Raw genomic sequence first — 55,268 nt, 5'->3', positions numbered from 1 at the left:
GACACCACCGCCAACACGACCGCCGCCTTCTCGATCGTCGTCGGTTCAGACACCTATGAGGCAAGCTTCGCGCTGACCTCGAACACGACCGTCCGGGATATCGTCAACGAGATCAACAAGTCGGGTCTGGTCACCGCCTTCGTCGACGAGAAGGGCCAGCTCAACGTCAAGGGCAAGGGCTCGGAGACCGTCGATTTCGGCTTCGGCGTCGGCAATGCCGGCCCAGCCGCGATCACCGCCGCGCAGGGCGGCACCAGCAACACCGTCATCGGTTTTGCCGCCGCCGATGCCGCCGTCGGAACATCGACGATCACGTCCTCGAACATCACCTCGGCGGTCCGCTCGAACCTGATCGACCAGTTCAACGACCTGCGCAACAAGATCGACGACCTCGCCAAGGACTCGAGCTACAACGGCATCAACCTGCTCTCGGGCGACCGCCTCTCGATCGTCTTCAACGAGAAGACCGGCCGCAACCAGACCAAGCTCGATATCCAGGGCTCGAACATCACGGCCGACAACCTCGGCATTCCGCGCGCGATCAACACGCAACTCGCCGGCTTCATCAACTTCCAGAACGATGCCGACCTTGAGAAGGCCACCACGGCCCTGACCGGCTCGCTGACCTCGCTGAAGTCCCTGGCCTCGACCCTGGGTTCGAACCTTTCAGTCGCGCAGACGCGCCAGGACTTCACTAAGGAACTCGCCAACGTGCTGACCACCGGCGCGGGCAATCTCGTCCTGGCCGATCCGAACGAGGAAGGCGCCAGCCTGCTCGCGCTCAACACGCGCCAGCAGCTCTCGCAGACCGCCCTCTCGCTCGCCAACCAGGCCGACCAGGGCGTGCTGCGCCTGTTCGGCTGAGCCCCTCCCCTCATAGCCAGAAGGCGGGACAGACATGGCCCTCAAGGTCGAGCTCAAGCCCAACGAGCGCATCATCATCGGCTCGGTCGTCATCCGCAACGACGAGCAGCGCACGCGCTTCTTCATCGAGGGCGAGGCGCCGATCCTGCGCGAGAAGGACATCCTCACCGCGGCCAGCGCCGACACGCCGGCCAAGAAGATCTACCTCTCGCTACAGCTGATGTATCTCGCCGGCGATCCGACCGAGCAGCACGAGGTCTACTTCCAGCTCGTGCGCGACTTCATGCAGGCGGCGCCGAGCGCTTTGCCGCATATGTCCGAAATCAATAACTGCATCTTAAGCGGTGAGCTCTACAAAGCTCTCAAGGCTGCCAAGAAGCTGATCTCATACGAGGCGGAACTGCTCGAGCATGCAAAGCGGGTTTAATGCCTACGCCGCGGCGTCGAAGACGGCACAGAACGTCCAGTCACCGCGTGAACTCGAAGCCGGCCTGCTGCTCAAGGCGGGCGCCCGTCTCCAGATGATCGTCGATGATTGGGCCACCCGTTCCGGCGAGCTCGACGGCGCCCTGGCCTATAACCGCAAGCTCTGGACCCTTCTGGTCTCGGCGGTGATCGCCGAGGACAATCCGCTGCCGGTCGAGATCAAGCGCAACATCCTCGGCCTCGCGAATTTCATCTTCAACCGGACGTTCCAGATCGCCGCGGCGCCGGAGCCGGCCGCCATCGGCATCCTCGTCAACATCAACCGCGACATCGCCGCCGGCCTGCGCGGCCGCTGAACGCCCTCGGGCGGCAAGTCAGAACACGAACGAAAACGGCCCGGAGCGATCCGGGCCGTTTCCTGTTTCGGAGCCTTGGCAAAGGCCTCAGAGATAATTCGTCAGGCGCAGCTGCTGCAGCATGGAGGTGGTCTGGTAGCTCGCCTGCAGAGTGGTCTGCAGCGCCAGGATCTGCATCGCCACCTCCTCCTTGGTGATGTCCTCGACGCCCGCGAGCGTGGTGCTCAGATAGTCCTTGGTCGCGGTGTGCCGCTCCTTGGCCTGCGCCATAGCGGTCTGGGCCGAGCCGAGCTCGACGATGATCTCGGATGGCGCCTGCGTCCCGGTCGGGAAGCCGATCGTGCTGCGCACGCGCTCGGTCATCGCGCCGTAGGCCAGTTTCGAATTCGGATCGCTCGCCGGGAAGGTCTCGGCCGCCATGATCGCGAACTGCGCCAGGCCGGTGCGGAAAGCTTCCTCGTTGGCGCGGGCGCCCGCCGCCACCTGCTGGCCCTGGTCGACCTGGACGCTCGCCGTCGCCCTGGCGGAGCCGGCGGCATCGTCACCCTGGTACCAGATCACCGCATTGGCGGCCGTGCCTGGCGCCGGCGCAGCGGTTGCGGTGTCGAAGGGTGGTCCGGGCACCCGGAGCGGCGGATTGCTCTTGCTGCCCGCGAAGAAATCCTTGGCCGCGACCTGGGCCGACGACGCCGACAGCGAGGTTTTCGCCTCGCGCGACAGCGCCGCGCCGATCGCGGTCCTCAGGTTCGCGGCAGTCGCGTTCGCGTCCACGCCAATGACGAAGCCTTCGGCCGGGTCACCGGTGGTGCCCGACGCACGCGCCGTCAGGGTGATCTCCTCGGTCGTGCCATCGGGAAGCGTCAGCGCGAACTTCAGCGTATCGCCCGGCTGCGGCTGCGCGGCGACGTTGACGGCGATGTCGGCGGGCGGCCCGGCATTGTAGGCCGTGGTCATCGCCGCCGTGCTGCTGGAGGCGCCGGTCAGCTTGAAGCCATAGGGCAGCCCGGCCGCCTCCTCGGCGATCGTCGCGTTGGTGCCGGCGCCGCCGGTGACGAGACGGCCCATGCCGCCGGCGCCGATATCGGCCTGCTTGCGTTCGGAGATCAGCTGCTTCAGGCCGGCATGAGTGGCATCGCCATCCATGATCAGCGAATAGTCCACCACGGGCTCGACATCGGAGGTGCGGCCCGAGAACAAATAACGGCCGTTCACCTGTGAATTCAGCAGGTCGAGCGTCTGCTTGAACTTTTCCTCGGCCAGCACCTGCGGCGAGGTACGCCCGGTCGATGTCTCGACATAACTGTCCGGCCGGGCATCGGCCCGTGTCTCGCCGGCGAGCTTGGTGAAGTTCTCGACGGCCGTGGTCATCAGCTTGAGGTTGACGTCCGAGCGCTGGATGCTGGTGAGAAAGCCGTCCAACGTCGAGAGCTTGTCGTTGAGGTCGAGGCTGGTGCCGCGATCCATGCCAAGGCCGGCATAGGTCTGCGACTTCTTCTGCGTCGCGAGCTGCCGCTGCAAATCCTCGAGCTGGCCGCGCATCGAGACGAACTGGTTGGGATTGGCTAGGCGGTAGGCGCCGGTACCGGTTGGGGTGATGGTCATGACCTACCTCCTCACAGTCTCATCAGCACGTCGAGCAACTCCTTGACGGTGGAGATGACGCGTGCGTTGGCGGCGTAGGCGCTCTGCAACTCGATCAGCATCGACATTTCCTGATCGACATTGACCTTGGTGTCCTCGAGGAAACGGCTCTGCACCGAGGAGAAGGCGACCTGCTGCCCCTCGTCGAGGCGCTTGGCCTGCTCGCTCGCCTGGCCCTGGCCGGCGACGACGCGCTGGACCAGGCTGGAGACCGTGCCGGTCGAGGTCGCGGTCGAGCCGTCGAAGCCGGTCGCGTTGGTGAAGCTGCGCTGGCTCGAGGTCAGACGGTCGTAGAGGAATTTCGGCCGGGTGACGTCGCCCTGCGGCGTCGCCGGGCTGGTGTTGTAGACGACGAGCCGCGAGCGGTCTGCGACCAGATCCGGATTGACGGCGATGCGCGAGGCGAAGCCGACCGACTGCGCCCCACCCTCATAGGAGCCGGTATAGGCGGCATTGTTGCGCCCCGCGTCGACGAAGAACGGCATTTCGGCGGTGCCGCCGGTCAGCGAGGTCTGGGTCGGGCGCGCGGTCAGGCCGGCGACGTCGCGCGTCGCGCTGCCGACGACCCGCAGCGTCGAGCCGGTGTTGGACACGGTGAAGCCGGCGCCGACGGCCGCCTGGATCTGCGTCGCGACGGATGCGGGGCCGCCGGAGAAGTCGATGCCGACGACGCGGTTGTTGGCGTCGCCCTGGGCCGAGGCCGGCAAGGGCAGCGACGTCGCCGAGTCGACGCGCACGAAGGTGAAGCGCTGCGTCTGCCCGCTCGGCGGAATCGTGTAGTCCAGCGTCACCGAGTTGCCGGCGGCCAACCCGCTGAGGTCGACGTCGAAGCCGTTGAAGCCGCCGGCCGTGACCGCCGTGCCGGCAATCTCGCGATCGGAGAGCGCGCTGGAGAGCTGGGCTGCGATCTCGTCGAGCTGCGCCTGTGCCTGAACCAGCGTCTTGTCGCGCAGTTCGACCAGCGCGCCGATCTCGCCGGAGCGGAAGGTGTTGTTGGCGATCGCGTCGAACGTGTTGCCGTTCAGGTCGCGCGCGACGATCGTGCCGACCGTCCGCTTGGTCGGGTCGCTGCTCCATTGCGATTGCGGGCCGATATTGGCGCGCGCGTCGAACTCGAACTTGACCGTCGGGCGGCCGTCGAAGAGCTGCGTGCCCGAGGCGGTGGTGATGCTGAGCGCGCCGTTCGGGCGCTCGTCGGTGCGGATTTCGACATATTGCGAGAGCTCGGAAACGATGCGGTCACGCTGGTCGCGCAGATCGGCCGTGCCGGAGGTCTGCTGGGCGTTGACGATCCGTGCATTGACGTTGGTCAGCTGGTCGAGCAGCTCGTTGACGCGTGTGACCCCCGCGCCGATGCCGGCCTCGGCCTGCGAGCGCTGCTGCTGGACGCCGTCCGACAGCCCCCGCAGCCGGTTGGCGAGCTGGCTCGCCGCATCGAGCACCGCCGTGCGGTTGGTGTAGGAGGACGGGTCGTTCTGCAGCGCCTGCAGCGAATTGGTGAAGGTGCTGTACATCGAGTCCAGCGCCGTCTTGCTGCCGGGAGCACCAAAGAGCTGGTCGAGATTCGCGAAGACCTGGGCGCGGGTCGAGGTATAGGACGCGCCCGAGCTCTCCTGCAGCAGCTGGTGCTGGACGATGCGGTCGAGCAGCCGCTGGACGTTGGGGTTGCTGACCCCGACGGTGCCGCCGCTGATCGAGTCGACGCTGGAGACATTGCGCCGGACATAGCCCGGCGTGCTGGCATTGGCGACGTTCTGCGAGACGACGCCGATGCCGATCTGGGCGCTGTTCAGCCCGGAAATCGACGTGCCGAGTGCGGTATTGAGACCCATCGTCAACTCCTGTCGTCTTTGGCTCTTGTTCTATGGCCCGGCCCTTCTGGGCCGTCAGGCCAGGCTGCTCTCAGCGCTCAGCGGATGATGTTAAAGACGTCGCGCAGCATCTCCTGCGCCGTCGAGATCACCTTGGTGTTGGCCGAATAGGCCTGCTGGGTGACGATCATCTTCGAGAACTCGTCGGCGATGTCGGTATTGGACTGCTCGACATTGCCGCCGATCAGCGCCGCGGTGCCCAGGCCGACGATCGGCGCGCCCGACTCGATCGTCTCCTCGAAGGCGCCGCCATCGAGACGCTTCAGCGCATTGCCGGCGTTGAAGCGGGCGACCGCGATCTGCGCCAGCGGCACGACCTGGCCGTTGCTGAACGTTCCGATCACCTGGCCTTCGTTCGAGATCGAGACCCGGTCGAGCGTACCGGCGGTGTAACCGTTCTGGCGGATGCTGCGGGCGTCGATCTGGCCGCTGGTATCGCCGTTCTGGGTCAGGCTGGTGCCGTTGGTGACGATGCTGATCGGCGCGGAGGCAGGCGAGATGGCGTTTCCACCGATCGTCATGGGCGGGATCGTGATGTTGCCGCTGGCCGGCGACGTCATCTTGCCAGTGTTGTCGAAGGTGATGTCGGTATCGACATTTCGATAGGCGACGGTCGTACCGGTCGCGCCGGTGTTCTCGGCGATGAACAGGTTCCAGGTATCGGCCACCGCCGGCGGGCCAGCCGCGGCGTTGGAGACCTTGGCCCAGCGCAGCTCGACGCTGGTCGCCTTGCCGAGCGTATCGTAGACCGTGACCGAGCCACCGGGGATCGAGCGGTTCAGGAAGGTGGTCAGGTCGCTGCCCACCACGGTGCCGGTACCGCCCGAGGCGGTCGTTCCGGGATTCGTACCGAAGCCGGTGCCGGCATTGAGCAGCTCGGAGCCCGGGGTCGAGGTATTGGCGTTGTTGGTCTTCGGATAGGCCGGGATGTTGGCGCTGTATTCGATCTGGGTCGTCGCCTTGGCCGGGAACTGGTCCTTGGTGATGCGCAGCACGTCGGGCTGGCTGCCGATGATCTGGCCGGTGACAGGGTCGATCTTCTGGCCCTTGAGGTAATAGCCGGCGCCGTTGACGAGGTAGCCGTCGGCGTCGAAGTCGAAATCGCCGCGGCGGGTGTAGAGATTGCTGTTGGCGAACTGTGTCGAAGCGCCCACGCCGCTCTGGCGCTGGTCGACGACGAAGAAGCCGTCGCCGTTGATCGCGGCGTTGGTGTCGATGCGCGTCGCGTTCAGGTCGCCCTGGATCGTGTTGGTGGCGCGGCTATAGGAGGCGACCGAGCCGGCGATCTGCCGGTTCAGCGCCGAATCCGGCACCAGGTCGGAAAAGCTGGTATCGACCCGCTTGAAGCCGGCGGTGCGCGAGTTCGCGATGTTGCCGGAGATATTCTCGAGGGCGTAGGACTGGGCCTGCATGCCCGTCACCGCCGTCGTCAGCGCACTGAAAACACCCATCGCAACCTCACCTGGTCACCTGACCTGGACAGCGCCCCCCATGGGCGGCATGTCGAACCGAGGCTGGTTTTGCACGGCCTGTGCCAGGGCCATGCGTGAGATATTTCAAGAGCTTGGATGGTTTTCGAAAGGTTTCCGGACGATTCCGACCGGGCAGATTCGTCCGCTGCCGGCAAATTCTGCCGGGCTCAACTGTCCTTGCCGCCCCAGCCGGAGAGATCGCCGGCGACATCGGACAATCCCGGCGGCGCCTCCTCGACGAAGGGCAGCGGCCTGCAGACCGCGATGGCTGCGAGCCCGATCCGGGCGGTCAGCAAGCCGTTGAGCACGCCCTCGCCGAGCTTGGCCGAAAGCCGCGCCGCCAGCCCCTGGCCGAGCACCTGCTGGATCACCGCATCGCCCGCCGCAATGCCGCCGGTGACGACGAGATGGCCGAGCACCTGTCGCGCCAATCTGAACAGCCCGAGCGCGCCGGGGCGACCGGCATAGATCGTCGCGATCGTCCGCAGCAGCCGGGCGCAGGCGACGAGCACGAAGACGACGTCGACCAGCGCCCGCGGGCTGACCGCCGTGACCAGCGAGACGCGCCGCGCCGCCTGCGCAACCTGCGCCTGCGCGAGCGCATCGAGCGGCGCGAGCAGGCTGCGCTCGGCAACGGTGAGCAGGTCGCGGGCAGCGAGCAGCTGCGGCGTATGCAGGGTCAGCTCCGCCCTGCCCTTCGCCGTCTCGGGCCGGAGGGCATAGAGCTTTTCGAGATCACCGGCGACGCTGCGCGCCTTGGCGAGATCGCTCTCGGAAAGCGCCGCGACGGCGCGCTCGCGCAGTGCCTCGACCCGCCGCTCGCGCAGGATGTCGCGCAGCATGCGCAGAAGCATGACCAGGAGCGCCAGCGCCGCAACGCCCGCGCAGACTAGCGCCGCGATGCCGACGGCCGGGTTGAGGGCGAGCAGCCAGCGGATCGTCTGCTCGGCCCAGACCGTGACCGAGAGCGCCAGCAGGCCCGACAGCGCCGTGACGAACAGGCTGCCCCAGCTGAAGCGGCGACGCCTCGGCTGCGGAATCGGAGCGGCTTCCGGCTCGATCGGCTCGACCTCCGGCACGACGGCGACATCGCCGCGCCCGCCGAAGACCGCGTCGTCGGAAGGGCCGTCCTGCGGATCGAGACGGATGGCGCGCGGCGCCTTGCTCATGCTCGCCTCCTCACGCCAGCCTGTCACCGATCAGGAATTCGAGCGCGCGGTCGAGGCGGATCTGCGGCGGCGGCGCCAATCGCCCGCCGGCGTCCGGCTTGACCAGCGGCGGCCGGAAACGCGGCGCCCGGACATGCCAGCGCGGCGCACTGGCATCGAAGATCGCGCCGGGCCGCTCCGGCAGGTCGCCGGGAAAGATCGCCGCTTCCGTCTGGCCGTCGAAGACCTCGCCATCGACCACCTCTCCGGCCTCGGGAACGCCGGCGATGGCCGGCAATTCCTCGCGGCCCTCGCGGATGCGGACCTCGCGCGTCGCGCGGATCGCGGCGAAAGCCATCGCCTCGACCTTGGCTCCGGCCCCTTGCGCCTGCGCAGCGGCTCGCGCGACCAGATGCGACATCACGCCGGCGAGCCGGTCATGGCTGGTATGGTGCAGATGATCGGCCTTTGTCGCTGCGAACAACACCTTCTCGATCCGCGGCGCGAACAGGCTCGACAGCAGGCTGTTGCGGCCGACGGCGAAGGCCGAGAGCGCCTGGCCGAGCGCGGTTTCGAGATCGGCGAGCGCAGCCGGACCCGCATCGAGCGCCGCCAGCGCGTCGACCAGTACGATCTGCCGGTCGAGCCGGGCGAAATGCTCGCGAAAGAAGGGGCCGACCACGACCCGCTTATAGGCTTCGAAGCGCTCGGCCATCAGTCCGGCGAGCGTGCCGGCCTGCGGCTGCACGCCCGGTGGCAGATCGAGCGGCGCGAAGGTCAGGGCCGGCGAGCCCTCGAGATCGCCCGGCATCAGGAAGCGGCCAGGCGGGGTCACCGCCACGGCCTCCGGATCAGCGCGCAGGGCGGCGAGATAGGTCTTGAAGACGTCACTCGCCGCTTCCGCCGCGAGTTCGTCCGCTGACCCGGCCGGGTCGCGCTGTTTCAAATCGTCGAGCCAGGGTGCTGCGATGGCGAGCCGGTGCGCCTTGCGCGCATCCGCGACCGCCTGCGCCGACCAGTTGGCGTAATCCTGCCCGATCAACGCGAGATCGAGCAGCCATTCGCCGGGATAGTCGACGATGTCGAGCGTCAGCGTCGCCGGCCCCTTGAACCAGCCCTCGGCGCGCTCGTAATCGATCTCGATCCGCAGCTCCGAGATCCGCCGCGTCGACTCCGGCCAGCGCCGATCCGGCCCCGAAAGTGCGGCGCGATGCGCCTCATAGGGAAAGCGCGGGATCTCCGGGTCGGGCTGCGGCACCAGTCGCACACGGGCAATCCGCCCTTCCGCCGAAGCCTTCAGCACCGGCAGCTTTGCGCCTTCGACCAGGTTCTGGATCAGCGCGGTGGTGAAGACCGTCTTGCCCGAGCGCGACAGGCCGGTGACGCCGATGCGCAGGCGCGGCCGCGCCAGCCCGAGCAGGCTGTCGCCGAAAGCGAGCGCGGCATTGCGCGCCTCTTCGAGATAGGAGCGCTCGCTCACCGGGGCAGCGGATTCGAAAGCCGCTGCGGAATACCCTCAGCCCTCATCCTGAGGAGCCGCGCAGCGGCGTCTCGAAGGATGCTCCAAGAGGCTCCGGAAACAACTGGAGCATCCTTCGAGACGCGCTCCTTCAGAGCGCTCCTCAGGATGAGGGCGGGTGTGTACGAGCCCGATCTCATTCGTCGGGCCCCTCGCCGAGCGAGCCCGGCGTGACGAAGCGGTCGAGCCGGCCGCCTTGCGCGGCCAGATCGCGCCAGTCCTCGATGGCAAAATCGATCACGGCGAGACCGCAGGTCGGGTATTTCTGCGCCATCCGCGCGGCGGCATAGCGGTCGCCATGGCCGGCGAGCCTGGCGGCCAGCTCCTCGAAGCCGGGATTATGGCCGATCATGAGGAGCGTGCGGACGCCAGGATCCGTTTCCTGTACCACATTGAGCAGGCGCTCGGGTTTGGCCTCGTAGATGCGCGGCTCGTAATGCGTCGGCGGCTTCTCCGGCAGCATCGGCTTGACCAGCTCCCAGGTCTCGGCCGTGCGCTTGGCCGGCGAGATCAGGACGAGATCCGGCAGCAGCAGCTCCTCGGCGAGATAACGCCCCATGACCGGGGCGGCTTCGCGTCCACGCGTGGCGAGCGGCCGGTCGCGATCGGCGGTGTTGGCGGGCCAGGCCGATTTGGCATGGCGCAGAAGCATGAGGCGGCGCATGGCCGCCATCTAACCATGGCTGGCGGGATTTGCGAGTGGCTTGGGCGGTGAAGCCCGTACTGCGGCGAGAAGCATCTCCATGAGACGACCCGAATACAGCGCGATCAGCCGCTCGCGCCCGCCCGGCTGCATCTCCAGCGGCGCGAGCTGGCCGTCGATCAGCATGGTCGAGAAGCCATGGGTGATCGACCAGACGAACAGGATCTCGGCGAGATCGGCGTCATCGTCATAGCTCGACGGCAGCCGCATCAGCACATCGGCATCGACCTCTCGCCCCAGCGCCAGCTTGGTCTCCCGGACCAGGATGCCGAAGGCCCGGACGGCGGCGCGACGCAGATCGTCGTCCCCGCTCTTCAGGCCGAGCCGCCCGAAGACGACGCGGAAGCGGCCGGGCCGCGTCAGCGCGACCGCGAGATAGCCCTCGCAGATCGCCGCCAGCCGATCGCCGCCGGACGCCTCGGCCTTGGCGATGGCCGCCTCCATCGTCAGCGACAGATCGTCGAAGCCGAGCGTCGCGATCGCGGTCAGAAGGCCAACGAGATTGCCGAAATGATGCGCCGGCGCCGCCGGCGAAACCCCGGCCCGGCGGGCGCATTCGCGCAAGGTGAAGCCGCCGACGCCCTTCTCGGCCAGCACCGCCTCCGCCGCGTCGATCATCGCTTGGCGCAGGTCGCCGTGGTGATAGCCGCCGCGCTTGCCGACCTTGGTATCCATCGCACGCCGCCGCCGCCGCCGCCATTAAACTTGACGCCGTTAAGATAACGCAATAGGACAAGCCCGCAACTAAACAGCGTCAAGATTGGAGCGCAGGATGCCTCTCAGCTTCGACGATGCCTTCACCCGGGCAGGCCAGCTCGCGATGATCGGCTGGGCCGCCTTGATCCTGCTGCCACGCTGGCGCGGCATTTCCGCAGCGCTTGCCGGTTGGATCATCCCGGCCCTGCTCTCGCTCGGCTATGCCGTGCTGATCGCCGTCCATTGGCACGACGCCAAGGGCGGCTTCTCCTCGCTCGATTCGGTTGCGGCCCTGTTCGCCTCGAAGCCGCTGCTGCTCGCCGGCTGGGTGCACTACCTCGCCTTCGATCTCTTCCTCGGCAATTGGATCCTGCGCCGCTCGCAGGAAGAGGCGATCCCGCATTGGCTGATGCTGCCGGTGCTTCTGCTGACCTTCCTGTTCGGCCCGTTTGGTTTCATCACCTATCTGCTGCTGGAAGCCTGCTTTCGCCTGGCACGCGAAGACCGTATCGCACGCCTGCAGGCCCGCCTTCCGGCCTGGCTGCCCGATCTCGAGCTCGAGCCGCGCCTCACCGCCGCCGCCTTGGCCATGCTCGCCCTGGCGGTGCCGACCACTCTCGCCTGGCTGATCGATACCAGGCAATTCCATGGCGTCGACACCTGGATCAAGCCGCTGAAATTCGAGCTCTCGGTCGCGTTCTACCTGCTGACTCTGGCGCTGTTCCTGCCGCTCGCGAGCGACCGCTTCCGCGCCTCCTGGCTCGGGCGCTACATGGTCTGGCCGGTGATCGTGCCGATCGTCCTCGAAGTGCTCTACATCGCCTGGCGCGCCTCGCGGGTCGAAGCCTCGCACTACAACCGCGACGACTGGATCGGCATCGCGCTCTACGCGCTGATGGGCATCGGCGCGGTGATGTTCACGATCGCGCCCGGCTTCCTCGCCTATGGGCTTTCCCGCCGCGATGCCGCTCCGATGCCGGAGGTGGTGCGCTGGTCTCTGGTCGTCGGGCTCGCCCTCACCTGCGTCTTCGGGCTCGCCAGCGGCGCGATCCTCAGTTCGAGCGCGAGCGGCCACTATGTCGGCATCGTGCCGGAAGCGCATCGGACGATGCCTTTCTTCGGCTGGTCGCTGACGATCGGGGATCTGCGCATCGCGCATTTCCTTGGCCTGCACGCCTTGCAGATCATCCCGGCGATCGGCGTGGCTCTCTGGTTGGCGAGCCGGCAGCGCAAGGCCGGGCTCGTCGCGCTCGGGACGGTCTCGGCCGCCTATGCCGCCATCACCGCGACGGCGCTCGTCGCGGCGCTGCAGGCGCGCCCGCTGCTCGGGCTGGGCTGACAGGCACTACGCATTATCGCCATCGGAGCCGGGCACAAGATCATCGGCGCCCGGCTCGTAGCGCAGCAGGTCGCCCGGTTGGCAGTGGAGCACGGCACAGATCCGCGTCAGCGTATCGAAGCGCATGCCGCGGACCTTTCCGGACTTCAGCTGCGAGACCTGCTGCTCGGTCAGCCCGATGCGCTGGGCCAGTTCCTTCGAGCGCATTTTGCGGCGCGCCAGCATGACATCGAGTTCGACGATGATCGGCATCGTCGAACTCCTACACGAAACTCTGATTCTCGTCCGCGAGCCGGACCGCCTCCCTGAGTACCAGCCCGAAGGCGACCAGCGCCGCCCCTGCGGCCAGCACGCCGAACGTCCCCGGATCGAGCGTGATCGCCAATTGCTTCTGGCCTGACGGGTTGTCGAAGGTCAGCGCGACGCTCTGCAGCACCCGCGCCAGCGGCGTCGCCACACCCATTGCCGTCAGCAGCCAGCCGATCCGCGTGAGGCGCTGCGCGTTCTCCTCCTCCAGCACCTGGCCGCGGCCGAAGCGGCCGAACAGGCTCGATAGCCGCAACATCGCGGCAACGAAGAGGCCCGCAGGTACGAGGCCGATCGTCAGCGCCGCCCAATAGCCGCGCTCCGAGAACGGGCCGACCGGGGCGCTGACGCCGATCGTGCCGCGGGCATAGGCAGCGAGCTGCTCGGGATCGCGCCAGAGCCAGACGGCGCCGAACGCCATCAAGGCCGCCGCCGCAATGCACAGGACGCGCGCAATCGTGCTTACGCGCCGCAGCCTCGCCATGGGGGACCGCTCCTGCGCCGTGCTCACAAGGGATACCATGCCTCTTCACTCCGTGATTGACAAAATTAAACTAAGAGATGAATTTCTGAATGTCAAAACCATTTCTCTGGAAAGCTCGATGCGCCCTGTTCTGCCCGCCACACTCCTGCTTTGCGGCCTGCTTGCCGGCTGCGGCCACGTCCCGCTGGCCTCTTTGCCGAAGCTGGCCAAGGTCGACATCAAGACGACCGACCTCGCCGAACTGCGCGCCGGCATCAGCCTGCCGGCCGACATCCGCACCCTGCCCGACGGCGTCACCATGACGCTCATCGCCTTGCCCAAGGATGGCGGGCGCCATGAACGCAAGGTCGTGCTGGAAGAAGTCCGCGAAGCCGCCGAGCTGGCGAAGCTGCCGGCGGTGGCTTCGCCGGGACGCCGCTTCACCCTGTTCAGGCTGAGCCGAGCCGACACCGCCCGCCTTGGCGCCTTCCGCGAAGAGATGTTCGCCGGCCCGCAGAACAGCGGCAATCGCGGCAGCCTGGCGCTGGGAGCGGACAAGGCTTGCCGCCTGGGCGAGCTCTCAGGCAAGCCGATCGCGATGTCAGGCTATCTCAGGACGTCGGAAACACAGGACTATGTCCTGCTGATGCGTGATTTCGATCTCAGGGACGCCGTCCGCGAGATCGATCCCAAAGTCGACCTCGCCACCGCGATCCCGCCTTGCGACACGGTGGCGGAGGCCAAGCTCAACGGCTCTCCCGCCGCGCCATGAAGGCGAGCTTCTCGAACAGCGAGACATCCTGCTCGTTCTTGAGCAGCGCGCCGTGCAGCGGCGGGATCAGCTTGCGCGGATCGCGCTCGCGCAGCACCTCGGGGCCGATATCGTCGGCGACGAGCAGCTTCAGCCAGTCGAGCAATTCGGAGGTCGAGGGCTTCTTCTTGATGCCAGGCACCTCGCGCACCTCGAAGAACAGGCGCAGCGCCTCCTCCATCAAACGCTTCTTGATGCCGGGAAAGTGGACCTCGACGATTTTCTGCATCGTCTCGGCGTCCGGGAAGCGGATGTAGTGGAAGAAGCAGCGGCGCAGGAAGGCGTCCGGCAGCTCCTTCTCGTTGTTCGAGGTGATGATCATCACCGGCCGCTGCGCCGCGCGGATCGTCTCGCCGGTCTCGTAGACATGGAACTCCATGCGGTCGAGCTCGAGCAGCAGGTCGTTCGGGAACTCGATGTCGGCCTTGTCGATCTCGTCGATGAGCAGCACGGGCCGCACCGGCGAGACGAAGGCCTCCCAGAGCTTGCCGCGCTTGATGTAGTTGGCGATGTCGGAGACGCGGGCGTCGCCGAGCTGGCTGTCGCGCAGGCGGCTGACCGCGTCGTACTCGTAGAGGCCCTGCTGCGCCTTGGTCGTCGACTTGACGTGCCAGGTCAGCAGCGGCGCGCCGAGCGCGGCGGCGATCTCCTCGGCCAGCACGGTCTTGCCGGTGCCGGGCTCGCCCTTGACCAGCAGCGGTCGCTCCAGCCGGATCGCGGCATTGACCGCGACGGTCAGGTCCTCGGTGGCGACGTAGGAAGCGGTGCCGGTAAAGCGCATGCGGGACCTTCATATCGCTGGCTTGCGGCCATGCTGCTGCCGCGAACAGCATCGTGCTTAGAGGTCGACCGGCAACAGGGCAAGTTTTCGTCGGCCCGACGCGAGTTTTGGTTTGTGTTGCAAGGCTTTGCCAAGCAAAGCTTCGCGATCAGCAGCTTCGCTTGATTCTTCGAGGGTGACGTGGCCGGGACGATCGATCCTTCCGCCTATCGTGACGCCGTGGTCGTGCTCGCCACGGCCGGCGTGATCGTGCCCTTCGCCAAGCGTTTCCGGGTCAATTCGGTCGTCGCCTTCATGGCCTGCGGTGCCGTGCTCGGCCCCTATGGTCTCGGCGGGCTCGTCGCCAAGATCCCGATCCTCAGCACCATCACCGTCTCGAGCGCAGAGGCGCTCGCCGGCCCGGCCGAACTCGGCGTCGCCTTCCTGCTCTTCGTCATCGGGCTGGAACTGTCCTATGAGCGCCTCAAGACCATGCGCCGGCTGGTCTTCGGACTCGGCCTCGGGCAGGTCGCGTTCTCGGCCGCGGCGATCAGCGCCATCGCCTACAGCTTCGGACAGCCGGCTGCCGCGGCGCTGCTGATTGGCACGGCGCTCGCCCTGTCCTCGACCGCGATGGTGGTCGAGCTGCTCTCGGCCCATCGCCGCATGACCTCCTCGGCCGGACGCGCCAGCTTCGCCATCCTGCTCTGCCAGGACCTTGCGGTGATTCCGCTGCTCTTCCTGGTCAGCGTGCTCGGTGCGCAGAATGGCGGTTCGCTGATCGCCGGCCTGACCCAGGCGCTGCTGCAGGCGATTGCAGCCATTGCCGCGATCGTCGTGATCGGCCGCCTCGCCATGCGCCCGCTCTTTCGCCTGGTCGCATCGACGGATTCCTCCGAGAGTTTCATGGCGGCAACCCTGCTGGTCGCGCTCGGCACAGGACTGATCGCCGCCGGAGCCGGCCTCTCCATGGGACTTGGGGCCTTCATCGCCGGGCTGCTGCTGGCGGAGACCGAGTATCGCCGCGCCATCGAGGTGACGATCGAGCCGTTCAAGTCGCTGCTGATCGGCGTCTTCTTCCTCACCGTCGGCATGAGCGTGAACCCTGCAGCCCTGGCGGCCCAGCCTGTTGCGATCCTGAGCATCGCCGCCGGGCTCTTCCTCGCCAAGGTCGCGATCACCTTCCTGTTCGCCCGCTACTTCAAACTGTCGGTGCCGACCGCGCTCGAAACCGCGATCATGGTCGGGCCCGGCGGCGAGTTCGCCTTCGTGCTGCTGACCGCGTCCGTCGCGGCCAAGCTGGTCGACCAGAACGCGGCCGCGCTCGTGCTCGCGGGCGTCTCGCTGACGATGATCTTCCTGCCGCTCGCTGCCCGCATGGCGCGAAAGCTCTCGGCACGCCTGGCGCCGGCCGTGAAAATTCCGGACGAAGCGAATATCCTGCCGCCGGACGATCATGCCCCCCGCGCCATTGTCGTCGGCCTCGGCCGCGTCGGCCGGCTGGTCGGCGAGATGCTCTCGCAGCACAAGGTGCCCTATATCAGCCTCGACGCAGACCCGGCCGTGGTCGCGACGCAACGCCGCGCCGGCCGCCCCGCCTTCTACGGCAACGCCACCCAGCCGGATTTCCTGCGACTCTGCGGCCTCGAAGAGGCGACCGCGCTGATCGTCACCATCGACAATCCCCGCGCCGTTGACGAGATCGTCGCGGCAGCGCGCGGCGTGCGGCAGGACCTCATCATCGTCGCCCGCGCCCGCGACGCCAAGCATGCGCGGCATCTGTACGAGCTTGGGGTGAACGACGCCGTACCTGAAACGATCGAAGCCAGCCTGCAATTGTCGGAAGCGGCGCTGGTCGGACTCGGCGTGCCGATGGGCCTCGTCATCGCCTCGGTGCACCAGCGCCGAGACGATTTCCGCAGCGAGCTCAAGCCGGCGAGCGCGCCGCAGCCCGCCCTGCCGCGCCATGCCCGCTCGCGGCGGCTGTGACGCCGGGCGCCTGATCCAGACTTACGCGAATTCCTTCCGCTCCGCCGACTCAAGCCGCACGGACAGCGCAGTCGTCGCGGCCGGCGCCGGCTCGATACGCACCATTTTGCCGGCGGCCGCCTGCATCGCCCGGCGCATATGGCCGTAGAACTGCTCGGCGCTGCTGTTCCAGCTGTGGCGCTTGGCCAGTTCCAGCCCGGCCTCGCGTGGCAGACGCAGGGCCGAGAGCGCAGCACTGCGCAGATCCTCGTGCAACACCGCCGCCTCGCTGCCGGCGAAGACGTCGCTCGGTCCCTGCACCGGGAAGGCTGCGACCGGCAGCCCGCTCGCCGCCGCCTCCAGCAGCACGATGCCGAAGGTGTCGGTCAGGCTCGGAAAGACGAAGACGTCGGAGGAGGCATAGATCGCCGCGAGATCCTCGCCCTCGCGCGCCCCGAGGAAATGCGCCTCCGGGAAGGCGCGCATCAGGTCGGCACGGGCGGGGCCGTCGCCGACCACGACCTTGCTGCCGGGCAGGCGCAGCGACAGAAAGGCTTCGAGGTTCTTCTCGACCGCCACCCGGCCGACGCTGAGGAAGATCGGCCGCGGCAGGTCGAGCACGCTCTCAGGGCGCGGATGAAACAGCGAGAGATCGACGCCCCGGCCCCAGCGCAGGATGCGCTCGAAGCCATGGGCGCTGAGCTCCGCCTCGACGGTGGCCGTCGAGACCATCACGCCAGCCGCCGGTCCGTGAAAACGACGCAGGAAGCGATAGCTCCAGCTTTCGGGGATCGGCCAGCGCGCCGCGACATATTGCGGGAAACGGGTGTGGTAGCTCGTGGTGAAGGTGCGCTTCTGGGCCAGGCAGACGGCGCGCGTCAGCCAGCCGATCGGCCCTTCCGTCGCGATATGGATATGGTCCGGGGCGAACTCTGCGATCCGCCTCGCGACATGCCGGCGCGTCGCCAGTGCGATGCGGATGTCGGGGTAGGACGGCAGGCCGACCTGCCAGAAGCCTTCCGGCGTCAGCATATGCGGAGTGACGCCGAACTCAGGCGCCGCCTCGACCATCCGCTCCAGCGAGCGCACCACGCCGTTGATCTGCGGGCGCCAGGCGTCCGTCGCGATCAGGACGCGCATCACGCGGCCTCGACGAGGCTCGGCGCTGGCGTCGGGCGTGCCATGACGGGCGCAAGCTTCTCGCCCTTCTGCCGATGCTGCGGCCAGCGGACAATCTCGAAGCGGCCATCGTCGTGCTCGACCACGGCCGTGCAGCTTTCGACCCAGTCGCCGGTGTTGATGTAGGTCAGCCCGTCGATCTCGCGCTGCGCGGCATGGTGGATGTGGCCGCAGATCACGCCGTCGGCCTTGTGACGGCGTGCCTCGTCGGCGAGGCACTGCTCGAACTCGCCGATATAGTTCACGGCGTTCTTGACCTTGTGCTTGGCCCAGGCCGAGAGCGACCAGTGCGGCAGGCGAAGGACGCGGCGGACCTTGTTGATGCCGTGGTTGAGCACGAGCGCGATCGTGTAGGCCCAGTCGCCGAGCAGAGCGAGCCATTTGGCATTGCGCACCACGAGGTCGAACAGGTCGCCGTGAATGACGAGCATGCGTTTGCCGTCGGCCGTCTCGTGGACGATGTCGTCGACCAGCGTGATGCCGCCGAACTGCAGGCCGGTGTAGTCGCGCAGGAAGTCGTCGTGGTTGCCGGTGACGTAGATCAGCTTCGAGCCCTTGCGCACCTTGCGCAGCAGCTTCTGCACCACGTCGTTGTGCGACTGCGGAAAGTACCAGCCGCTCTTCAGCCGCCAGCCATCGATGATGTCGCCGACCAGGTAGATCGTCGGCGCGTCATAGTCGCGCAGGAACTCCAGCACGAGATCCGCCTGGGCCCCGCGCGTGCCCAGATGCAGGTCCGAGATGAAGATGCTGCGAACCTGCTTGGCGTCGCTGTCGTCGCTCATGGCCGCCGGCCCATGCTGTTGCCTTGCCTGCGGCGTGTGTCTGATTTGCACTACGCTTTGATGACGCGGCGGCAAAAGCATGCTTTGCCTGCCCGCACAGGAACGGACCTTTCCGGGAGACGACCATGGATCTGGGTATCGCCGGCCGCACGGCCATCGTTTGCGCCTCGAGCAAGGGGCTGGGCCGCGGCTGCGCGCAGGCACTGGCCGAAGCGGGCTGCACCGTCGTCGTCAACGGCCGTGACGCCACGACGCTTGAGGACACCGCGGCCGCGATTCGTGCCAGCACCGGCGCGACCGTGATCGCCGTCGTCGCCGACGTCGGGACCAAGGCCGGTCAGGATGCGCTGCTCGCCGCTGCGCCCAATCCTGACATCCTGGTCAACAACAATGGCGGCCCGCCGCCCAAGCCGTTCCGCGAGGTGACGCGCGAGGGACTGCTCGAAGGCGTCGCGCAGAACATGGCGACCCCGCTGGAGCTGGTGCAGCGTGTGGTCGACGGCATGATCGAGCGACGCTTCGGCCGCATCGTCAACATCACGTCTGCCAGTGTTCTGACTCCGCTGACCGGGCTCGACGTCTCCTCCGCCGCCCGCGCCGGCCTCACCGCCTTCCTCGCCGGCGTCGCCCGCGAGATCGCTCATGCCAACGTCACCATCAACAACATCCTGCCCGGCGTGTTCGATACCGACCGGATCAAGACCGCGACCAACAAGGTCGCCGAGATGCAGGGCATCAGCATCGAGGAGGCGACGAAGCGCAGGCTCGCGGCCGTACCGGCCGGCCGCCTCGGCACGCCCGACGAGTTCGGCAAGCTCTGCGCCTTCATCGCCAGCGCCCATGCCGGCTACATCACCGGCCAGAACTTCCTGATCGACGGCGGCTCGTTCCGCGCCAATTTCTGAACCGGGCCAGCCGGGGCGCGTCAGGATGCGCTCCGGCTCTCACCCTCCAGTACCAAACCGAGACCAATGACCATCGCCTATCGACGCGCCGTCCCCGAGGACACACCCGCCTGTGTCGTCCTGCGTGGCAGGACACGGGAGAACGCCTTCTCGGTCGAGCGCCTCGCGGAAGCCGGTGTCACGCTCGAAAGCTGGCAGGCCGGCATCGCCGATGGCAGCCTGCCGGGCCATGTCGCGACCGAGGCCGATGAGATTGTCGGCTACTGCTTCGGCGAGCGCGAGACCGGCGAGATCGCCGTGCTGGCGCTGCTCCCCGACCATGAGGACAGAGGTGTCGGACGGACCTTGCTGAACCTGGTCGTCGCCGACTTCAGGGAGCTTGGCTTCGCCAGACTGTTCCTCAGCTGCTCGCCCGATCCGGCGGTGCGCTCCTATGGCTTCTACCGGCATCTGGGCTGGACCTCGACCGGCACGTTCGACCACAGGGACGACGAGATCCTCGAATACCGCCTCGCCTGAACCGCATCGCCATCGCGTCCCGCGACGCGCCGGTCCGGTTTGCAAGATCGGCGCTTGGAACGGCTCGGCGCTCGTGGTCTAAGGACTGGAGGTCTTGCACAAGACTTCCATTCCTCGCGCCCGACCTGTTCCCTTGTCACCGCTCCTCGGCATCAGCCTCAAGCTGCTTTCGGCCCTGTCGTTCACGCTGATGTCGGCCGGCATCAAGACGCTGGCCTCGCGCTATCCGACCGGCGAGCTCGTCTTCTTCCGCTCGTTCTTCGCGCTGATCCCGCTGATCATCTGGCTGGCCTGGCGCCATGAATTCCCCGAGGCGCTCAAGACGAGCAATCTGCGCGGCCATCTCAAGCGCGGCGTCATCGGCTCGACCGGCATGTTCCTCGGCTTCGCCGCGCTGCATCTGCTGCCGCTCTCGGACGCGGTCGCGATCGGCTATGCCGCGCCGTTGATCGTCGTCGTGCTGGCGGCGCTGATCCTGAAGGAGCGCGTGCGCATCTATCGCTGGACCGCGGTCGCCGTCGGCTTCCTCGGCGTGCTCCTGATGCTCTCCCCGCATATGGGCGCGCAGGCCTTCGGCCACGGGCTCTCGGGCGGCCCGGCCATCGGCGCCCTGCTCGCGCTTGCCGGCGCCTTCTGCTCGGCCTTCGCCTCGATCGAGGTCCGGCTGCTGACCCATACCGAGAAGACCGGCGCCATCGTCTTCTATTTCATGTCGCTGACCTCGCTGCTCGGTCTGCTGACGCTCGCGCTCGGCTGGACCGTGCCTGACCTGAAGGACTTCATCCTGCTCGTCACCATCGGCGTGCTCGGCGGTCTCGGCCAGATGCTGCTGGTCCAGGCCTACCGCTATGGCGACGCCTCGCTGATCGCGCCGTTCGAGTATTCGACGATGATCTGGGCGACCGCGCTGGGCTGGTTCGTCTTCGGCGAATGGCCGGTCCAGGCGGTGCTCATCGGTTCGCTGATCGTGATCGCCTCGGGCATCTACGTCATCCTGCGCGAGAAGCAGCTCGGCCTGCTCAAGAAGGAGACGCGCGAGGCCGGCCCGTCCCGCTCGGTCTGAAGCCACTCGACTTGCCGCCTGGAGCGATCCAAGGCATTGTCCGCTAAGACAAACCAATCGTTCTCTTTCCCAAACGGCACATTCTGGACGGGCAAGAGGGGCGACGGCAGGCATGAGCACAATGGGCATCGAAACCAGGGAACGTGGCGGCCGGGAGCTCGCATCCGGCGCGCAGGTGATTTCGGGCCAGCTCGGCAAGACCATCCAGCGGCTGCGCAAGGCCTACAACCTGTCGCTCTCCGAACTGGCCGAACAGTCCGGTGTCGCCAAGTCGATCATCAGCCAGATCGAGCGCAACGAGACCAATCCGACGCTGGCGACGATCTGGCGGCTGTCGCAGGCGCTCGACGTCTCGATCGAGCGCGTGCTCTCGAACAACGAGGAAGAGGCCTTCATCGAGAAGATCGCCCGGCCCGACACGCCGATCTTGGTCTCGGAAGACGGCAAGCTGCGCCTCGCCATCATCGGCTGGATCAAGACGGTCGAATGGCTGCAATGGTACGAGGTCAGCGCCGAGCCGGGCGGCGAGCTCGATTCGGAAGGGCATCAGCGCGGCTCGATCGAATCGCTCTCGGTCAGCGCGGGCGAGTTCGAGGTCGATGTCGGCGGCATCACCCAGCGCGCCAAGGCCGGCGAGACCCTGCGCTATCGCTGCGACCGCCAGCACATCGTCCGCTGCATCGGCGACCAGCCCGGCACCGCCCTGATGGTCTGCATCCTCAAGGCGGCGGTGATGGACTAGGCGCAGTCACGGCCACCGCCCCTGCGCCTTGACGAAGTCGACGAAGGCGCGAAGCGGCGCCGGCAGATGACGCCTGCCGGGATAGTACAGGAGCGGCCCGGGGAAGCGCTCCCACCAGGATTCGAGAAGGGGCTCCAGCGCGCCATTGTCGAGATGAGGCCGCAGCCAGTCCTCGAAGAGCTGGATGACGCCGCTGCCCGCAATCGCTGCCTCGACGGCAAGGTCGATCGCAGCGCCGGCACGAACGATGAGCGGGCCGCTCGGCTCCACGCGGACGATCTCGCCGTCGCGCTCGAATTCCCAGGATGTCATCGCGCCGCTCGAGAAGCGGCCGCGCAGGCAGGCATGGCCCAGCAGGTCGCGCGGATGTTCAGGCCGCCCGCAGCGATCGAGATAGGCGGGCGACGCCGCCGTCGCAAAGCGCTGTTCGGCCGGGCCGATCGGCATCGCGATCATGTCCTGCTCCAGACGCTCGCCATATCTGATCCCGGCATCGCAGCCCGAAGCGAGCATGTCGACGAAGCTGTCCTCGGCGATCACCTCCAGAGTGATGTCGGGATAGGCGGCGAGAAAGGCCGGCACGATCCTGGGCAGCACGAGCCGCGCCGCGCTGACCGGCACGTTCAGCCTCAGCGTCCCGGCCGGCCGATCGCGGAAGCCGTTGACGACGTCGAGCGCCGCCTCGACCTCTCCGAGCGCCGGTCCCAGCCTGTCGAGCAGGCGGGCTCCCGCTTCGGTCGGCGCGACGCTGCGCGTGGTGCGGTTGAGCAGCCGCACGCCGAGCCGCGCTTCGAGCCGCCGCACGGCCTCGCTGAAACTTGAGGCGCTGCCATTGCTGGCCCGCGCCGCATCGCGGAAGCCGCCGGCGCGCGCAACCGCGACGAAGGCCGTGAGGTCGCCAAGATCAGCCGCCATTGTTCGCTTTCCCGAACAGCCCGTGCCGATTGAGCTGTCTTATCCATTATATGCCGACCGCGTACATGCTCGGTCAAGCCAAAGGAGACAGGTCAATGACGGACATCGGCAAAGTCGGAACATTCATGCTCGGCACGCGTCGGGTGAAGCGCATGGGCTATGGCGCCATGCAACTGGCGGGGCCGGGCGTGTTCGGCCCGCCCAAAGATCGGCAGGCAGCTCTTTCAGTCCTGCGCGAAGCCGTCGCCAGTGGCGTCGACCACATCGACACCAGCGACTTCTACGGCCCGCACGTCACTAACCAGATCATCCGCGAGGCCCTCCACCCCTATCCGGACGATGTCGTCATCGTCACGAAGATCGGCGCAAAGCGCGGTGCCGGCGGCTCCTGGAATCCGGCTTTCTCCGCCGAGGAGCTGACCAGCGCAGTCCATGACAACCTGCGCAATCTCGGTCTGGATGCGCTCGACGTTGTCAATCTGCGCGTCATGTTCGATGTGCACGGGCCTGCCGAAGGCTCGATCGAGGCACCGCTCACCGCGCTCGCCGAATTGCAGCGCCAGGGCCTCGTCCGCCATATCGGGCTCAGCAACGTAACTCCGAAGCAGTTGGCGCAGGGGCGCGGCATCGCCGAGATCGTCTGCGTGCAGAACCAATACAATCTGGCGCATCGGCATGACGACGCCCTGATCGACGACCTCGCCGCTGCCGGGATAGCCTATGTGCCGTTCTTCCCCCTCGGCGGCTTCACGCCGCTGCAATCGACCGCACTGTCCGATGTCGCCAAGGCGCTCGACGCGACCCCGATGCAAGTAGCGCTGGCTTGGCTCCTGCAGCGCGCGCCCAACATATTGCTGATCCCCGGCACGTCGTCGACCGGCCATCTGCGCGAAAATCTGGCAGCGGCGGAACTGCAGCTTTCGGCTGATGCGTTGAGCGTGCTGGACCGGATCGCGGCAGGCGCAGCGACGGTCTGACGATGGGGTCCGGCTAGCCCGCGGGTTTCGGCGGCCTCGCCGGCCCCTGCACCGCCGGCAGCGACTTCAGGTACTCAGCCATCGCCAGCCGGTCGGCATCCGAAAGTTGCGCCATGTTGCGCACCACTGCAGCCATCGAGCCGCCGACATTGTCGAAGCTTGGCGTGAAGCCGGTCTTGAGCAGCTCGGCAATCTCGGCCTTGGACCATTTGCCCAGCCCGTCCTCGGCCTGGGTGATGTTCGGCACCCAGCCCTTGCCCTCGGGATCCGGACCGCCGGCAAAGCGCGTTGCCTGGACGATCGCGCCGAGCCGGTTGCGGCTGGAATGGCATTCGGCGCAGTGGCCGGGACCGTTCACCAGATAGGCGCCGCGATTCCATTCCTCGCTCTTGGAGGGATCGGCCTTGAACGGCGCGCCGTCGAAGAACAGCAGCTTCCAGCCACCGACCAGGCGGCGGATGTTGAAGGGGAAGCCGAGCTCATGGGCCGGCGCCTTGCCCTCGACCGAGGGCAGCGTGCGGATATAGGCGAGGAGATCGGCCACCGCCTTGGCCGGCATCTGCCGGTAGGAGGTATAGGGAAAGGCCGGGTAATAGTGCTGGCCCGAGGGCGAGACGCCCGCAGTCATCGCCTGGATGAAGTCGGCCGTGCCCCAGTTGCCGATGCCGTCACGCGTATGCGGCGAGATATTGGGCACATGGAACTTGCCGAAGGGCGACTCCAGCACCAGCCCGCCGCCCAGCCTGCTCTTGTCGTCCTGTCCCGGCGTCGCATGGCAGGAGGCGCAGCCGCCGGCCGCGAACAGCAGCTTGCCGTTCTCGAGATCCGGCGCCGGCAGCGTGCCGACCTCGGGCCCAGGCGAGACCACACGTGGATCGGTGAGGACGAAGAAGCCGGCAACGCCGAACGCGATGAAGACCAGAAGCGTGATCAGCAGGCGGCGCATCGGTTCCTCATTCGGTTGTCCCGGGCAAACAACGCTCGTATCGCGACAGGGTTCGAGCCGAACCTCGCAGACACGAATGGAGCGGGCCTTCCCTCAAGGAAGCCCGCTCCTTCGATCAGGTCAAATCTGGCGGCTTGAAGCCGCCCGTTACTTCTTGATGCGGTAGGTCTCGTGGCAGGTGCCGCAATTCTTGGTGGCGTCACCAAAAGCGGTGCGGAAGCCGGCAAGATCGGTCACCGCAGCGCCCTTGGCGGCATCCGCCTCGAACTTGGCGAAAGCGGCCTTGAAACCAGCCTGGTCCTCCCAGATCTTCGGCGCCGCCGTGGTCTCGCCGCCGGTCTTGGCGCTGTCCGGATAGAGGCCCGGCATCTTCTTGGCGGCGTCTCCATAGACCTTGAACACCGCTTGCGCCTTGGCGGCATCGAACGGCGCCTCGCCCTTGGCCATCGCCGCGCCCTCGCGCGTCGCGGCGCCGACCGCCTTCATCGCGTCGCGCCGCTCGGAGATCGGGTTGGCCTGTGCCAGGACGGCGGAAATGCCGACGGCGAGACCGAGGGCGACGAAAGCAGAGCGAAGCATGCGTGGGAATCCTCCGGAAGGCAGCGCCGGACCCGGCGCTGTTTTGAACTCTTCCAGATCACCTGACGTGCACGACAGCGCCAAGTCGCATTGTCGTGAATTTCCTTGCAAGGAAGCAAAGGCCTCCTTGCATCAAGAGAGATAGCCCGCCGCCTTCAACGTCGAGAACACCTTTGGTGGGGTCGCCGGCATGTCGATCGCCTTGATGCCGGCAGCGCGGTTCAGCGCATCGACCATGGCGTTCATCACCGCCGGGCAGGCACCGATCGCCCCGGCCTCGCCTGCGCCCTTGACGCCGAGGGCGTTGGTGACACAGGGCACATTGCGCGTCTCGAAATGGAAGTTCGGGATGTCGATCGCGCGCGGCAGGGCGTAGTCCATGAAGGTCGCGGTCAGCATCTGGCCGGACGAATCGAAGCGGATCTCCTCCATCAGCGCCTGGCCGATGCCCTGGGCCGCACCGCCATGGACCTGCCCCTGCAGCATGATCGGGTTCAGCGTCACACCGAAATCGTCGACCACGACATAGTTCTGGATCTCGGTGCCGCCGGTCGCCGGGTCGACCTCCAGTTCCACCACATGCGTGCCGTTCGGATAGGTCGCCTCCGGCGGCGTCCAGCTCTGATGCACGCTGAGCTGCTCGGCTTTGGCGCCGGGCAGGTTGGCGATCGCCTTGAGATCGAGCGCCTTGTCGGTGCCGACGATTCGCACGGCGCCGTCGACGATCTCGAGATCGCCCGGGGCGGCCTCGAGCGCCTCCGAGGCGAGGCTCTTGAGATTGTCGGCGAGGATGCCGGTCGCTGCATTCAGCGCCGCGCCGCCCACCGGGATCGAGCGCGAGCCGCCGGTGCCCGAGCCGGTCGCGATCCGGTCGGTATCGCCCTGCACGACCTTGATGCGGTCGAGCGGGATGTCGAGATGCTGGGCGACGAGCTGCGAATAGGCGGTCTCATGGCCCTGCCCGTTCGACTGGGTGCCGATCAGCACGGTGACGGTGCCGTCCTTCTCCAGGATCACGGTCGAGCTCTCCGGCCCGCCGCCGCCGCAGGCCTCGATATAGCAGGCCAGGCCGATGCCGCGGAGCTTGCCGGCCTTCTGCGAGGTCTTCAGGCGGCTCTTGAAGCCCTTCCAGTCCGCCACCTCCATGGCGCGACGCATATGGCCCTCGAACTCGCCGGAATCGTAGACCGGGCCGGTTTGCGTCTTGTGCGGCATCTCGGCCGGCTTGACGAAGTTGAGCGCCCGCACCGCATCGGGGCTCTTGCCGGTCTCGCGCGCAATCGCATCGACCAGGCGCTCGATCAGATAGGCCGCCTCGGGCCGCCCGGCGCCGCGATAGGCGTCGACCGGCGTCGTGTGGGTGAAGACGCCGCGGAAGCGGACATGCACCGCCGGGATATTGTAGCAGCCCGGCGTCATCGTCGTGCCGACCCAGGGGATGAAGGGCCCATACTGCGAGAGATAGGCGCCCATGTCGGCGGCGAGATCGACCTTGAGGCCGATGAACTTGCCGCGCTTGTCGAGCGCCATCGTCGCGGTGGTGAGATTGGCGCGGCCGTGGGTGTCTGCGAGGAAGTGCTCGGTACGGTCGGCGACCCAGCGCACCGGACGCTTCAGCTTCTCGGCCGCGACCATGGTCAGCGGGTATTCGCGGTACATGAAGATCTTGGTGCCGAAGCCGCCGCCGACATCGGGGGTGATCACCCGGATGCGGGAGGGATCGACCTTGAGGATGTAGTTGGCGAGGATGTCGCGCGTGCCGTGGCTGCCCTGGCTGCCATGCGTCAGGGTCCAGCGCTTGGTCGCCTTGTCGTATTCGGCGATGCAGGCGCGCGTCTCCATGTAGTTGGAGGCGAGGCGATTGTTGACGATGGTGATCGAAATCGTCCGGTCGGCCTTGGCGAAGGCCTTCTCCGTCCGCTCGCGATTGCCCTGCTCCGCCTCGAAGGCGACATTGCCGTCGCGATCTGACCAGACCTGCGGCGCTCCGCTCTCGAGCGCCTCGGCGATGCCCGTGATCGAGGGCAGCGTCTCGAACTCGATCTCGATCGCCTCGGCGGCGTCGCGGGCCTGGTCGAGCGTCTCGGCGACGATGAAGGCGATGGCCTCGCCGACATGGCGCACCGTGTCGGTCGGCAGCACCGGCACCGAATTCGACTTCACGTTCTTGCCGGAGATGTCCTTGATAAGTCCCTTGCAGGGGATGTCGCCGAGATGCGCGACGTCCTCGCCGGTCAGGATCAGCTTGACGCCCTTGCGCTTCAGCGCCGCCTGCTTGTCGACGATCTTGAACTTGGCATGCGCGTGCGGCGAGCGCAGCACATAGGCGTGCAGAGCGCCCTCGACCGTGGTGTCGTCGGTATAGCGGCCGGTGCCGGTTGTCAGGCGCTGATCCTCGACCCGCCGCACCGGCTGGCCCATCCCGAACTTCATCGGACGCATCGGCAAACTTCCTTCGGATCACTCGAATGAGAAAGACTGGCGCAGGATAGCCGCGCCGTCACCCCAGTCCATATAGGGGGGCCGGGATGCGCCGGGCGCAAGCAGGCGGGACTTGAAACTCAGCGGATCATGCGCGCGGCGCTGTCTGCCATGCTCACCATCATGTTGTAGCTGGAGACGATCCGGTTGGCGTCGCCCGCCGCGCCCTTGCGGACGTCGCCCTTCGACTTGCCGAGCTTCTCGCGGAAATCGCGCAGGTTGCCGAGCCAGGAGCTGGCCGAGGAATCGATCATCGGCACGCCGGACGCATTCTTGTCCTTGAACGCGTCCATTTCCTTGATCGCGCCGGAATAGCCGGCGAGCGCCGTATCGAAGGCGGCCAGGTCGACGATCGGCTTCTCGTTGCTCGGCATCACGTCCATGACGGCACGGGCATTGATCATGATGTTGCGCAGCTGCCAGCGGGCCTGCCGGCCCTCGCTCGCCTCGATCGCGGCGAGTTCGCGCGCGTCGATGCCCTTCTTGTAGCCGTTGAGCTGATTGCCGAACACGGTCCGCTCGCGCAGGAAAGCCTCCGCCGCCGGCACCATCTTGGCATGCAGCTCGCGGCCCTCGGCGACATTGTCGCCGCGATAGTCCTTGCGCTCGTAATAGCGCTCGGCCCGGGTGATCAGCGGCGCCAGCTCCTGATAGGCGGCGATATAGCGCTTCACGGCGGCGTCTAGCTCTGGCTGCGCCGGCGGCTGGCCGGCGGCAGCCTCGGCCTTGGCGATCTCGTCCTTCACGTCATAGAGGCTGTAGAGCCCGTAATCGATGTAGCGCTCCTTGCCGGTCGGGCCCTTCTTCAGGTCGACCCAGCTCTTGTAGCGATCCCAGGATTCGATCGCCCGGATCGTCCGGTTGGAGAGCGAGGTATAGGCATTCGACTTGGCGATCGCCGCCTGCAGCTCGGGATCCTGCGCCGGCTTCTTCGCTGCTGTCTGCGGGGCGGCCTGCGCAAAGGCGGGCGGCGCTGCGGACACGGAGCAAAGCAGGGCTGCCAGGGAGAGGCTCAGCAGGCGGGAGGCCTTCATAGGGCACCTTTGGTCGACCACGGCCGGATTTGAGGCCGCGCCACGTTATCGACGCTGGTGCCGCTGACCGCAACCGGAAGGCGATGCACCTCGTCGATACCTTCAAAGCCTTCATCCTGCCGAGCGCTCCTCAGGATGAGGGCTCAGGGGATGTCAGCGCTCTACGGGTTCTCCCCGCATCGCCCAATCCTTGAAGCCGCCGATATAGTGGCTGTCGATGTCGAGCCCGGCCGCCTGCGCAAATTCCAGCGCCCGCAGCGAGCGCACCCCGGCGGCGCAGGAGAGCACGACGCGTTTGCCCGGCTCGTTCGGCAGGTCGGCAGGATCGAATTGCGACAGCGGCCGCGACACCGAGCCCGGAATGCGTCCGGCGGCGAACTCATGCGGCTCGCGCACGTCGACGATGAGGATCGAGCCATCGGCCAGGCCCGCCTTGACGGCATCGATGTCGAGGTCGTGTACGATCATGCTGCTGCTCGCGGTCGCTCAGTTCAGGAGCTTCACCAGATAGAGGCTGAGCGCCGGAAATGCCACGCAGATGCCGAGCCTGATCACGTCGGCTCCGACGAAGGGCAGCACGCCGCGATAGATCCGCGTCACCGGCACGTCGCGCGCCAGCGAGGCGACGACGAAGACGTTGAGACCGATCGGCGGGCAGGTCATGCCGATGCCGACCACGATCAGCACGAGGATGCCGAACCAGATCGCGATGTCGTCGGTCGGCATGCCGAAATCGAGCGCGGTCACGATCGGGAAGAACACCGGCAGCGTCAGCAGGATCATGGCAAGTTCGTCCATCACGCCGCCGAGCACGATGTAGAACAGCAGGAGGCCGACCAGCACCGTATAGGGCGCCCAGCCCGACGCCGCGATCATCTCGGCTGCCGCCGTCGGCACCTGCGTCAGCGCCAGGAAGGCGTTGAACACCTCGGCGCCGAGGAGGATCGCGAAGATCATCGCCGAGGTCTCGGCCGTCTGCAGGATCGCCTGCTTGACGCCGTCGAAGCCGAGCGTGCGCCGGAACAGGCCGATCGCCAGCATGATGAAGGCGCCGACCGACGCTCCCTCCGTCGGCGTGAAGACGCCGCCATAGATACCGCCGACCACGATCACCGCGACCGCCAGCGCCGGGATGACGCCGAGCAGCAGCGGCCAGCGCTCGCGCCAGGGTGTGCGCTCATGGGCGGGCGCGAGCGTGCCGTCGACGCGCGACATGATCCAGATGGTGATGCAGTAGAACGTCGCTGCCATCAGCCCGGGGATCAGCGCCGCCTGGAACAGCTTGGCGATGTTCTGCTCGGTCGAGATCGCATAGACGACGAGGATGACAGAGGGCGGGATCAGGATGCCGAGGGTGCCGCCGACCGCGGTGACGCCGCAGGCGAAGCCGGGATCGTAGCGATAGCTGCGCAATTGCGGCAGCGCGGCGCGGGCGAAGGTCGCGGTGGTCGCGACCGAGGAGCCGCAGATCGCGCCGAAGCCGGTGCAGGCCCCGATCATCGCCATGCCGAGGCCGCCGCGGCGATGGCCGACGAAGGCGGAAGCCGCCTTGAACAGGTCGCCCGCCAGCCCGGAACGCTCGGCGAAGGCGCCCATCAACACGAAGAGCGGGATCACCGAGAGCGTGTAATTGGCGAAGATCTGATATGGCGTGGTGCGGATGTAGTTGAGGAAGGGCTCGAGCCCGTTGAGCTGGATATAGCCGGCGCTGCCGACGACCAGCATGGCGAGGCCGATCGGCAGGCGCAGCGCCATCAGCGCCAGCATGACGGCAAAGCCGGTGATCGCGAGAGATGCGCCGCTCATCGGGGCTGCCTCATGAGGCGGCTGGCGCTGACGAAGGCGGCGAGCGCAACGAAGCCGGCGAGCACCGCGCAGAGCGCGATCGGCAGATAGGCCGGCAGCTGCAGCACCATGGTGTTCTCGCCGCTGGCGAGGGCCGAGCGCGCGCCGACGCCGAGCCTCCAGGCGATCAGCGCCATGGCGAGGCCGTAGACCACGTCCCAGAGCGCATCGATGCCGTCGCGCCAGCGCTGCGGCAGCTTCAGGGTGAAAGTGTCGACGAAGATGTTGCCGCGCTTCAATTGGCAGAGCGGCAGGAAGCAGAAGGCGGCGACCGCGGTCGCCATCTGCACCAGCTCGAAATCGCCGGGCACGCCGGCGGCGCCGACGAGATCGCTGCGCAAGGTCACGCTGACCACGACCATGGTCGCGACCGCGATCAGCAGCGCGCCGCCGACGAGCGCGACCGTCTCCGCCACCGCGTCGATGCGCGATGGCGGCCGCTCTTCCCCTGCCCTGTCGGTCATCGCGTCAGGCGGCGTTCTGGTGCTTGGTCAGGGCGGCGCGAGCAGAGGCGAGCAGCTTCTCGCCGTCGAGGCCCTTGTCCTTGGCGGTCTTGAGCCAGCCCTCGATCACCGGCGCGGTCGCCTTCTGCCAGCGCTCGGCCTCGGCCTGCTCCAGCGTGACGATGCTGTTGCCGCGCTTCTTGACCATCTCGGAGACGACGACAGCCTGCTCGTCCCAGACCTTGCCGGCCATCGCCGCTGCCGCAGCGCCGGAGTTCTTGTCGATGATCGCCTTGAGGTCGGGTGCCAAGCCTTCGTACTTGGCCTTGTTCATGGCGAGCACGAAGGTCGCGACATAGAAGGTCGGCGAGCCCGGGATCTCGGTATGGTTCTTGACCAGCTCCTGGACCTTGATCGACGGCACGACCTCCCAGGGCACGACACAGCCGTCGATGACGCGCTGCGCCAGCGATTCCGGCACCTGCGGGATCGGCATACCGATGGCGTTGGCGCCGAGCGCGCGCAGCGCCTCGCCGGCGAGCCGGGTCGGGAAGCGCAGCTTGAGGCCCTTCAGGTCCTCCATCGTCTTCACCGGCTTGTTGGCATGGATCAGCCCGTGATCATGCGCCCAGAAGCAGATCGGATGGACGTCCTTGAACTCGTCCTTGAGGTGCTCCGCGGCATAGTCGGTCAGCGCCAGCGAGTTCACCAGCGCCCGCTTGTTCGGCACGAAGGGCAGTTCGAACGCCTCGATGCCGGTGAAGCGGCCGGGCGTGTTGCCGGGCAGCGTCCAGACGATGTCGACGACGCCGTCGCGAGCCTGGTCGTAGAGTTGCGGCGGCGTGCCGCCGAGCTGCATCGACGGGAAGATGTCGATCTTGATCCGGCCGTTCGATTCGGCTCCGACCTTGTCGGCCCATGGCTTCAGGAACTTGGAATGCCCGTTCGCCACCGGCGGCAGGAAGTGGTGCATGCGCAGCGTCACTTCCTGGGCATTGGCGCGCGTGGCGCGCAGCACGGCGGGCGCAGCCACGGCCGAGCCGGCGAGCGTCAGGAATTTGCGGCGGTCAAAAGTCATTACATCCCTCCCCTGGGAAAAATCGGTGGTTGCGGTCGCCCCTGCCGCGGGCTTTCGGCGGCCTCGCCGCCCGTCCCGTCTCGCGTCTTGCACTATTGAGGTGGAAACCGGCTTGAACGCAAGCCGGGAGGCCGTCGCTGACGGCCTCCCGGTCATAATAGTTTCATCTGCAACCAATTGGCAAGCGGCGGAGACGCCGCGCCGGCTCAGGCCAGCGGCGGGATGCGCAGCACCCAGCCCGGCTGGATCAGGTCGGGATCCTTCACCGGCGGGGTGTTGGCCTTGACGATCTCGGTGTACTTGGCGCCCTTGCCCTTGCCGTAATGCTCCTCGGCGATCTTCCAGAGCGTATCGCCCTTCTTGACCGTGTAGAACACCGCGGCTGCCGCCTCCTTGTTGACGATCAGCTCCGATTCGACCGAGCCGACGCCGGCGGTGTTGCCGATCGCCAGGATGATCTTCTCGGCCTCCTCCGTGGTCATCGCCTTGCCGGAGACCTTCACCTTGTCGCCCGAGACGTCGATCTTGACGTCGGACGGCAGGCCATGGCCCGCCAGTTCCTTCTGCAACTGATCAGCCGTTGCCGCATTGGCCGAGCTCGACCCGAAGATCTTGGCACCGGCTTCCTTGATGAAACTGAACAGACCCATGGCGTATTCTCCTCATGCGCTGGCCGCCCCGCCAGGATTGGCCGAACGATCGGGCTTCGCGCAACGCGACAGCCTTGGAGCATGTTCTGGTCGCAAAAATGGCAATCACCTTGCGGAACATATCCCGAGACGGGCAACACATGAAGCCGACTCGGAACGACAACTGCAAGACTAAACCGTCACGAGACGAAGCCTGACGACTGCCCTTCCCTCATGTCGCCGGCACTGGCAGAACGTTGCCAGGCCGGCAGGCTCCGCCATCGATACCCAGGAAAGGCCACCTATGACCGCCCTCTCCCTCGACCAGGCCAACGCGATCGTCGACGGCGCCCTGAAATACGCCCGCGAGAACGGGCTGAAGCCGCTCGCCATCGCGGTGCTCGACGCCCGCGGCGCGCAGAAATTCTTCTTGGCGCAGGACGGCACCAGCCTGAAGCGCGGCGAGATCGCGCTCGGCAAGGCCAATGGCGCGATCGCGCTCGGCGTCGGCCCGCGCACCCTCAACAAGATGGCGCTGGAGCGCCCGCACTTCATCAACGGCGTCGCTCTCTCGGTCGGCGGCCCGGTCGTGCCCGTGCCCGGCGGCGCGCTGATCCGCGATCCCGGCGGCAACCTCATCGGCGTCGTCGGCATCTCCGGCGACACCTCGGACAATGACGAGGCGGCGGCGCTCGCCGGCATCGCCGCCGCTGGGCTCACCGCCGAAACCGGCGGCTGAAAGCCCCATTCCGCATGCGGTCCGGCCCGCCCGGCCTTGCGCCATGTCGCATTGCAAGGCCGGCGGATTTCCGGCATCGGGGGGCGATCGGCGGCCCTCGAAGCCGTCCTGAGGAACGAAGACCCATGAACATCGCCGCCACCATCGAGGGCGAGACCGTCGAGACCGACGCGCTGATCATCGGCGCCGGCCCCTGCGGCCTGTTCGCCGTGTTCGAGCTCGGCCTGCTCGACATCAGGGCCCATCTCGTCGACATCCTGCCCAAGGTCGGCGGCCAGTGCGCCGAGCTCTATCCGGAGAAGCCGATCTACGACATTCCCGGCTTCCCGCTCGTCACCGGCCAGGGGCTGGTCGACAACCTGATGGAGCAGATCAAGCCCTTCGGCGCGACCTTCCATCTCAACCAGATGATCGAGGCGGTCGAGGTGCTCGGCTCAGCCGAGGCCCCGCGTTTCCGCCTGCGCACCGCTGGCGGCACGGTGTTCGAGGCCAAGACGGTGCTGATCGCCGCCGGTGGCGGCTCCTTCCTGCCCAAGAAGCCCCCGATTCCCGGCATCGAGGCCTATGAGGGCCGCAGCGACGGCGGCGGCGTGCACTATGCCGTGCGCAAGATGGAGGCCTTCCGCGGCCGCGAGATCCTGATCGTCGGCGGCGGCGATTCGGCGCTCGACTGGACGCTGAACCTGCAGCCGATCGCAAAGCGCGTGACGCTGATGCATCGGCGCGACGATTTTCGCGCCGCGCCGCATTCGGTCGAGCAGATGCGCGCCCTCGTCGCCTCCGGTGCGATGGATCTGCGGCTCGGCCAGGTCATGGGCCTCAAGGGCGAGGGCAACGAGCTGCACGGCGCGGTCTGCCGTGACAATGCCGGCGTCGAGTTCGAGATCGCCTGCAACACGATGCTGCCCTTCTTCGGGTTGACGATGAAGCTCGGCCCGATCGCAGACTGGGGTCTCAACCTCCACGAGAACCTGATCCCGGCCGACACCGAGAAGTTCGAGACCAATGTGCCTGGCATCTTCGCCATCGGCGACATCAACACCTATCCCGGCAAGCTGAAGCTGATCCTCTCGGGCTTCCACGAGGCGGCGCTCGCCGCCCAGAAGGTCCACCGCTACGTCTATCCGGAGAAGCGGCTGACCTTCCAGTACACGACCTCGTCGAGCGCCCTGCAGAAGAAGCTCGGCGTGGCTTGAGCCCTAAGCGTCATTCTCGGGCGAAGCGAAGCGCAGACCCGAGAATCTCATGACGAGAAGGCGCTATTGGAGTCTCTTCCGGCCTGAGATGCTCGGCTCAAGGCCGAGCATGACGTTGCTTGCCCCTACCGCACCACCGATATCGCCGACGCGGACGGCAGCATCTCATGTGCGGCCATGTCGTGCGCCGGGCGCGAGACCGGCTCCGGCGGTACCGGCTGGATGCGCGTCGCCGGCGAGCCCGAAGGGCCGCTATGCGTCGGCGCTTCCGCGACCACGCCCTCCTCTTCCGGCGGCGTCACGCGGTCGCGCAGTTCGGCGATCGCCCCCTCGAGCGGATGGAAACTGAAGCGGATCTTGTGCGTGCCGGCCGGAACCTGCACGGCGCGGAACAGGACGTTCGCCTTGAGGATCTCGACCTCCTGGCCGTCGAGCTCGGCCTTCCACCAGGGGTGCCAGATGTCGTTCAGCACGACGAAGCCGGGCTGGGCGGTCGTGACCTCGATCTCGACCACCGTGTTGCGGTAGCGCTTGAGCTTGACCTCGGCATTGCTCGCGACCGGCCCTTCCGGCACGCCGGGCTCCGGCTCCTGGTCGAGCAGGACGACGCGCTGCGGGTCGGCCTCCGGCCATTTCCCGGCCGACTTCATCCCCTCGAAATCGGCAAGCTCCCAGCCGCCGACGAACATCACGCGCGGCAGCGCCCGCGGGTTCTCGTAGATGTAGCCGTCCTTGGTATAGGCGACGAGCTTGAGGTCGCCCTCGCGCAGCGAGCGGTCGACCTCACCGATCGGCACCCGGGTCGCGATGTAGCGCAGGCCGAGGAAATCGGCGAGGCGGCAGCGATAGGACGGGAACAGGGGCGTGAACACGCGCTCGCCCGGCGCCGCGATCGAATCGCGCGTGCCGACCGCATCCGAAAAGTCGGCCAGACGCAGCGGGTTGTAGCCGAGCGTATGATCGAAGCCGTGGATCATGCCGGCATTGGGCCACTCGAAGCCCATGCCGAGCAGTTCGACCCGGTCGCGCCGGGCTGAATCCGACGGCTGGGCCGTCAGCTTCTTCAGCACGGCGACGGTCTCGTTCTTGGTCTCCGGCCGGAGCACGTCATAGACCTCGGGCGCCAGCGCCGTAGCCTCGTTCGGACCGTTATTGGCAGCAAGGTCGGCAGCGACGACGCCGGTGATGAACAGGCTCGCGGCAAGCGGGGTCGCAGCGCCGCGCCAGCGGGTCAGCACCACGAGGAGCAGGAGCGCACTGGCGAACCAGGCAGCAGCGGTCGCGCTGGGCAGCCAGGCCTGACCGAGATGGCCGGCCTGACGCGCCACCAGCAAGGCAACGCCGATCAGCAGCGCGATCGCACCGGCGCCGATGCCGAGATCGCGCCAGATCGCGCCCTGCTTCTCCTCGCTGAGCATGCGATGCAGCAGATAGCCCGAGAGCACGGCCCCGAGTCCGCCGATCAGGAAGGTCGCATCGGCCGGCCGCCGGAACACCTTGACGCCCGGCAGATAGTCATAGGCCAGGTGGAACAGCGGCGTGTAGCGGCCGAGCGCGAACAGCACCATCAGCACGAACAGGATGGTGAAGGGCCGGATCGCCCTATCCCAGAGCCAGCCGCGCGTCAGGCCCGGTACGATCAGCAGCAGGAAAGGCAACGCCCCCAGATAGACCTGCCCCATATTCTTCGACAGGAAGAGCTCCTTGGCGTTCCAGTCCGGGGCGTAAGGTCCCCAGAATTCGACGGACGGGTCACGCACGCCGAACAGGTCGCCGACGAAGGCGGTCAGCAGCGAGGCCGGGTGCAGCGAGCCCCTGCCGGCTTCGACGAGATCGATGGCGGGGCGCGTCGTCGCCTCGGCGAAGAGCCAGGTCCAGAGCAGCGGCACCGCAATGGTGACGATGCCGGCAAAGCAGGCGGCCGCGATCGGCGCGAGACTCTCGCGCAAACCCGTCCAACCCTCGGAGAGCCAGTAGGCCACAACCATGCCGATCAGGATATAGGCGCCGAGCAACGCGACCTGATCGGGCTCGAGTACCATCATCCCGGCGGAAAAGCCGGCGAGCAGGCCATAGCGCAGCGAGGCGCGCTGCAGCATCCGCGCCGTCAGCCAGAACGACAATCCGAAGAAGGCAAAGCTGGCGATCTGGCCGACATGCTGGACCCGCCAGGCGGCGGAGGCGCCGAAGGCGAAGACCAGCGCCGCGAGCAGCGCCCCCGCCGGATGCCAGTTGCGGTCGCGGAAGAACATCAGCATGGCGAGCCCGCCGACCAGCAGATGCGCCAGCACATAGGCATCGACCGCGCGGAAGCTCGGCGAGGGGTTGAACAGCGCCAGCAGGATCGCGGGCGAGAAGATCAGCGATTGCGGATCGGCGACCTGGGGCGAGCCGGCGAAGACGTTGTGGGTCCAGAACGGCGACTGGCCCGAGTGCAGCGCCTGCGCCAGGAACTGGATCTGCGCCTGGAAATGCGCCTTGGCGTCGAACGGAATCGTCACCGCTCCCGACAGCCAGGGCCAGCACAGCGCCACCCAGGCGCAACAGAACAGCGCGGCCGCCAGCCAGTAGCTGGAGCCCGATCTCCACACGGCTTTCAACTGGACCCCCAAGGCCCCCGGCGCGCCCGGCGCGCATGATCACGCGCCGATCACGCCGATGTGATCACGTTCGACGATGATGGTTCCGCGATGAACCGAAACTGAATGAAACTGAACAGCGCGGATCGAGCGCTCGACTGTGGCCCGGCAGCGTCAACTTGCCGCGCCGTGCGAAGCCGGGTCAGCGCTTCTGCGCCACCCAGGCGGCGAGGACGCGCCGTTCGTCCGCGGTCATGCCCGAGAGGTTGTTCGGCGGCATGGCATGGGTCAGCACCGCCTGCACGCCAATGGCGCGGCGCTGGCGGGCGATCAGCTCGGGTTCGTGCAGGAAGACGCCCTTGGGCGCGATCTGCAGGCCAGGCCAGGACGGCTCCGGCGCATGGCACATGGCGCAGCGTCCCGTGACGATGTTGGCGACCTCCGGCGACGGCGCGACGAGACCGGCGAGCATCATCGGTTTGGCCGGTTCCAGCGGCTTCAGCCCGAGACGCTCGCGACCGCCGGGCGAGGACGCCATCGCCACCCAGAAGGCGAGCCAGAGCGCGAGCGCCGCCACCGCCCAGGTCCACCACGGCGATTTGGCATGGTCGGCATGGCGGACATTGTAGAAATGCCGGATCAGTGCACCCGCGACGATGATCAGCGCGACCAGAACCGGGATCACCGCCGAATTGGCGTAAGTCACCGGGTAGTGGTTCGCCAGCATCAGGAACAGCACCGGCAGGGTGATGTAGTTGTTGTGCAGCGAGCGCTGCTTGGCCTGCTTGCCGTATTTCGGATCAGGCACCTCGCCGGCGACCATCGCAGCGATGGTCTTGCGCTGGCCCGGCATGATCACGAAGAAGACATTGGCCGACATGATCGTCGCCATCAGCGCGCCGGTATGAATCAGCGCGCCGCGCCCGGAAAAGACCGAGGCGAAGGCAAAGCTTGCTGCGACGACATAGCCGAAGCCAAGCAGACCGAGCACGACGTCGTTCTTGCCGAGCGGCGACTTGCAGAGCAGGTCGTAGAACAGCCAGCCACCGGCCAATGCCGCGATCCCGATCGCGCCCGCCGCGATCGGCGAAAGTGCCATCACCGCCGGGTCGATCAGATAGAGCTCCGACTGCGCGTAATAGACCCAGACCAAGAGGAAGAAGCCCGAGATCCAGGTCCAGTAGGCCTGCCATTTGTGCCAGGTCAGCTCCTTCGGCAGCACCTCCGGCGCGACCAGGTATTTGCGCATCGCATAGAAGCCGCCGCCATGGACCTGCCAGGCGAGAAACTGCGTCGGCTGGCCGGCCTCGGTCCTGGGCGCATCCGGCGCGGCCCTCAGCGAGGCGTCCAAGTGGATGAAGAAGAAGGACGAGCCGATCCAGGCGATCGCCGCGATCACATGCAGCCAGCGCAGAAGCTGGCTGCCCCACTCCATCAGATAGGCCTCAAGCACGGACGGACTCCGGGTGGAGCGGTATGTTTGCGATTTGACAGGGCGGAATCCGGAAGGGAACTTGCATCACGGTCCAGACTAGGTTCGCAGCCTTGGAAGGCAAGCGTCATTCCAGCTGCTCAACGCAGCGTCAACGAGAGGTTCAGGGCTATGGGGCGTCTGTCGACGCATGTGCTCGATACGGTCAACGGCAGGCCGGCCGCGGGCGTCGCGATCGCGCTCGACGCGCTGCTGCCGGACGGTAGCCGCGAACGGATCGCCGACACCGTCACCAATGCCGACGGCCGCACCGATGCGCCTCTGCTCACCGGCAGGCTACCGGTCGGCAGCTATGAATTGACCTTCGCGATCGGCGACTATTTCCGCCATCTCGGCACGAAGCTGCCTGAGCCGGCCTTCCTCGATCTCGTGCCGATCCGCTTCGCCATCGCCGAGCCGCAGGGCCATTATCACGTACCGCTGCTCGCTTCGCCCTGGAGCTATTCGACCTATCGGGGCAGCTGAAAACGACTCATCGAGAACGGCTTGCCGGCCGTTCTTGACTCTCGCTCGCATGGACTTGAATCATCTCATGAGCCCTTCCTACCCGCGCGACCTCGTCGGCTATGGCCGCACCCCTCCGCATCCGCACTGGCCGGGGCAGGCCCGCATCGCCGTGCAGTTCGTGGTCAATTACGAGGAGGGCGGCGAGAACAACATCCTGCATGGCGATGCCGCCTCGGAGGCCTTCCTCTCCGAGATCGTCGGTGCCGCGCCCTGGCCCGGCCAGCGCCATATGAACATGGAGTCGATCTACGAATACGGCTCGCGCGCCGGCTATTGGCGGCTGTGGCGGATGTTCACTGAGCGCAATCTGCCCGTCACGGTCTTCGCCGTCGCGTCGGCCCTGCAGCGCTATCCGCAGATCGTTGCCTCGATGCAGGAGGCCGGCTGGGAGATCGCGACCCACGGCCTGAAATGGATCGACTATCGCGACACGCCCGCAGAACTCGAGCGCGAGCACATCCTCGAAGCGATCCGCATCCAGACCGAGCTCGCCGGGACCCGTCCGCTCGGCTGCTATCAGGGCCGCACCTCGGTCAACACCATTCCTCTGACCATGGCGGAAGGCGGCTTCCTCTACACCGCCGACGTCTATGCCGACGAATTGCCCTATTGGCTGCAGGGGCCGCACGGCCCGCAGCTCGCCGTCCCCTATACGCTCGACGCCAACGACATGCGCTTTGCGACGCCACAGGGCTTCAACAGCGGCGACCAGTTCTTCGCCTATCTAAAGGACTCGTTCGACACGCTCTATGCCGAGGGCGAGACCGCGCCGAAGATGATGTCGGTCGGCCTGCATTGCCGGCTCGTCGGCCGGCCCGGCCGGGCCGCCGCGCTCGCCCGCTTCCTCGACTACGTCCAGAGCCATGATCGCGTCTGGGTCGCAACGCGGCTCGACATCGCCCGACATTGGGTCAGGACACATCCGCCGGAAGGGGGCTACAAGCCCTCGCGGCTGCCTCGGGCGCTTTTCGTCGAGGTCTTTGGCCGGGTCTTCGAGCATTCGTCGTGGATCGCCGAGAAGGCCTACGCGGCTGGCATCAATGCGAAGCACGACTCCGCCGATGCGCTCCACTCCGCGATGTTCAGGGTCGTGCGGGAAAGTCCGCGCGAAACCCAGATAGCCTTCCTGAAACAGCACCCCGACCTTGCCGGCAAGATCGCCGCCGCCGGCGAGTTGACCGCGGAATCGGCGGACGAACAGGGCTCGGCGGGTCTCGACCGCCTGACATCTGACGAGCGCGCCCGTTTCACCGCTCTGAACGAAGCGTACAAGGCGAGGTTCGGCATCCCCTTCATCCTGGCCGTCAAGGGATTGACGAAGGCCGACATCCTCGCGAACTTCGAGGAACGGATGGCGAGCACGCCACAGCGCGAATTCGAGACCGCCCTCGCGCAGGTCAAGAAGATAACCTTGCTGCGGATGCGCGATTTGCTGCCCTCTGGCTAGAGCGCGTTCGTCTTCTTTCGCCCCGCCGGATCGACCATCCGCGCCAGCCACCACGTCGTACCGGCGGGGTCCTTGACCCCGCCGCGGCGATCGCCGTCGCCCTTCTCCTCCGGCGCCTGGATCAGCGTGCCGCCAGCCGCCACAGCCTTCGCGATCAAGGCCTCGGGGTCGGCGACATAGACGTGGACATGGGATTCCGGCCCGCCCGGCGCCTGCCCGAGCATCACGATCGAATCGTCGATCCTGAACTCGGCATGCATGATCCCGCCATCCTCGCGCCGGGCGATGAAGCTGGGATCAGCTCCGAAGACGGCCTTGGCGAAAGCGAGCGCCTGCTCGGCATCGGCGACCATGAGATAGGGCGAGACAGCGTTGTGCCCTTCCGGCTTATGCATGGGTTCCTCCTGTTTCCACACAGGCAACTTGCCCAGCCGCCGGCTGTTCCGGCCGCCTACAACCCGCTGACCAGATGCCCGCCATCGACCGCGACGACCGCGCCGGTCATGTAGCGCCCGGCCTCCGAGCAGAGCAGCAGGAGCGGCCCGTCGAGATCATCGAGCTCACCGGCCCGGCGCATCGGGATGCGCTTCTTCAGAGCCTCGCCGGCCTCCCCTGCGAAGAACGCGCGATTGATGTCGGTGACGATGTAGCCCGGCGCCAGCGCGTTGACTCTGATCTTGTACCGGGCCCATTCCAGCGCCAGCGCCTTGGTCATCTGGATCAGCCCGGCCTTCGAGATCGCATAGGGCGCGACCTTGCCGGCGACGCGCTCGCCCAGGATCGAGGCGATATTAACGATCGCCCCGCCGCTGTCCTGTTCCACCATAAGCTTCGCCGCCGCCTGCGCCGCGAAGAAGCAGCCCTTCAGGTTGACGTCGATCTGGCTGTCCCACTGCGCCTCGCTGACCGAGAGCGCAGCTTCCGTCTCGCCGACGCCGGCATTGTTGACCAGCACGTCGAGCCCGCCGAGCAGCCTGACAGCCTCGGCGATGCCTGCCTCGATCACCTTGGCCGAACTCACATCGAGCGCGAGCGGCAAGACCTTGCCCCGCAAGCTCTCGCACTCACGCGCCAGTTCCTCAAGTCGCTCGGTCCGGCGCGCCGCAGCCACCACATGCGCTCCCTTCCCCGCGAGCAGCCGGGCGAAATGCGCCCCTAACCCTGAGGAAGCGCCCGTCACCAGAACCCGCTTGCCCTTGAGATCCTCGAACATTCCGCGTGTCTCCCTGCCGATGGAAGGGACAATGCCGCGCGGCGATGGTCAACCTCGCCGCAGCGGAACCCGGCCGCGGCCGAGGCGTTTCCTGCCGAGTAACGTTTCGGACGGGGGATACCCATGTTTCGCATTCTGCTGGTGATCGCGGTCATCGCGATCGGCTACGACGCCATCGTCCACCAGGGCGCCTACACGCGCGACCTCTGGTACAAGGCCGTCGGCGCAACCGAGCGCGTCGTCGACGAGGCCAAGCGCGTCGGCGAGCGGGCTCCGGACGAGCCGCCGCGCTCGCAGATGAATTGAGCGTCAGCGCTCCCATGCCGTCATGCTCGCCCTTGTGGCGAGCATTCACGTCTTGAACGAGGCCTTCGACCTTCAAAGACGTGGATGGTCGGGACGAGCCCGACCATGACGGGAAAGGGCAGCGCCTACGCCGCCTCTCTCGCCAGCGCCGCCCGCTCGACCTCCCCAGCGATGGCATCGAGCAGCGCCGTCTCGTCGCCGGCCAGGCCCTCCATCGCCGCCATGCGGGCGAGCACGGTCGCGGCGACTTTCTCTTCCACCGTATCCTCGGCATAGGCATAGAAGATCGTCGCGTGCTGGCCGTCGCGATGGCAGCGCCCTTCGATCTGCTGCAGCTGGATCGCACTGTGCCGGAGATCATGGACGACCAGTGCCCGCTCGCGTTCGCCGCCAGGCATCTCGGCCCGGTGCAGCGAAATCGACTCGGTCACGGTGAAGACGACGGCGTCGAGATTGCCGGTCTGGAAGGCGATGCGGGTGGCTTCATTGACTTCGCCGGAATGCTCGCCGGTGATCGAGCCGACGCGCCAGCCCCTGCCCGCAAGCTTCTCGGCCAGCATCGCTCCGGTTTCGAGGAAGGCGACGGAGATCGCGACCTGCTCGTCGTTCTCCAGCAGATCCTGGCAGAATTCGGCCGTGCCGGTGGTGCGCAGCAGGCTCGCCTTCTGGCGAAAGCGCAGATCGGCAGCCCAGCCGGCGGGCTTCCGGGTCGAACCGCCGGCGAGGCCGAGCTCGCGCCGGAATTCGCGCCAGGTCGCGTCGTAGAGCTTGCGCTCGCTCGTATCGAGCGCAACGGGAGCGAGCTCGCGCTGCACCTCCGGCCAGCCGGCGATCTCCTCCGGCCGGCGACGCAGGCCGATGGCGTTGGCGCCGCGATAGAGCAGGTCCGCCATCACCTTTCGGTCGCTCTCGTTCGGCTCCCAGCTCCAGTTCTTCCAGCGCCCCTTGGCCTTGCCGATCTTCAGCCGCTTCATCAGCGCCCGGAAACCGTCGAGATCGGCTCCGGGCGCGCCCGTCGCCACCGACAGCAAACGCGCAAGATAGGAGAGCTCGTGCGGCGCCTGCCCGGCCGTCGCGCTCATATAGATCGTGAACTGCGCGGCGGCCGCCATCTGCCGGCAGACCAGCCCCTGCTGCGAGTTCGGGTTGCGAATGCGATGGGCTTCGTCGATCACCACCAGCGGCCAGATCCGTTTCGGCGTGCCGTGCTTGGCGAGCTCGTTGTTCTTCGCCCGGGTCGAACGCTTGTTCGAGGCCGGCGGTGGCGCGAGCAGCGACTTCGTCCGCTCGAAGTTCATCAGGGTGAGCTTCTTCGCCGGCAGGCCAGCATGGGGGATGGTGCGCCGCCATTGCGGAATTGCGCCCTTCGGGCAGATCACCAGCACCTCCTGCTCGGGCATGGCCGAGATGGCGAGCCAGGCCGAGAGCGTCTTGCCGAGCCCGGTGAGGTCACCAAGCAGGAAACCCGGCTTGCCCGCCGCCCGCGCCGCCAGGATCGCGTCGCGCGCGACGAGCTGGTGAGGATGCGGCACCATGATCTCGGGCGCATCGGCCTTCACGGGAACGCTCATGCCTGCCGGACCTCGGAAGCCGGAGCCCGCTCGGTCGCCATCGCCGCCAGCACATCGGCGTGCTGCAGCTCCTCGATCAGCACGCTCAGGAAGTTCGTCACCACCTTGGGCAGCGCCCGGCCCGACATGCTCTGGATCTGCAGGCTGCGCGGCGGCAGGTCGCCATCCCGGAGCGGCAGCGCCACCACCGAGCCGTCGCGGATCGAGGCGCCGAAGGCGATCGAGCTCGCGAACATCACCGCGCCGCCGAGCTTGCAGAAATGCCCGAGCCCCGCGACGTTGGTCGAGACCAGCACCGGCTCGACGGTGAGCCCGCGCGCCGAGAAATAGATGTCGACGATCTTGCGTACCGTCGCCTCGCTGTCGAGCACCGCGACCGGGTGGACGAAGATGTCCTCGATCCGGATCGATTCCTTGCCCGCCAGCGGGTGGTGCGGCGCGACGAAGGCATAGGTCCGCGCCGCGCATTGCCAGTTGATGGTGACGCCGCGCTCCTGCTGCAGCACGAAGGTCAGCCCGAGGTCGATCGCCCCGGTGCGGACATGCTCGGTGACGACCTGCGGCGACATCACCTTGACGTCGAAGGCGACGTCCGGATGCTGCTGGCGGAAGGCGTAGATCACCTCCGGAATGAAGCTGACCGCAAAGCCCTCGGTGACGCCGAGCCGGATCAGGCCCTTGCTGGCACCGCGCAGTTCGCGGATCTCGCTGACGACCTGCTCGCTCTCCAGTTCGAGCCGCTGCGCGTAGGCCGCCAGCGTCTGGCCGGCCTGGGTCAGGATCATGCCGTGCGAGCGCCGCTCGAACAGCGCCGCGTCCAGCTCCTTTTCGAGATTGGCGATCTGGCGGCTGACGGCCGAGCCGGCGACGCGCAGGCGCTGCGCCGCGGCGCTGATCGAGCCGGTCCGCACCACCGCCAGGAAATACCGCAAGGCCGGAGTCTGCACGTCATGAACCTCGGCTACCACTTCCGACATGCTCAGCCCTCATCCTGAGGAGCGATCGCAGATCGCGTCTCGAAGGATGCTCCAGCTGGTTCCGGAGCGTCCTGGAGCATCCTTCGAGACGCCGCTGACGCGGCTCCTCAGGATGAGGGCTGAGAAGATGGCTGCCGTAGCAAGGCATTGCCGTCTCGGCAACGATCCTTTCGATTCATTCTTATGGCGGCAAGCACGAAGCTGTGCAGAGTTTGTGTCGCCGGCGTGACGGTGGCCCGAGGCTGCCCGCCGAACGAGACAAGCGACAACGCTGCGAGGGGAAAACATGCGCTTCTTCGACAAGGCCTCAACGGCCCTGGCCGCAACCATTCTGGCTGCGACCGCCTTTACCACGCCCGCCTTGGCCCAGAAGGCCGCCAACACCGTCCGCTTCGCCTATGACCAGGCGCCCGAAAGCGTCGATCCGTTCTTCAACAATGTCCGCATCGGCGTGATCATCGGCGCCAATGTCTGGGACACGCTGATCTACCGCGACCCCGCCACCAACGAGTACAAAGGCCAGCTCGCCAAAAGCTGGAAGCAGGTCGACGACAAGACCATCGAGTTCGAGCTGCGCGAGGGCGTGAAGTTCCACAATGGCGAGGAGTTCGACGCCGACGACGTCGTCTACACGCTGAACTTCATCTCCAAGCCCGAGAACAAGGTCGTCACCCAGGGCAACGTCAACTGGATCGCCAAGGCCGAGAAGCTCGACAAGTACAAGGTCCGGCTGACCACCAAGGAGATCTTTCCGGCCGCGATCGAGTACCTCGCCGGCCCGGTCGTGATCCATCCGAACGAGTATTACGAGAAGGTCGGGCCCAAGGGCCAGAACGAGAAGCCGGTCGGCTCGGGCCCCTACAAGGTCTCGAACTATGTGCCGGGCAAGTCGATCACGCTCGAGCTCAACAAGGATTACTTCAAGGATTCGCCGAAGCCGCAGCCCAAGGTCGGCAAGTTCGAGATCCGCTTCATCCCGGATCGCCAGACTCAGATGGCCGAGATGCTATCGGGCGGCGCCGACCTGATCATGCACGTCCCAAAGGACCAGGCCGACCAGCTCCAGAGCGTGCCGACACTGCAGGTCGTCTCCGGCGAGACGATGCGCATCGTCTTCATGCAGATGAACATCCTCGACGGCACGCCGGCCCCCGCCCTCAAGGACGAGCGCGTGCGCAAGGCGATCATCCACGCCATCGACCGCGAGGCGATGGTCAAGAACATCGTCGGCACGGGCTCGCGCGTCATCAACACGATCTGCTTCCCCTCGCAGTTCGGCTGCACCGACGAGGGCGCGGCGCGCTATCCCTATGATCCCGCTAAGGCCAAGGCGCTGCTGGCGGAAGCCGGCCATCCCAGCCTGACCATGGACATCGTCGCCTATCGCGAGCGCAACCAGACCGAGGCGCTGATCGGCTATCTCCAGGCCGTCGGCATCAAGACCAATCTGCGCTTCCTGCAATACGCCGCGATGCGCGAGCAGATCGCCACCAACAAGGCAATGCTGACGCACCAGACCTGGGGCTCGTTCTCGGTCAACGACGTTTCGGCCGCGACGCCGAACTACTTCGCCTTCCGCAGCGAGGACATCACCCGCGACCCGCAGGTCCGCGACCTCTTGGAGAAGGGCAACAACTCGGTCGATCGGGCGGTGCGCAAGGAGGCCTACAAGGCCGGCCTGAAGATCATCGCCGACAAGGCCTATGCCGTGCCGCTCTATTCGCTGCCGGTCTACTACGTCGCCAACAAGGACCTGAACTTCAAGGCCTATCCGGACGAGCTCGTCCGCTTCTGGGAGATGGGCTGGAAGTAAGGCATAGGGGTCATTCTCGGGCGAAACGAAGCGCAGACCCGAGAATCTCCTGAAAGAGATGGTCGGCTCAAGGCCGACCATAACGCGCCGGGCTCATAACCCGGCGCGGACATCACCTTCACAATTGGAAGCAAGCCATGCTCGGCTTCATCGTCAAACGGCTCGGCCTGGCGCTGCTCGTCGCCCTCGCGGTCTCGGCCATCGCCTTCTTCCTGCTGCGCCTATCCGGCGACATCGCGGTCGCGATTGCCGGCGAAGGCGCGCAGCAGGCTGACCTCGACGTCATCCGCAAGACCTACGGGCTCGATCGGCCGCTCGTCGTCCAGTATCTCGACTGGCTGCTGAAGACGCTGTCAGGCGATTTCGGCACCTCGATCTATTTCAAGACCGACGTCTCCTCGCTGGTCTTCGCCAAATTGCCGGTGACGCTGATCCTCGGCCTCTCCTCGCTCGCCTTCGCGCTTCTGATCTCGATCCCGCTCGGCGTGCTCGCGGCGATCTACGCCAATAGCTGGATCGACCGCCTGGCGCTGGCCATCGCCGTTTTCGGCCAGGCGATGCCGAACTTCTTCTTCGCGCTGATCCTGGTGATGCTGTTCTCGATCACGCTGCGCTGGCTGCCGGTCTCCGGCTCAGGGACCTGGCTGCATTACGTCATGCCGACGATCGCGCTCGGCTACTACACCGCCCCGGCCTTCATGCGCCTGATCCGCGCCGGCATGATCGAGGTGCTCTCGGCCGACTATATCCGCACCGCCCGCGCAAAGGGACTGTCGTCCCATGCCGTCGTCATCACCCATGCCTTGCGCAACGCCGCAGTGCCGGTGGTCGCGCTGACGGCGGTGCAGCTCGGCTTCCTGCTCGGCGGCTCGGTGGTGATCGAGACGATCTTCGCGCTCGATGGCCTCGGCTACCTCGCCTATCAGAGCATCACCTACAAGGATTTCCCGGTCATGCAGGTCATCGTCCTGCTGCTCTCGGTCGTCTACGTCCTGCTGACGCTGCTGGCCGACATCGCCAATGCCTGGCTCGATCCGCGAATCCGGGTATCCTGAAATGAGCGATGCGACCTCCCTCCCCCTTGCCTCCAGCGATATCACCGGCGGCCGTCGCCTGTTGCGCCGCGCGCTGGCCCAGAAATCCTTCCTGTTCGGCTTCGGCCTGCTGGTGCTCTTCATCGTGCTGGCGCTGCTCGCCCCGCTGCTGGCGCCGCATGATCCCTATCTGCAGAACCTGACGGCGCGGAACGTCCCACCGTTCTGGTACGACAAGGGCAACTGGGTCCATCCGCTCGGCACCGACCCGCTCGGGCGCGACTATCTCTCGCGCCTGCTCTACGGCGCCCGCATCTCGCTGATCATCGGCATCAGCGTCGTCGCCATCGCCGGGCTGATCGGCACGACCATGGGCCTGCTCGCCGGCTATTTCGGCGGCCGCATCGACATGGCCGTGACCTTCATGGTCACCACCCGCCTCGCCATGCCGGTGATCCTGGTGGCGCTCGCCGTCGTCGCCATCATCGGCTCCTCGCTCTGGATCGTCATCCTGGTGCTCGGGCTCCTGAAATGGGACCGCTTCGCCGTGGTGATGCGCAGCGCGACGCAGCAGGTCCGCTCGCTCGACTACATCACGGCGGCGCAGGCCTCGGGCGCCAGCACGACCCGCATCATCCTGCGCGAGGTCCTGCCCAACATCGCCCCGCATCTGATCGTGGTCGCGACCTTGGAGGCGGCGAGCGCCATCCTGCTCGAAGCCGCGCTCTCCTTCCTCGGCCTCGGCGTGCAGCCGCCGCTGCCGTCGTGGGGCCTGATGGTCTCCGAGGCCAAGGCCTACATGTTCTTCTCGTTCTGGCTGATCGCCCTGCCCGGCACGGCGCTCGCCCTGCTGATCTTCGCGATCAACCTCGCGGGCGACGGCCTGCGCGACGTGATCTCGCCCGAAAAGCGCAACTGATCCTTTCTGACGGAGTGACCACCATGACCCGCGCCAAGGCGATCGCCCATGCGCTCGACTATTTCGACTCCGGCAGCTTCAAGAGCGACCTGTCGCGGCTGATCGCCATGCCGACCGAGAGCCAGAACCCCGAGCGCGCCCCGGTGCTAACCGAGTATCTGGAAAAGGAGATGCAGCCGCTGCTGGAGAGCCTCGGCTTCTCCTGCCGGACGCTGAACCACCCCAAGGCCAAGGGCCCCTTCCTCTTCGCCGAGCGTATCGAGGCCGAGGGCCTGCCGACGATCTTCGGCTACGGCCATGGCGACGTCATCCGCGGCCTCGACGCACAGTGGGCGGAAGGGCTCTCGCCCTGGACGCTCACCGAGCGCGGCGACCGCTGGTACGGACGCGGCGTCGTCGACAACAAGGGCCAGCACCTGATCAACATCAGCGCGCTGAAATCCGTGCTCGAGACGCGCGGCGGCACGCTCGGCTTCAATGTCAAATACCTGATCGAGATGGGCGAGGAATGCGGCTCGCCCGGCCTGCGCGAGCTCTGCACCGAGCAGAAGGAGCTGTTCAAGTCGGACGTGCTAATCGCTTCCGACGGGCCGCGCCTCAATGCGGAGCGCCCGACCATCTTCCTGGGCGCCCGCGGCGGCGTCACCTTCGACCTCACCATCAACGCCCGCGAGGGCGGCCACCACTCCGGCAACTGGGGCGGTATCCTTTCCGACCCGGCGATCCAGCTCGCCCATGCCATCGCCTCGATCACCTCGCCGACCGGGCAGATCCGCATCCATGAATGGGTGCCGAAGGAATTGCCGGCGGCGGTGCGCAAGGCCCTCGCCGATTGCGAGATCGACGGCGGGCCCGATGGCCCGACCATCGATCCCGAATGGGGCGAGCCCGGCCTGTCGCCGGCCGAGCAGGTCTTCGGCTGGTGCTCCTTCGACGTGCTGGCGATGAAATCGGGCGTACCGGAGACCCCGGTCAACGCGGTACCGCCGAGCGCCTGGGCCCGCTGCGCACTGCGCTTCGTCGTCGGCATCGATCCGGACGACGTCATCCCGGCGCTGCAGCGCCACCTCAAGCGCCATGGCTTCGACATGGTCGAAGTCACCAAGGCGCGCGACGCGGTCTTCAACGCGACGCGGCTCGATCCCGATGACCCCTGGGTGGAATGGGCTCTGGCCTCGCTGCAGAAGAGCACCAACAAGAAGCCGGCTTTGCTGCCCAATCTCGGCGGCGGCCTGCCCAACGACATCTTCGCCGATATCGTCGGCATGCGCACGATCTGGGTGCCGCATTCCTATCCCGGCTGCTCGCAGCATGCCCCGAACGAGCATGTGCCTGTCGCCATCCCGCGCGAAGCGCTCGGCCTGATGGCCGGCCTCTACTGGGACCTCGGCGAGAGCGACCGCCCGGCACTCTGAGCTAGGCTAGCTGCCCCGCTCCTGCGGCTCGCGCGGATCGCGGGCCGGCGGCAGGTCGATCGGCGATGCCGGGGGGCCTTCGGGCGGCGCATTCGGCGGCAGTTCCGGCGGCGGATCGTTCGGAATGCCGTTCGGCTCGTTGTCCGGCGGATTCTCGATCGGCGGTGCCGGCGCGACCTCGCCGGGGTTCATCGGCGGCAGCTCCGGTGGTGGCGTAGGGCTGGTCGGCACGCCACCCGGCGGTCCGCCGGCTTGATGGATCGTCGTCATGCGGGCACTCCTTGCATGCCCGATAAACGCTCTTGCCCCGCGAAGGTTCGCGGCAGGCGGCACGGAACAATGCAGTGGCTCGCAGCTTGGTTCGGCAATCACTCAGCCAAGGAGCACTGCCATGTCGGATGGAAAGCCACGCGAGAATCCCGCTCTGCTCGACGAGCGCATCGAGACCGATCCGGTCCGGCCCGAGGACGCCTCGGTCCGCCCTGACCAGGATACGCCGATCAGCGACCGGCGCCGCGTCAGCGACACGACCAATGTCCACGACGCCGGCAGCGACGCCAACGACACGCTGGACGGATTGACCGAGCAGGAAGAGGCTGTCCGCCATGCCGCGGAGGACATCCCGACGGGCCAGGACCCGGCCGGCAAGACCGAGGCGACGCCCGTCTTCGATCGTGCTTCAAAGCCTCCCAAGGTCTGACGCGGGCGGCGCCATCGGCGGCCCGCCATCATCGGCAAGGGGGCGCCGCATGAAGACACTGGCTCTGGCATCGCAACTGGCGGCGATCACGCTTGTCGCCCTGATCGGACTTGTCGCCCTGATCGGAACGGCTTCGGCGCAGACGCCTGACCTGCTTGCCTGCACTGGCGCCTTCGCTCGCGATGCCGACGAGGCGACCTTGGTCGGGGCGTTCGGCGCCGGAAACGTCCAGCGCGCCCGCATCGAGATCGGCGAAGGCGAGAAGGTGGCCGGCGCCATCCTCTTTCCCAAAGACAGGAAGCGCCGGCTCGAGCTGATCTGGCGCGACGGCAAGAAGCGCCGCGGCCCCGCCACAATTTATGTCCGCGACGGCTCGGCCTGGGCGGTGGTCGGGCCAGCGGGCGAGCGCCTCGCCATCGGCAGTGCCCTCGCAGCGGTCGAGGCCGCCAATGGCAAGCCCTTCAGCATCCTCGGCTTCGACTGGGACTATTCCGGCACCGCGGCCGACTGGCAGGGCGGCAAGCTCGCCAAGGCCTTCGGCGGCTGCAGGCTGACGATCCGTTTCGGCTATCCGAAGGGCGCCGACGCCAAGGCGCTCGACCGGCTCTCCGGCGACAAGGAATTCTCCTCGTCGAATCCGGACATGCGCCTCGTCAAGCCGACGGCCTACGAGATCCTGCTGTCCTGGTCGGACTGAGCCAAAGCACGCACGGCAGGGGCCAACATCGCTGACCAATGAAAGCCCTCATCCTGAGGAGCAATCGCAGATCGCGTCTCGAAGGATGCTTCAGATGTCTCCGGAACCTCCTGGAGCATCCTTCGAGACGCCGCTGCGCTGCTCCTCAGGATGAGGGCTGAGGAGGTCGCACCGGCCCTCTTAGTCCTCGTCTTCCCTGGCCCTGCCGGTCTCGACGAGGATTTCGCGTTTTCCGGCGTGGTTGGCGGGGCCGACGATGCCCTCGTTCTCCATCCGCTCCATGATCGAGGCGGCGCGGTTGTAGCCGATCTGCAGGCGGCGCTGGATGTAGGAGGTCGAGGCCTTCTTGTCGCGCAGCACCACCGCCACCGCCTGCTCATAGGGGTCGTCGCTCTCGGACTGGCCCATGGCGCTCTTGTCGAAAACCGCCCCGTCCTCGTCCTCGGCCGCTCCGGCCTCCTCCTCGGCGGTGACCGCGTCGAGATAGTCCGGCCGCCCCTGCGTCTTCAGATGCGCCACCACCTTCTCGACCTCGGCGTCGGAGACGAACGGGCCGTGCACGCGGGTGATCCGCCCGCCGCCGGCCATGTAGAGCATGTCGCCCTGGCCGAGCAGCTGCTCGGCGCCCATCTCGCCCAGAATGGTGCGCGAGTCGATCTTGCTGGTGACCTGGAAGGAGATGCGGGTCGGGAAGTTCGCCTTGATCGTGCCGGTGATCACGTCGACCGAAGGCCGCTGCGTCGCCAGGACCACATGAATGCCGGCGGCACGGGCCATTTGCGCCAGGCGCTGGATCGTGCCCTCGATCTCCTTGCCGGCGACCATCATCAGGTCGGCCATCTCGTCGACGATCACGACGATGTACGGCAGAGGCGACAGGTCCATCGCCTCCTCCTCATAGATCGCCTCGCCCGAATGCTTGTCGAAGCCGGTCTGGACCGTGCGGGTGATGACCTCGCCCGCCGCGGCCGCTTCCGCCACGCGCAGATTGAAGCCGTCGATGTTGCGCACACCGAGCTTCGACATCTTCTTGTAGCGCTCCTCCATCTCGCGCACCGCCCATTTCAGCGCGACCACCGCCTTCTTCGGGTCGGTGACGACGGGGGTGAGCAGATGCGGGATGCCGTCATAGACGGAAAGCTCGAGCATCTTGGGATCGACCATGATCAGCCGGCACTCCTCCGGCTTCAGCCGGTAGAGGATCGACAGGATCATGGTGTTGATCGCCACCGACTTGCCCGAGCCGGTGGTGCCGGCGACGAGCAGATGCGGCATGCGGGCAAGGTCCGCGATCACCGGCTCGCCGCCGATGGTCTTGCCGAGGCAGAGCGCGAGCTTGTGCTTGGTGCCCTCGAAATCCTGGGAGGCCAGCAGTTCGCGCAGGAAGACGGTCTCGCGCTTGGCGTTGGGCAGTTCGATGCCGATCGCGTTCTTGCCCTGCACCACCGCCACGCGCGCCGACACCGCGCTCATCGAGCGCGCAATGTCGTCCGCCAGCGAAATCACCCGCGACGACTTCGTCCCAGGCGCAGGCTCGAGCTCGTACAAGGTCACGACCGGGCCGGGGCGAACCTGGCTGATCTCGCCGCGCACGCCGAAATCCTCGAGCACGCCTTCCAGCAAGGTGGCGTTCTGCTCCAGCGCGTCAGTCGAGATGGTGTTGGCCGGGATCTTCTTCGGTTCGGCGAGATAGGTCAGCGGCGGCAGCTCGAAACCTTCGCGATCGAGCAGCGAGGGCTGGGCTTCGCGCGACAGGCGCTTGCCGGGCTTGGGCGCGCGCACCGGCGCGGCGACGCGCGGCGCATTGAGATCGCGCACGTCCTGCGCCTCGAAGGGCTCGTCATCGTCATCGTAGGCCGGCCGGGCGCTTGGCGCTGCCTTGGCGGCAGCCGGGCGCACGAGCTCGGGGGCGACGACAGGGGACCGGTAGGCCTCGGGATCGCCGGTGAGGTTCGGCTCGCGGCGGACCCGTCCGGTCTGGGCCGGAACGGGCATCGCGCCCGCGCTAGCGGAAGCCGCCTGCGGCGGGCGCGGCAGGCGGCGCAGGATCGCGGCCTTCAGCGCCATGGCGCCATGGGCGACCCAGCCGATCAGGATGACCGAGAACCCCGGTTCGTCGTCGCGACGCTCCTCGCCATCGGCGAAGGGCGCATCGTCGTCCTGGTCGAGTTCGGGATCCTCGTCGGTGACGAAGCCGAAGCCGGCGGCGGCGGTGACGGAGAGGATGGCGATGCCGGCGAAGACGAAGGCGACGAGGCCGCCGAGCGCGGTGCCGCCGAGGCCGACGATGTTGCGGGTGCCCTGCAGCAGCGCGTCGCCGATCACGCCGCCCATCCCGGTCGGCAGAGGCCAGCGCGGCGTCGCCGGCAGGGCGCTCGCCACCGCCGCGCTCGAGACGATGCCGACAACCCAGAGCACGAGCTTGAGGGCGCTGCGATCGAAGAGGTGGAAGCGAATCAGCCGGAGCGACCAGAGCAGCGGCGGCAGCAGCAATGCGACGACGCCGAGGCCCAGCAGCTGCATGGCGAGATCGGCGATCATCGCGCCAGGCCGGCCGAGCAGGTTGTGTACGGTGCCGCGCGTGGCGTTGTTGAGGCTGGGATCGTCGACCGACCAGGTCGCGAGGGCGACGGCGACAGCCACCATCAGCGCGAGCATCGCGATGCCGCCGATTTCTGCGGCGCGGCGCGACAGGAACTCGCGCACCGGATCGGGCAGGCGGTCGATCAGCGATGAGGAGCGTCGGATCGTGCGCATCGGGCCGTGTCTGCGGGCATCAGGAAGGCGGCGAAGGCCACCTGTCGAACCGGCAGGTTAGGAAGGTCCGGTTAAGGCCCGCTTAACCTTGCACTGCCGCCGCGGACTGTCAGGAGATCGAGGAACGATCGGCCTGGCGAAGGCATTTTTCAAACAGCAACCGCAAGGAGGGCACGATGGCCGATGGCGACGACAGGATCGCAAGAATTGCCCGGATCTGGCGCGGCCGCACCGTGCCGGACAAGGCCGATGCCTATGCCGCCTATCTGCTGGAGGTCGGCGTCAGGCCGCTGGCGAAGAAGGCGCTGGGTGCGCAGATGTTCCGCGAGGACCGCGAGACCGAGAGCGAGTTCGTGACGATCTCCTATTGGGAGAGCGTCGAGGCGATGTCGCGCTTCGCCGGGCCCGATCCGCGGAAGATCCATCACCTCGAACGCGATGCCGAATTCCTGATCGAATTGCCGGAGAAGGTTCAGGTGCTGGAGATCGTGCTGGACCGCGCGACGAGCCGCGACTGAGCGGCCCAACGAAAAGCCCCGGCGGTCTCCCGCCGGGGCGATGATTCCTGGGAGATGAACCCCTGGTTCAGTCGTGATAGGCGCGCTCGCCGTGCTCGGCGATGTCGAGGCCCTCGCGCTCCTGGTCGGCGGGGATACGCAGCCCGATGATCACGTCGACGACCTTATAGAGGATTGCCGAGCCGACGCCGCTGAAGACGAGTGTGAACAACACCGCCTTGAGCTGGGCCATGAAGGCCGTGCCGAACTCGTAGGTCGCAGCAACCAGCTCGCCGGGCTTGGTCGAATAGTCGGGGATGCCGGCGCCGCCGAGGGCCTGGTTGACCAGGATGCCCGTGGCCAGCGCGCCGATGATGCCGCCGACGCAGTGGATGCCGAAGACGTCGAGCGAGTCGTCGTAGCCGAGCGCGTTCTTCACGGTCGAGCAGAAGACGAAGCAGACCGCGCCGGCGACGAGGCCGAGGACGATCGAGCCCATCGGGCCGGCGAAGCCTGCCGCGGGGGTGACGGCGACGAGGCCGGCGACCGCGCCCGAGACCATGCCGAGCATGGAGGGCTTGCCCTTGACCGCCCATTCGACGAACAGCCAGGCCACCGCCGCCGCCGCAGTGGCAACGAAGGTGTTGATCATGGCGAGCGCCGCGGTGCCGTTGGCTTCGAGGTTGGACCCGGCGTTGAAGCCGAACCAGCCGACCCAGAGGAGAGCGGCGCCGATCAGCGTCATGGTCAGCGAGTGCGGCGCCATCAGCTCCTTGCCGAAGCCGATGCGCTTGCCGATCAGGATGCAGCCGACGAGGCCCGCAATACCGGCATTGATGTGCACGACGGTGCCGCCGGCGAAGTCGAGCGCGCCCCATTTGAACAGCATGCCGGCATCGGCGTTGACCGCATCGAGCGCCGCCTGGGCTGCGGCCTTGCCGTCGGT

The 55,268-nt window shown here is 67.0% G+C and carries 54 protein-coding genes (2 of these 54 only partly in view); 23 read left to right on the top strand and 31 right to left on the bottom strand.

Translation table 11 applies throughout. The annotated features are described in order from the left end of the window. The 3 genes in view from CXY91_RS03705 to flaF are tightly spaced (at most 34 nt apart) and all read left to right on the top strand, a layout consistent with a single transcriptional unit that may run on beyond the window. Positions 1–864 carry the 3' portion of a flagellin N-terminal helical domain-containing protein gene (locus CXY91_RS03705; protein WP_100959335.1) on the top strand. The gene continues 471 nt to the left of window position 1, outside the view, so the window shows 864 of its 1,335 coding nt (coding positions 472–1,335); the start codon falls outside the window, past its left edge; the stop codon is at positions 862–864. Between the two features lie 34 nt (positions 865–898). Next, positions 899–1,291 (top strand): flagellar biosynthesis repressor FlbT, encoded by a 393-nt coding sequence (gene flbT / locus CXY91_RS03700; protein WP_091843204.1) that lies wholly within the window; start codon positions 899–901, stop codon positions 1,289–1,291. Next, on the top strand, positions 1,275–1,646 hold the full coding sequence (flaF, locus tag CXY91_RS03695; protein ID WP_091843208.1) for a flagellar biosynthesis regulator FlaF: 372 nt from the start codon (positions 1,275–1,277) through the stop codon (positions 1,644–1,646). Before flbT ends, flaF begins: the two co-directional genes overlap by 17 nt. 87 nt (positions 1,647–1,733) lie before the next feature. Here flaF and CXY91_RS03690 read toward each other — a convergent pair whose 3' ends face one another. The 7 genes from CXY91_RS03690 to CXY91_RS03660 form a co-directional block, all read right to left on the bottom strand. Further along, positions 1,734–3,248 (bottom strand): flagellar biosynthesis protein FlgL, encoded by a 1,515-nt coding sequence (locus CXY91_RS03690; RefSeq protein WP_100959334.1) that lies wholly within the window; start codon positions 3,246–3,248, stop codon positions 1,734–1,736. 11 nt (positions 3,249–3,259) lie between these two features. Further along, positions 3,260–5,119: a flagellar hook-associated protein FlgK gene (flgK, locus tag CXY91_RS03685; RefSeq protein WP_100959333.1), complete on the bottom strand. Its 1,860-nt coding sequence runs from the start codon at positions 5,117–5,119 to the stop codon at positions 3,260–3,262. Between the two features lie 77 nt (positions 5,120–5,196). After that, positions 5,197–6,609, bottom strand: a complete 1,413-nt coding sequence (locus tag CXY91_RS03680; RefSeq protein WP_091843220.1) for a flagellar hook protein FlgE — start codon at positions 6,607–6,609, stop codon at positions 5,197–5,199. Positions 6,610–6,797: 188 nt separating this feature from the next. Continuing rightward, positions 6,798–7,799, bottom strand: a complete 1,002-nt coding sequence (locus CXY91_RS03675) for a YcjF family protein (protein WP_100959332.1) — start codon at positions 7,797–7,799, stop codon at positions 6,798–6,800. 10 nt (positions 7,800–7,809) lie between these two features. Then, complete coding sequence (locus tag CXY91_RS03670) at positions 7,810–9,258, bottom strand: YcjX family GTP-binding protein (protein WP_100959331.1); 1,449 nt, start codon at positions 9,256–9,258, stop codon at positions 7,810–7,812. A 175-nt stretch (positions 9,259–9,433) separates the two neighbouring features. Next, on the bottom strand, positions 9,434–9,961 hold the full coding sequence (locus CXY91_RS03665; protein ID WP_091843388.1) for a SixA phosphatase family protein: 528 nt from the start codon (positions 9,959–9,961) through the stop codon (positions 9,434–9,436). A 9-nt stretch (positions 9,962–9,970) separates the two neighbouring features. Continuing rightward, on the bottom strand, positions 9,971–10,675 hold the full coding sequence (locus CXY91_RS03660; protein WP_100959330.1) for a TetR/AcrR family transcriptional regulator: 705 nt from the start codon (positions 10,673–10,675) through the stop codon (positions 9,971–9,973). A gap of 97 nt (positions 10,676–10,772) precedes the next feature. Between CXY91_RS03660 and CXY91_RS03655 the strand changes: the two genes are divergently transcribed. After that, on the top strand, positions 10,773–12,035 hold the full coding sequence (locus CXY91_RS03655) for an ABA4-like family protein (protein WP_100959329.1): 1,263 nt from the start codon (positions 10,773–10,775) through the stop codon (positions 12,033–12,035). Positions 12,036–12,041: 6 nt separating this feature from the next. Here the strand turns inward: CXY91_RS03655 and CXY91_RS03650 are convergent, their stop codons facing one another. Beyond that, positions 12,042–12,287 (bottom strand): helix-turn-helix domain-containing protein, encoded by a 246-nt coding sequence (locus tag CXY91_RS03650; RefSeq protein ID WP_100959328.1) that lies wholly within the window; start codon positions 12,285–12,287, stop codon positions 12,042–12,044. Between the two features lie 10 nt (positions 12,288–12,297). After that, positions 12,298–12,762 carry a DUF2975 domain-containing protein gene (locus CXY91_RS03645; RefSeq protein WP_158673253.1) on the bottom strand — a complete coding sequence of 155 codons (465 nt, stop codon included), beginning with the start codon at positions 12,760–12,762 and terminating at the stop codon, positions 12,298–12,300. A gap of 181 nt (positions 12,763–12,943) precedes the next feature. Between CXY91_RS03645 and CXY91_RS03640 the strand changes: the two genes are divergently transcribed. Next, complete coding sequence (locus CXY91_RS03640) at positions 12,944–13,576, top strand: hypothetical protein (RefSeq protein WP_100959326.1); 633 nt, start codon at positions 12,944–12,946, stop codon at positions 13,574–13,576. Here the strand turns inward: CXY91_RS03640 and CXY91_RS03635 are convergent. Continuing rightward, positions 13,551–14,396: an AAA family ATPase gene (locus CXY91_RS03635; protein WP_091843255.1), complete on the bottom strand. Its 846-nt coding sequence runs from the start codon at positions 14,394–14,396 to the stop codon at positions 13,551–13,553. The two genes, CXY91_RS03640 and CXY91_RS03635, sit on opposite strands and share 26 nt — an antisense overlap. 180 nt (positions 14,397–14,576) lie before the next feature. Between CXY91_RS03635 and CXY91_RS03630 the strand changes: the two genes are divergently transcribed. After that, entirely contained in the window at positions 14,577–16,364 is a 1,788-nt protein-coding gene (locus tag CXY91_RS03630) for a cation:proton antiporter domain-containing protein (protein WP_091843258.1), read from the top strand. Between the two features lie 21 nt (positions 16,365–16,385). Here CXY91_RS03630 and CXY91_RS03625 read toward each other — a convergent pair whose 3' ends face one another. Both CXY91_RS03625 and CXY91_RS03620 read right to left on the bottom strand, forming a co-directional pair. After that, entirely contained in the window at positions 16,386–17,483 is a 1,098-nt protein-coding gene (locus CXY91_RS03625; RefSeq protein WP_100959325.1) for a glycosyltransferase family 4 protein, read from the bottom strand. Beyond that, on the bottom strand, positions 17,483–18,307 hold the full coding sequence (locus tag CXY91_RS03620) for a UDP-2,3-diacylglucosamine diphosphatase (RefSeq protein WP_100959324.1): 825 nt from the start codon (positions 18,305–18,307) through the stop codon (positions 17,483–17,485). The genes CXY91_RS03625 and CXY91_RS03620 overlap by 1 nt, the downstream gene beginning before the upstream one ends. 125 nt (positions 18,308–18,432) lie before the next feature. Between CXY91_RS03620 and CXY91_RS03615 the strand changes: the two genes are divergently transcribed. From CXY91_RS03615 to CXY91_RS03600, 4 genes are all read left to right on the top strand, one after another. Then, entirely contained in the window at positions 18,433–19,212 is a 780-nt protein-coding gene (locus tag CXY91_RS03615) for an SDR family oxidoreductase (RefSeq protein WP_091843270.1), read from the top strand. A gap of 66 nt (positions 19,213–19,278) precedes the next feature. Then, positions 19,279–19,731 carry a GNAT family N-acetyltransferase gene (locus CXY91_RS03610; protein ID WP_100959323.1) on the top strand — a complete coding sequence of 151 codons (453 nt, stop codon included), beginning with the start codon at positions 19,279–19,281 and terminating at the stop codon, positions 19,729–19,731. 133 nt (positions 19,732–19,864) lie between these two features. Further along, complete coding sequence (locus CXY91_RS03605) at positions 19,865–20,794, top strand: DMT family transporter (RefSeq protein WP_091843277.1); 930 nt, start codon at positions 19,865–19,867, stop codon at positions 20,792–20,794. 121 nt (positions 20,795–20,915) lie between these two features. Next, positions 20,916–21,536: a helix-turn-helix domain-containing protein gene (locus CXY91_RS03600; RefSeq protein ID WP_091843280.1), complete on the top strand. Its 621-nt coding sequence runs from the start codon at positions 20,916–20,918 to the stop codon at positions 21,534–21,536. A 6-nt stretch (positions 21,537–21,542) separates the two neighbouring features. Here CXY91_RS03600 and CXY91_RS03595 read toward each other — a convergent pair whose 3' ends face one another. Next, positions 21,543–22,451, bottom strand: a complete 909-nt coding sequence (locus CXY91_RS03595) for a LysR family transcriptional regulator (RefSeq protein ID WP_100959322.1) — start codon at positions 22,449–22,451, stop codon at positions 21,543–21,545. Between the two features lie 95 nt (positions 22,452–22,546). On the opposite strand from CXY91_RS03595, the gene CXY91_RS03590 reads away from it, so the two are divergent. Beyond that, complete coding sequence (locus tag CXY91_RS03590) at positions 22,547–23,428, top strand: aldo/keto reductase family oxidoreductase (protein WP_100959321.1); 882 nt, start codon at positions 22,547–22,549, stop codon at positions 23,426–23,428. A 13-nt stretch (positions 23,429–23,441) separates the two neighbouring features. Here CXY91_RS03590 and CXY91_RS03585 read toward each other — a convergent pair whose 3' ends face one another. The 9 genes from CXY91_RS03585 to lysM all read right to left on the bottom strand — a co-directional run bounded on the left by CXY91_RS03585 (position 23,442) and on the right by lysM (position 32,484). Then, a complete protein-coding gene (locus CXY91_RS03585) occupies positions 23,442–24,374 on the bottom strand; it encodes a cytochrome c (RefSeq protein ID WP_100959320.1) in 933 nt (310 codons plus the stop codon). 147 nt (positions 24,375–24,521) lie between these two features. Continuing rightward, positions 24,522–24,953, bottom strand: a complete 432-nt coding sequence (locus CXY91_RS03580; RefSeq protein ID WP_091843298.1) for a c-type cytochrome — start codon at positions 24,951–24,953, stop codon at positions 24,522–24,524. Positions 24,954–25,085: 132 nt separating this feature from the next. Beyond that, positions 25,086–27,395 (bottom strand): xanthine dehydrogenase family protein molybdopterin-binding subunit, encoded by a 2,310-nt coding sequence (locus tag CXY91_RS03575; protein WP_100959319.1) that lies wholly within the window; start codon positions 27,393–27,395, stop codon positions 25,086–25,088. Positions 27,396–27,514: 119 nt separating this feature from the next. After that, positions 27,515–28,468 (bottom strand): YiiG family protein, encoded by a 954-nt coding sequence (locus CXY91_RS03570; RefSeq protein WP_100959318.1) that lies wholly within the window; start codon positions 28,466–28,468, stop codon positions 27,515–27,517. 153 nt (positions 28,469–28,621) lie between these two features. Beyond that, complete coding sequence (locus CXY91_RS03565) at positions 28,622–28,936, bottom strand: rhodanese-like domain-containing protein (protein WP_091843311.1); 315 nt, start codon at positions 28,934–28,936, stop codon at positions 28,622–28,624. An 18-nt stretch (positions 28,937–28,954) separates the two neighbouring features. Next, complete coding sequence (locus CXY91_RS03560; RefSeq protein WP_100959317.1) at positions 28,955–30,274, bottom strand: TRAP transporter large permease; 1,320 nt, start codon at positions 30,272–30,274, stop codon at positions 28,955–28,957. Beyond that, positions 30,271–30,777 carry a TRAP transporter small permease gene (locus CXY91_RS03555; protein ID WP_091843319.1) on the bottom strand — a complete coding sequence of 169 codons (507 nt, stop codon included), beginning with the start codon at positions 30,775–30,777 and terminating at the stop codon, positions 30,271–30,273. The genes CXY91_RS03560 and CXY91_RS03555 overlap by 4 nt, the downstream gene beginning before the upstream one ends. 4 nt (positions 30,778–30,781) lie before the next feature. Continuing rightward, positions 30,782–31,834: a TRAP transporter substrate-binding protein gene (locus CXY91_RS03550; protein ID WP_091843324.1), complete on the bottom strand. Its 1,053-nt coding sequence runs from the start codon at positions 31,832–31,834 to the stop codon at positions 30,782–30,784. 206 nt (positions 31,835–32,040) lie between these two features. Further along, positions 32,041–32,484, bottom strand: a complete 444-nt coding sequence (gene lysM, locus CXY91_RS03545; protein ID WP_091843329.1) for a peptidoglycan-binding protein LysM — start codon at positions 32,482–32,484, stop codon at positions 32,041–32,043. A 283-nt stretch (positions 32,485–32,767) separates the two neighbouring features. Here lysM and CXY91_RS03540 point away from each other — a divergent pair, with 283 nt between their 5' ends. Beyond that, positions 32,768–33,202 (top strand): GlcG/HbpS family heme-binding protein, encoded by a 435-nt coding sequence (locus tag CXY91_RS03540; protein WP_100959316.1) that lies wholly within the window; start codon positions 32,768–32,770, stop codon positions 33,200–33,202. Positions 33,203–33,327: 125 nt separating this feature from the next. Then, positions 33,328–34,398 carry an NAD(P)/FAD-dependent oxidoreductase gene (locus CXY91_RS03535; protein ID WP_100959315.1) on the top strand — a complete coding sequence of 357 codons (1,071 nt, stop codon included), beginning with the start codon at positions 33,328–33,330 and terminating at the stop codon, positions 34,396–34,398. 125 nt (positions 34,399–34,523) lie between these two features. Here CXY91_RS03535 and CXY91_RS03530 read toward each other — a convergent pair whose 3' ends face one another. Next, positions 34,524–36,998, bottom strand: a complete 2,475-nt coding sequence (locus CXY91_RS03530) for a glycosyltransferase family protein (RefSeq protein WP_158673251.1) — start codon at positions 36,996–36,998, stop codon at positions 34,524–34,526. 181 nt (positions 36,999–37,179) lie between these two features. Then, complete coding sequence (locus CXY91_RS03525; protein ID WP_100959370.1) at positions 37,180–38,412, bottom strand: urate hydroxylase PuuD; 1,233 nt, start codon at positions 38,410–38,412, stop codon at positions 37,180–37,182. Between the two features lie 168 nt (positions 38,413–38,580). On the opposite strand from CXY91_RS03525, the gene uraH reads away from it, so the two are divergent. Both uraH and puuE read left to right on the top strand, forming a co-directional pair. Next, entirely contained in the window at positions 38,581–38,934 is a 354-nt protein-coding gene (gene uraH, locus CXY91_RS03520; RefSeq protein WP_091843344.1) for a hydroxyisourate hydrolase, read from the top strand. A gap of 67 nt (positions 38,935–39,001) precedes the next feature. Beyond that, on the top strand, positions 39,002–40,423 hold the full coding sequence (gene puuE / locus CXY91_RS03515; RefSeq protein ID WP_100959369.1) for an allantoinase PuuE: 1,422 nt from the start codon (positions 39,002–39,004) through the stop codon (positions 40,421–40,423). On the opposite strand, the gene CXY91_RS03510 is transcribed toward puuE, so the two are convergent. Together CXY91_RS03510 and CXY91_RS03505 are read right to left on the bottom strand one after the other, a co-directional pair. Next, positions 40,420–40,818: a VOC family protein gene (locus CXY91_RS03510; RefSeq protein WP_100959313.1), complete on the bottom strand. Its 399-nt coding sequence runs from the start codon at positions 40,816–40,818 to the stop codon at positions 40,420–40,422. The two genes, puuE and CXY91_RS03510, sit on opposite strands and share 4 nt — an antisense overlap. A 56-nt stretch (positions 40,819–40,874) precedes the next feature. Further along, positions 40,875–41,636: an SDR family NAD(P)-dependent oxidoreductase gene (locus CXY91_RS03505; protein WP_100959312.1), complete on the bottom strand. Its 762-nt coding sequence runs from the start codon at positions 41,634–41,636 to the stop codon at positions 40,875–40,877. Between the two features lie 123 nt (positions 41,637–41,759). Between CXY91_RS03505 and CXY91_RS03500 the strand changes: the two genes are divergently transcribed. Beyond that, positions 41,760–41,942: a hypothetical protein gene (locus tag CXY91_RS03500; RefSeq protein WP_091843359.1), complete on the top strand. Its 183-nt coding sequence runs from the start codon at positions 41,760–41,762 to the stop codon at positions 41,940–41,942. Positions 41,943–42,067: 125 nt separating this feature from the next. Here CXY91_RS03500 and CXY91_RS03495 read toward each other — a convergent pair whose 3' ends face one another. Then, positions 42,068–43,513, bottom strand: a complete 1,446-nt coding sequence (locus CXY91_RS03495; protein WP_248307337.1) for an SNF2-related protein — start codon at positions 43,511–43,513, stop codon at positions 42,068–42,070. Continuing rightward, positions 43,510–44,490 (bottom strand): LysR family transcriptional regulator, encoded by a 981-nt coding sequence (locus tag CXY91_RS03490; protein ID WP_100959310.1) that lies wholly within the window; start codon positions 44,488–44,490, stop codon positions 43,510–43,512. The genes CXY91_RS03495 and CXY91_RS03490 overlap by 4 nt, the downstream gene beginning before the upstream one ends. Positions 44,491–44,776: 286 nt before the next feature. Here CXY91_RS03490 and CXY91_RS03485 point away from each other — a divergent pair, with 286 nt between their 5' ends. The 4 genes from CXY91_RS03485 (at position 44,777) to CXY91_RS03470 (ending at position 49,671) form a co-directional block, all read left to right on the top strand. Beyond that, positions 44,777–46,303 (top strand): ABC transporter substrate-binding protein, encoded by a 1,527-nt coding sequence (locus CXY91_RS03485; protein ID WP_100959309.1) that lies wholly within the window; start codon positions 44,777–44,779, stop codon positions 46,301–46,303. A 137-nt stretch (positions 46,304–46,440) separates the two neighbouring features. After that, on the top strand, positions 46,441–47,358 hold the full coding sequence (locus CXY91_RS03480) for an ABC transporter permease (protein ID WP_100959308.1): 918 nt from the start codon (positions 46,441–46,443) through the stop codon (positions 47,356–47,358). Between the two features lies 1 nt (position 47,359). Further along, the gene (locus CXY91_RS03475; RefSeq protein ID WP_199777346.1) at positions 47,360–48,256 is read left to right on the top strand and encodes an ABC transporter permease; all 897 of its coding nucleotides are present in this window, start codon (positions 47,360–47,362) and stop codon (positions 48,254–48,256) included. 23 nt (positions 48,257–48,279) lie between these two features. Further along, positions 48,280–49,671 carry a M20 family metallopeptidase gene (locus CXY91_RS03470; RefSeq protein WP_100959306.1) on the top strand — a complete coding sequence of 464 codons (1,392 nt, stop codon included), beginning with the start codon at positions 48,280–48,282 and terminating at the stop codon, positions 49,669–49,671. 6 nt (positions 49,672–49,677) lie between these two features. Here CXY91_RS03470 and CXY91_RS03465 read toward each other — a convergent pair whose 3' ends face one another. Continuing rightward, a complete protein-coding gene (locus CXY91_RS03465; RefSeq protein WP_100959305.1) occupies positions 49,678–49,941 on the bottom strand; it encodes a hypothetical protein in 264 nt (87 codons plus the stop codon). A 121-nt stretch (positions 49,942–50,062) separates the two neighbouring features. Between CXY91_RS03465 and CXY91_RS03460 the strand changes: the two genes are divergently transcribed. Both CXY91_RS03460 and CXY91_RS03455 read left to right on the top strand, forming a co-directional pair. After that, positions 50,063–50,371 (top strand): hypothetical protein, encoded by a 309-nt coding sequence (locus CXY91_RS03460; RefSeq protein ID WP_100959304.1) that lies wholly within the window; start codon positions 50,063–50,065, stop codon positions 50,369–50,371. A 49-nt stretch (positions 50,372–50,420) separates the two neighbouring features. Next, positions 50,421–51,068 carry a hypothetical protein gene (locus CXY91_RS03455; RefSeq protein WP_100959303.1) on the top strand — a complete coding sequence of 216 codons (648 nt, stop codon included), beginning with the start codon at positions 50,421–50,423 and terminating at the stop codon, positions 51,066–51,068. Positions 51,069–51,248: 180 nt separating this feature from the next. Here the strand turns inward: CXY91_RS03455 and CXY91_RS03450 are convergent, their stop codons facing one another. Beyond that, entirely contained in the window at positions 51,249–53,825 is a 2,577-nt protein-coding gene (locus tag CXY91_RS03450; protein WP_100959302.1) for an FtsK/SpoIIIE family DNA translocase, read from the bottom strand. Between the two features lie 176 nt (positions 53,826–54,001). Here CXY91_RS03450 and CXY91_RS03445 point away from each other — a divergent pair, with 176 nt between their 5' ends. Then, positions 54,002–54,343 (top strand): antibiotic biosynthesis monooxygenase family protein, encoded by a 342-nt coding sequence (locus tag CXY91_RS03445; protein ID WP_100959301.1) that lies wholly within the window; start codon positions 54,002–54,004, stop codon positions 54,341–54,343. Between the two features lie 67 nt (positions 54,344–54,410). On the opposite strand, the gene CXY91_RS03440 is transcribed toward CXY91_RS03445, so the two are convergent. Further along, positions 54,411–55,268, bottom strand: partial view of an ammonium transporter gene (locus CXY91_RS03440; RefSeq protein ID WP_244544075.1) — the 3' portion only. It continues 567 nt past the right edge of the window; 858 of the gene's 1,425 nt are visible here — the last part of the coding sequence; its start codon lies beyond the right edge, outside the window — the gene reads right to left on this strand; it ends in the stop codon at positions 54,411–54,413.

The organism is Allobosea sp. FBZP-16 (assembly GCF_002831785.1).
GTDB classification, from domain to species: Bacteria; Pseudomonadota; Alphaproteobacteria; order Rhizobiales; family Beijerinckiaceae; genus Allobosea; species Allobosea lupini.
This window is presented reverse-complemented; position numbering and strand designations above follow the sequence as displayed.

Coding starts and splice junctions, on each gene's coding strand:
- CXY91_RS03635 (WP_091843255.1), bottom strand. CDS start 14,396: ATGCGCTTTACCGGCACCGCTTCCTACGTCGCCACCGAGGACCTGACC.
- CXY91_RS03490 (WP_100959310.1), bottom strand. CDS start 44,490: ATGTCGGAAGTGGTAGCCGAGGTTCATGACGTGCAGACTCCGGCCTTG.
- CXY91_RS03645 (WP_158673253.1), bottom strand. CDS start 12,762: ATGGCGTTCGGCGCCGTCTGGCTCTGGCGCGATCCCGAGCAGCTCGCT.
- flbT (WP_091843204.1), top strand. CDS start 899: ATGGCCCTCAAGGTCGAGCTCAAGCCCAACGAGCGCATCATCATCGGC.
- CXY91_RS03505 (WP_100959312.1), bottom strand. CDS start 41,636: ATGTTCGAGGATCTCAAGGGCAAGCGGGTTCTGGTGACGGGCGCTTCC.
- lysM (WP_091843329.1), bottom strand. CDS start 32,484: ATGGGTCTGTTCAGTTTCATCAAGGAAGCCGGTGCCAAGATCTTCGGG.
- CXY91_RS03575 (WP_100959319.1), bottom strand. CDS start 27,395: ATGCGTCCGATGAAGTTCGGGATGGGCCAGCCGGTGCGGCGGGTCGAG.
- CXY91_RS03690 (WP_100959334.1), bottom strand. CDS start 3,248: ATGACCATCACCCCAACCGGTACCGGCGCCTACCGCCTAGCCAATCCC.
- puuE (WP_100959369.1), top strand. CDS start 39,002: ATGAGCCCTTCCTACCCGCGCGACCTCGTCGGCTATGGCCGCACCCCT.
- CXY91_RS03560 (WP_100959317.1), bottom strand. CDS start 30,274: ATGAGCGGCGCATCTCTCGCGATCACCGGCTTTGCCGTCATGCTGGCG.
- CXY91_RS03590 (WP_100959321.1), top strand. CDS start 22,547: ATGACGGACATCGGCAAAGTCGGAACATTCATGCTCGGCACGCGTCGG.
- CXY91_RS03640 (WP_100959326.1), top strand. CDS start 12,944: ATGCGCCCTGTTCTGCCCGCCACACTCCTGCTTTGCGGCCTGCTTGCC.
- CXY91_RS03595 (WP_100959322.1), bottom strand. CDS start 22,451: ATGGCGGCTGATCTTGGCGACCTCACGGCCTTCGTCGCGGTTGCGCGC.
- CXY91_RS03610 (WP_100959323.1), top strand. CDS start 19,279: ATGACCATCGCCTATCGACGCGCCGTCCCCGAGGACACACCCGCCTGT.
- CXY91_RS03580 (WP_091843298.1), bottom strand. CDS start 24,953: ATGCTTCGCTCTGCTTTCGTCGCCCTCGGTCTCGCCGTCGGCATTTCC.
- CXY91_RS03540 (WP_100959316.1), top strand. CDS start 32,768: ATGACCGCCCTCTCCCTCGACCAGGCCAACGCGATCGTCGACGGCGCC.
- CXY91_RS03450 (WP_100959302.1), bottom strand. CDS start 53,825: ATGCGCACGATCCGACGCTCCTCATCGCTGATCGACCGCCTGCCCGAT.
- CXY91_RS03585 (WP_100959320.1), bottom strand. CDS start 24,374: ATGCGCCGCCTGCTGATCACGCTTCTGGTCTTCATCGCGTTCGGCGTT.
- CXY91_RS03655 (WP_100959329.1), top strand. CDS start 10,773: ATGCCTCTCAGCTTCGACGATGCCTTCACCCGGGCAGGCCAGCTCGCG.
- CXY91_RS03550 (WP_091843324.1), bottom strand. CDS start 31,834: ATGACTTTTGACCGCCGCAAATTCCTGACGCTCGCCGGCTCGGCCGTG.
- flaF (WP_091843208.1), top strand. CDS start 1,275: ATGCAAAGCGGGTTTAATGCCTACGCCGCGGCGTCGAAGACGGCACAG.
- CXY91_RS03445 (WP_100959301.1), top strand. CDS start 54,002: ATGGCCGATGGCGACGACAGGATCGCAAGAATTGCCCGGATCTGGCGC.
- flgK (WP_100959333.1), bottom strand. CDS start 5,119: ATGGGTCTCAATACCGCACTCGGCACGTCGATTTCCGGGCTGAACAGC.
- CXY91_RS03535 (WP_100959315.1), top strand. CDS start 33,328: ATGAACATCGCCGCCACCATCGAGGGCGAGACCGTCGAGACCGACGCG.
- CXY91_RS03615 (WP_091843270.1), top strand. CDS start 18,433: ATGGATCTGGGTATCGCCGGCCGCACGGCCATCGTTTGCGCCTCGAGC.
- CXY91_RS03480 (WP_100959308.1), top strand. CDS start 46,441: ATGCTCGGCTTCATCGTCAAACGGCTCGGCCTGGCGCTGCTCGTCGCC.
- CXY91_RS03500 (WP_091843359.1), top strand. CDS start 41,760: ATGTTTCGCATTCTGCTGGTGATCGCGGTCATCGCGATCGGCTACGAC.
- CXY91_RS03460 (WP_100959304.1), top strand. CDS start 50,063: ATGTCGGATGGAAAGCCACGCGAGAATCCCGCTCTGCTCGACGAGCGC.
- CXY91_RS03475 (WP_199777346.1), top strand. CDS start 47,360: ATGAGCGATGCGACCTCCCTCCCCCTTGCCTCCAGCGATATCACCGGC.
- CXY91_RS03455 (WP_100959303.1), top strand. CDS start 50,421: ATGAAGACACTGGCTCTGGCATCGCAACTGGCGGCGATCACGCTTGTC.
- CXY91_RS03485 (WP_100959309.1), top strand. CDS start 44,777: ATGCGCTTCTTCGACAAGGCCTCAACGGCCCTGGCCGCAACCATTCTG.
- CXY91_RS03565 (WP_091843311.1), bottom strand. CDS start 28,936: ATGATCGTACACGACCTCGACATCGATGCCGTCAAGGCGGGCCTGGCC.
- CXY91_RS03555 (WP_091843319.1), bottom strand. CDS start 30,777: ATGACCGACAGGGCAGGGGAAGAGCGGCCGCCATCGCGCATCGACGCG.
- CXY91_RS03570 (WP_100959318.1), bottom strand. CDS start 28,468: ATGAAGGCCTCCCGCCTGCTGAGCCTCTCCCTGGCAGCCCTGCTTTGC.
- CXY91_RS03495 (WP_248307337.1), bottom strand. CDS start 43,513: ATGAGCGTTCCCGTGAAGGCCGATGCGCCCGAGATCATGGTGCCGCAT.
- CXY91_RS03675 (WP_100959332.1), bottom strand. CDS start 7,799: ATGAGCAAGGCGCCGCGCGCCATCCGTCTCGATCCGCAGGACGGCCCT.
- CXY91_RS03660 (WP_100959330.1), bottom strand. CDS start 10,675: ATGGATACCAAGGTCGGCAAGCGCGGCGGCTATCACCACGGCGACCTG.
- CXY91_RS03665 (WP_091843388.1), bottom strand. CDS start 9,961: ATGCGCCGCCTCATGCTTCTGCGCCATGCCAAATCGGCCTGGCCCGCC.
- uraH (WP_091843344.1), top strand. CDS start 38,581: ATGGGGCGTCTGTCGACGCATGTGCTCGATACGGTCAACGGCAGGCCG.
- CXY91_RS03680 (WP_091843220.1), bottom strand. CDS start 6,609: ATGGGTGTTTTCAGTGCGCTGACGACGGCGGTGACGGGCATGCAGGCC.
- CXY91_RS03470 (WP_100959306.1), top strand. CDS start 48,280: ATGACCCGCGCCAAGGCGATCGCCCATGCGCTCGACTATTTCGACTCC.
- CXY91_RS03625 (WP_100959325.1), bottom strand. CDS start 17,483: ATGCGCGTCCTGATCGCGACGGACGCCTGGCGCCCGCAGATCAACGGC.
- CXY91_RS03620 (WP_100959324.1), bottom strand. CDS start 18,307: ATGAGCGACGACAGCGACGCCAAGCAGGTTCGCAGCATCTTCATCTCG.
- CXY91_RS03465 (WP_100959305.1), bottom strand. CDS start 49,941: ATGACGACGATCCATCAAGCCGGCGGACCGCCGGGTGGCGTGCCGACC.
- CXY91_RS03600 (WP_091843280.1), top strand. CDS start 20,916: ATGGGCATCGAAACCAGGGAACGTGGCGGCCGGGAGCTCGCATCCGGC.
- CXY91_RS03525 (WP_100959370.1), bottom strand. CDS start 38,412: ATGGAGTGGGGCAGCCAGCTTCTGCGCTGGCTGCATGTGATCGCGGCG.
- CXY91_RS03650 (WP_100959328.1), bottom strand. CDS start 12,287: ATGCCGATCATCGTCGAACTCGATGTCATGCTGGCGCGCCGCAAAATG.
- CXY91_RS03510 (WP_100959313.1), bottom strand. CDS start 40,818: ATGCATAAGCCGGAAGGGCACAACGCTGTCTCGCCCTATCTCATGGTC.